The 57,671-nt window shown below is 44.4% G+C and carries 41 protein-coding genes and 1 tRNA gene (2 of these 42 running past the window's edge); 10 read left to right on the forward strand and 32 right to left on the reverse strand.

Features of this window, described 5'->3' with window-relative positions; genetic code table 11:
- Window positions 1-355, reverse strand: the 5' end (the start) of a protein-coding gene (locus tag INP83_RS18780) for an RNA polymerase sigma factor RpoD/SigA (RefSeq protein ID WP_146270665.1). It extends 503 nt beyond the left edge of the window; the window shows 355 of its 858 coding nt (coding positions 1-355); it begins with the start codon at window positions 353-355; the stop codon falls past the left edge of the window.
- A 481-nt stretch (window positions 356-836) separates the two neighbouring features.
- Window positions 837-2,384, reverse strand: coding sequence for an alpha-N-arabinofuranosidase (locus tag INP83_RS18785; RefSeq protein WP_219125474.1), 1,548 nt, complete (start codon window positions 2,382-2,384; stop codon window positions 837-839).
- A gap of 383 nt (window positions 2,385-2,767) precedes the next feature.
- Here INP83_RS18785 and INP83_RS18790 point away from each other — a divergent pair, with 383 nt between their 5' ends.
- On the forward strand, window positions 2,768-3,475 hold the full coding sequence (locus INP83_RS18790) for an NUDIX domain-containing protein (RefSeq protein ID WP_146270669.1): 708 nt from the start codon (window positions 2,768-2,770) through the stop codon (window positions 3,473-3,475).
- A 74-nt stretch (window positions 3,476-3,549) separates the two neighbouring features.
- Here the strand turns inward: INP83_RS18790 and INP83_RS18795 are convergent, their stop codons facing one another.
- From INP83_RS18795 to INP83_RS18860, 14 genes are all read right to left on the reverse strand, one after another.
- Window positions 3,550-5,235, reverse strand: a complete 1,686-nt coding sequence (locus tag INP83_RS18795) for a sodium/sugar symporter (protein ID WP_219125475.1) — start codon at window positions 5,233-5,235, stop codon at window positions 3,550-3,552.
- Between the two features lie 58 nt (window positions 5,236-5,293).
- Window positions 5,294-6,790: an L-arabinose isomerase gene (gene araA, locus INP83_RS18800; RefSeq protein ID WP_219125476.1), complete on the reverse strand. Its 1,497-nt coding sequence runs from the start codon at window positions 6,788-6,790 to the stop codon at window positions 5,294-5,296.
- A 13-nt stretch (window positions 6,791-6,803) separates the two neighbouring features.
- Window positions 6,804-8,171, reverse strand: coding sequence for a glycoside hydrolase family 27 protein (locus INP83_RS18805; protein WP_219125477.1), 1,368 nt, complete (start codon window positions 8,169-8,171; stop codon window positions 6,804-6,806).
- A gap of 4 nt (window positions 8,172-8,175) precedes the next feature.
- Window positions 8,176-8,874, reverse strand: a complete 699-nt coding sequence (locus tag INP83_RS18810) for an L-ribulose-5-phosphate 4-epimerase (RefSeq protein WP_219125478.1) — start codon at window positions 8,872-8,874, stop codon at window positions 8,176-8,178.
- On the reverse strand, window positions 8,874-10,586 hold the full coding sequence (locus INP83_RS18815) for a ribulokinase (RefSeq protein WP_219125479.1): 1,713 nt from the start codon (window positions 10,584-10,586) through the stop codon (window positions 8,874-8,876). The genes INP83_RS18810 and INP83_RS18815 overlap by 1 nt, the downstream gene beginning before the upstream one ends.
- Before the next feature lie 318 nt (window positions 10,587-10,904).
- On the reverse strand, window positions 10,905-13,205 hold the full coding sequence (locus tag INP83_RS18820; protein ID WP_219125480.1) for a S9 family peptidase: 2,301 nt from the start codon (window positions 13,203-13,205) through the stop codon (window positions 10,905-10,907).
- Between the two features lie 138 nt (window positions 13,206-13,343).
- On the reverse strand, window positions 13,344-14,747 hold the full coding sequence (locus INP83_RS18825) for an aminopeptidase P family protein (RefSeq protein ID WP_219125481.1): 1,404 nt from the start codon (window positions 14,745-14,747) through the stop codon (window positions 13,344-13,346).
- A gap of 65 nt (window positions 14,748-14,812) precedes the next feature.
- Entirely contained in the window at window positions 14,813-16,297 is a 1,485-nt protein-coding gene (locus INP83_RS18830; protein WP_219125482.1) for an aldehyde dehydrogenase (NADP(+)), read from the reverse strand.
- Between the two features lie 161 nt (window positions 16,298-16,458).
- On the reverse strand, window positions 16,459-17,871 hold the full coding sequence (locus tag INP83_RS18835) for an APC family permease (RefSeq protein WP_219125483.1): 1,413 nt from the start codon (window positions 17,869-17,871) through the stop codon (window positions 16,459-16,461).
- A gap of 39 nt (window positions 17,872-17,910) precedes the next feature.
- Window positions 17,911-19,683 carry a DUF885 family protein gene (locus tag INP83_RS18840; RefSeq protein ID WP_255563190.1) on the reverse strand — a complete coding sequence of 591 codons (1,773 nt, stop codon included), beginning with the start codon at window positions 19,681-19,683 and terminating at the stop codon, window positions 17,911-17,913.
- A 56-nt stretch (window positions 19,684-19,739) separates the two neighbouring features.
- Window positions 19,740-20,642, reverse strand: a complete 903-nt coding sequence (locus INP83_RS18845; RefSeq protein ID WP_219125484.1) for an AraC family transcriptional regulator — start codon at window positions 20,640-20,642, stop codon at window positions 19,740-19,742.
- A 256-nt stretch (window positions 20,643-20,898) separates the two neighbouring features.
- Complete coding sequence (locus INP83_RS18850) at window positions 20,899-22,143, reverse strand: FAD-binding oxidoreductase (RefSeq protein WP_219125485.1); 1,245 nt, start codon at window positions 22,141-22,143, stop codon at window positions 20,899-20,901.
- Between the two features lie 88 nt (window positions 22,144-22,231).
- Window positions 22,232-23,233: a 4-hydroxyproline epimerase gene (locus INP83_RS18855; protein WP_219125486.1), complete on the reverse strand. Its 1,002-nt coding sequence runs from the start codon at window positions 23,231-23,233 to the stop codon at window positions 22,232-22,234.
- A gap of 5 nt (window positions 23,234-23,238) precedes the next feature.
- A complete protein-coding gene (locus INP83_RS18860) occupies window positions 23,239-24,177 on the reverse strand; it encodes a dihydrodipicolinate synthase family protein (RefSeq protein WP_219125487.1) in 939 nt (312 codons plus the stop codon).
- A 464-nt stretch (window positions 24,178-24,641) separates the two neighbouring features.
- Between INP83_RS18860 and INP83_RS18865 the strand changes: the two genes are divergently transcribed.
- The 4 genes from INP83_RS18865 to INP83_RS18880 all read left to right on the forward strand — a co-directional run bounded on the left by INP83_RS18865 (window position 24,642) and on the right by INP83_RS18880 (window position 30,243).
- On the forward strand, window positions 24,642-27,011 hold the full coding sequence (locus INP83_RS18865; RefSeq protein WP_219125488.1) for a glycoside hydrolase family 127 protein: 2,370 nt from the start codon (window positions 24,642-24,644) through the stop codon (window positions 27,009-27,011).
- Between the two features lie 15 nt (window positions 27,012-27,026).
- Window positions 27,027-29,429, forward strand: a complete 2,403-nt coding sequence (locus INP83_RS18870; RefSeq protein ID WP_255563191.1) for a beta-L-arabinofuranosidase domain-containing protein — start codon at window positions 27,027-27,029, stop codon at window positions 29,427-29,429.
- A 67-nt stretch (window positions 29,430-29,496) separates the two neighbouring features.
- Window positions 29,497-29,568 (forward strand) — tRNA-Arg (locus INP83_RS18875).
- An 81-nt stretch (window positions 29,569-29,649) separates the two neighbouring features.
- On the forward strand, window positions 29,650-30,243 hold the full coding sequence (locus INP83_RS18880; protein ID WP_219125489.1) for a hypothetical protein: 594 nt from the start codon (window positions 29,650-29,652) through the stop codon (window positions 30,241-30,243).
- 39 nt (window positions 30,244-30,282) lie between these two features.
- Here the strand turns inward: INP83_RS18880 and INP83_RS18885 are convergent, their stop codons facing one another.
- On the reverse strand, window positions 30,283-31,305 hold the full coding sequence (locus INP83_RS18885; RefSeq protein WP_219125490.1) for a class I fructose-bisphosphate aldolase: 1,023 nt from the start codon (window positions 31,303-31,305) through the stop codon (window positions 30,283-30,285).
- 153 nt (window positions 31,306-31,458) lie between these two features.
- Here INP83_RS18885 and INP83_RS18890 point away from each other — a divergent pair, with 153 nt between their 5' ends.
- Window positions 31,459-33,486: a beta-L-arabinofuranosidase domain-containing protein gene (locus INP83_RS18890; RefSeq protein ID WP_219125491.1), complete on the forward strand. Its 2,028-nt coding sequence runs from the start codon at window positions 31,459-31,461 to the stop codon at window positions 33,484-33,486.
- A 65-nt stretch (window positions 33,487-33,551) separates the two neighbouring features.
- Here INP83_RS18890 and INP83_RS18895 read toward each other — a convergent pair whose 3' ends face one another.
- The 7 genes from INP83_RS18895 to INP83_RS18925 form a co-directional block, all read right to left on the reverse strand.
- A complete protein-coding gene (locus INP83_RS18895; protein ID WP_219125492.1) occupies window positions 33,552-33,995 on the reverse strand; it encodes a carboxymuconolactone decarboxylase family protein in 444 nt (147 codons plus the stop codon).
- 132 nt (window positions 33,996-34,127) lie between these two features.
- Window positions 34,128-34,712 carry a Crp/Fnr family transcriptional regulator gene (locus INP83_RS18900; protein WP_219125493.1) on the reverse strand — a complete coding sequence of 195 codons (585 nt, stop codon included), beginning with the start codon at window positions 34,710-34,712 and terminating at the stop codon, window positions 34,128-34,130.
- The gene (locus tag INP83_RS18905; protein ID WP_146270710.1) at window positions 34,713-35,108 is read right to left on the reverse strand and encodes a hypothetical protein; all 396 of its coding nucleotides are present in this window, start codon (window positions 35,106-35,108) and stop codon (window positions 34,713-34,715) included.
- Between the two features lie 126 nt (window positions 35,109-35,234).
- The gene (locus INP83_RS18910; protein WP_219125494.1) at window positions 35,235-35,930 is read right to left on the reverse strand and encodes a sugar phosphate isomerase/epimerase; all 696 of its coding nucleotides are present in this window, start codon (window positions 35,928-35,930) and stop codon (window positions 35,235-35,237) included.
- Window positions 35,931-35,978: 48 nt separating this feature from the next.
- The gene (locus tag INP83_RS18915; protein WP_219125495.1) at window positions 35,979-36,173 is read right to left on the reverse strand and encodes a hypothetical protein; all 195 of its coding nucleotides are present in this window, start codon (window positions 36,171-36,173) and stop codon (window positions 35,979-35,981) included.
- Window positions 36,174-36,254: 81 nt separating this feature from the next.
- Complete coding sequence (locus INP83_RS18920; protein ID WP_219125496.1) at window positions 36,255-37,460, reverse strand: GAF domain-containing sensor histidine kinase; 1,206 nt, start codon at window positions 37,458-37,460, stop codon at window positions 36,255-36,257.
- A 221-nt stretch (window positions 37,461-37,681) separates the two neighbouring features.
- Entirely contained in the window at window positions 37,682-38,065 is a 384-nt protein-coding gene (locus INP83_RS18925; RefSeq protein ID WP_219125497.1) for a cupredoxin family copper-binding protein, read from the reverse strand.
- A 230-nt stretch (window positions 38,066-38,295) separates the two neighbouring features.
- Here INP83_RS18925 and INP83_RS18930 point away from each other — a divergent pair, with 230 nt between their 5' ends.
- From INP83_RS18930 to INP83_RS18940, 3 genes are all read left to right on the forward strand, one after another.
- Window positions 38,296-38,955, forward strand: coding sequence for a sphingomyelin synthase family protein (locus INP83_RS18930; protein ID WP_219125498.1), 660 nt, complete (start codon window positions 38,296-38,298; stop codon window positions 38,953-38,955).
- Window positions 38,956-39,032: 77 nt separating this feature from the next.
- The gene (locus INP83_RS18935; protein ID WP_219125499.1) at window positions 39,033-40,145 is read left to right on the forward strand and encodes a twin-arginine translocation signal domain-containing protein; all 1,113 of its coding nucleotides are present in this window, start codon (window positions 39,033-39,035) and stop codon (window positions 40,143-40,145) included.
- Window positions 40,146-40,208: 63 nt separating this feature from the next.
- Window positions 40,209-41,255, forward strand: coding sequence for an endonuclease/exonuclease/phosphatase family protein (locus INP83_RS18940; RefSeq protein WP_219125500.1), 1,047 nt, complete (start codon window positions 40,209-40,211; stop codon window positions 41,253-41,255).
- A gap of 97 nt (window positions 41,256-41,352) precedes the next feature.
- Here the strand turns inward: INP83_RS18940 and INP83_RS18945 are convergent, their stop codons facing one another.
- From INP83_RS18945 to INP83_RS18960, 4 genes are all read right to left on the reverse strand, one after another.
- Window positions 41,353-42,699, reverse strand: coding sequence for a M20/M25/M40 family metallo-hydrolase (locus tag INP83_RS18945; protein WP_219125501.1), 1,347 nt, complete (start codon window positions 42,697-42,699; stop codon window positions 41,353-41,355).
- A 58-nt stretch (window positions 42,700-42,757) separates the two neighbouring features.
- Window positions 42,758-43,051 (reverse strand): TIGR03643 family protein, encoded by a 294-nt coding sequence (locus tag INP83_RS18950; protein WP_146270725.1) that lies wholly within the window; start codon window positions 43,049-43,051, stop codon window positions 42,758-42,760.
- A 142-nt stretch (window positions 43,052-43,193) separates the two neighbouring features.
- Window positions 43,194-45,227 carry a glycoside hydrolase family 65 protein gene (locus tag INP83_RS18955; RefSeq protein ID WP_219125502.1) on the reverse strand — a complete coding sequence of 678 codons (2,034 nt, stop codon included), beginning with the start codon at window positions 45,225-45,227 and terminating at the stop codon, window positions 43,194-43,196.
- Window positions 45,228-45,241: 14 nt separating this feature from the next.
- Window positions 45,242-46,570 (reverse strand): vanadium-dependent haloperoxidase, encoded by a 1,329-nt coding sequence (locus INP83_RS18960; protein ID WP_219125503.1) that lies wholly within the window; start codon window positions 46,568-46,570, stop codon window positions 45,242-45,244.
- A gap of 190 nt (window positions 46,571-46,760) precedes the next feature.
- Here INP83_RS18960 and INP83_RS18965 point away from each other — a divergent pair, with 190 nt between their 5' ends.
- Window positions 46,761-47,699: a hypothetical protein gene (locus INP83_RS18965; RefSeq protein ID WP_219125504.1), complete on the forward strand. Its 939-nt coding sequence runs from the start codon at window positions 46,761-46,763 to the stop codon at window positions 47,697-47,699.
- On the opposite strand, the gene INP83_RS18970 is transcribed toward INP83_RS18965, so the two are convergent.
- The 4 genes from INP83_RS18970 to INP83_RS18985 all read right to left on the reverse strand — a co-directional run.
- Window positions 47,700-51,059, reverse strand: a complete 3,360-nt coding sequence (locus tag INP83_RS18970; protein ID WP_219125505.1) for a VCBS repeat-containing protein — start codon at window positions 51,057-51,059, stop codon at window positions 47,700-47,702.
- A 5-nt stretch (window positions 51,060-51,064) separates the two neighbouring features.
- Window positions 51,065-54,286: a VCBS repeat-containing protein gene (locus INP83_RS18975; RefSeq protein ID WP_219125506.1), complete on the reverse strand. Its 3,222-nt coding sequence runs from the start codon at window positions 54,284-54,286 to the stop codon at window positions 51,065-51,067.
- 169 nt (window positions 54,287-54,455) lie between these two features.
- A complete protein-coding gene (locus INP83_RS18980) occupies window positions 54,456-56,006 on the reverse strand; it encodes a RagB/SusD family nutrient uptake outer membrane protein (protein ID WP_219125507.1) in 1,551 nt (516 codons plus the stop codon).
- Window positions 56,007-56,010: 4 nt separating this feature from the next.
- Window positions 56,011-57,671: the 3' portion of a SusC/RagA family TonB-linked outer membrane protein gene (locus INP83_RS18985; protein ID WP_219125508.1), read on the reverse strand. Its footprint extends 1,369 nt past the window's final position; 1,661 of the gene's 3,030 nt are visible here — the last part of the coding sequence; its start codon lies off the right edge, out of view; the stop codon is at window positions 56,011-56,013.

The raw sequence follows: 57,671 nt of genomic DNA on the forward strand, positions 1-57,671 counted from the left end.
ATATGGCATCCATTATAGCCTGGCGAATGTACCACACGGCAAACGAGATGAACTTGAAACCCTTGCTTTCGTCAAAGCGATGCGCAGCCATAATGAGGCCTGTATTACCTTCGCTTATCAGATCTGCAAGTGGCAAACCCTGGTGCTGGTACTTTTTTGCTACAGATACCACAAAGCGCAGGTTAGCCTTTACCAAACGTTCCATTGCGGCCTTGTCACCCTGCTTAATTTTGCGGGCAAGCAATACTTCCTCCTCTACGTTTATCAGGTCTACCTTAGCTATATCCTTAAGGTAACTCTCCACTACTTGCGACGAACGATCGGTGATCGTTTGGGTGATCTCCAGGTTTCTCATAAAGTATTCTATTTAATGCCGCTGATATTTATGCGGCTGTTATCAAATAGCAATAGGTGCTTGGTTAAAATCAAATGTCAGCAACCACAGATACACATGCTACTATTACAATAAACTTTAGATAATTACCCTGTTTATTTAAAATTTTCAGATTAAAATTCTAAAAGCCATAAAAAGCAGTGGGATAAAGAGAAAAAAAGTCTGAATGACGCGTACAATAGTGTATCTTTTACAATAGGGTAAATACACTAAGCAGGCAGTTAAAAAAGCGAATTTAAGATGAAATTTTATACTTAAAACAACTGTTTTATCGACATTTACATTAATCCTTAGCAGGACGTTATACGGCTGTATAAAATACACTAAGCCGGTATCGGTTTTATCCAATTCCGGCCGTGTAAACTAACAAACTGAAACAATTATCAGGCGCTCTCACCAACGCCTTTTAAACACAAAAAAACACACTTTAATTACTCAAATCTTATTTGAGTGCAAGTACCACTACCGAAATAGCCGGCAGCGTCACTTCTACCTTATTACCTTTAAGTACGGCGCCTTTAAAAACAGCCTCTTTAACTTTGTCTGGCGAAGCAAAAGTATTGCAGTCGCCGGTTTTAGCTGATGTAAGGATAGTACCGCTTACGTTTTTAAAGCTCTGGCCATCTAAATTAAGCGTGATGGTTTGCTTTTTAGCAGGATCGATATTGGTTAAAGAAACATGCACTACCCCGTCTTTATCTTTAGATGCAGATGCCGATACGGCCGGCAACTTATCTTTACCGAAACTATAATCGGTGTTGCTTACACGTGTTGGCAGCTTGGTAGCATCCTGATGCACATTGTACATTTCCATTACGTAATATGTAGGGGTAAGTATCATTTTGTTCTCTTTGGTAAGGATAACCGCCTGCAGTACATTAATACATTGCGCAAGGTTAGCCATACGTACCCTATCGGCGTGGTTGTTAAAGATGTTTAGCGTTGTGCCGGCTATCATGGCATCGCGCATGGTATTTTGCTGGTAAAGGAAACCAGGGTTTGTTCCTTTCTCCACATCATACCACCCGCCCCATTCATCAACTACAAGCGCGATCTTTTTCTTTGGATCGTATTTATCCATAATACGGGCATGCTTGGTAACCAGCGAGTCCATTTGCAGGGTGCGCTGCATGGTGGTAAAGTACTGCTCGTCGCTAAAGCCTGTTGCAGGGCCTTTATGGTTCCACTCGATAACAGCATAATGATGCACTGCAACCCCTTCTATCAAGTGCTGGGGGATGTTCTTCATCAAGGTCTCTGTCCAGTTGTAATCATCATCACTTGCGCCCGATGCAACACGAAAGATCTTAGTTTTCCCTTCAGAGCTCCCCATAAAGGTGGAGAACTTGCGAAATTCATTTGCATAATATTCCGGCGTCATGTTACCGCCGCAACCCCAGGCCTCGTTACCAACACCCCAGAATTTCACGTTCCAGGGCTTATCCCTGCCATTTGCCTTGCGCAGGTCAGACATAGGGTTTTTATTATCTGAACTGGTGTATTGAACCCAGTCAGCCAGTTCCTGCACCGTGCCACTGCCAACATTGCCGGCCACATACGGTTCAGCACCCAATAACTCGCAAAGGTTAAGAAAATCATGTGTACCAAAGCTGTTATCTTCTACAACGCCGCCCCACCATTTATTAACAATAGCCGGGCGTTTGTCTTTAGGGCCTACGCCATCTTTCCAATGGTAAGTATCTGCAAAGCAGCCACCCGGCCAGCGCAGGGATGGGATTTTCATTTTTTTGAGCGCCGCTACAACATCGTTACGCACACCATTGGTGTTAGGTATCTTAGAGGTATCGCCCACGTAAAACCCATCGTAAATTCCTCGGCCCAAATGCTCGGCAAAATGGCTGTAGATATACTTGCTGATAACTGGATCTGCTGCCGTATTTTTCAGATCGATATCAACAGTGGTTTGCGCCCGTGCAATAGCTACAGAAAATAACAAAGCACCAAAGCATGTAAAAAAGTGCAATTTCATTATGTGTATTTAATGATGTGATCAAGCAAGAACAAGGCTGGTTAGGCCGTAAGCAACTCTAACTTTGAGAGGCTGTTTTATAACTGGTATTTAGCTACGAGCTAAACGTTAGCACAAGATAAAAATTAATTGTATAAAAACACTTTATTTTTAAATTTTATAATTTGCTCTACAGTCAAGTATATGGGATAGTTGCATCAACTTTAATTAATTTATAAACAACACTTTATGGTTATAAGATTTTTAGATCATGATAATTTGAGCTGACTCAATAAGCCGGCAAATTGATGTTTTATATACACTTGTTTTAACATGTGTTGACCAGCATGAAAATTTATCGTTATAAATGATATTTTTACAAAGAAATTTTAACACAATTATAAATGACCGGCTATAACAATGAAGCCCGTATTGTACAAGCTATTGACTGCCTGGTATTTGGATTTGACGGTGAAACGTTAAAGATACTGCTGATAAAAAGAGGCTTTCAGCCCGAAAAGGGAAAATGGAGCCTGATGGGCGGTTTCGCCAAGATGACCGAAAGCCTTGAGCAAGCATCCAACAGGGTTTTAAAGCAGCTTACCGGTCTTGATGGCATGTACCTTGAACAGTTGCATACCTTTAGCGAACCAAACCGCGATCCCGTTGAGCGCACCATTTCTACCGCATATTTCGCCCTTATAGATATCAACAAGTACAAACAGCAACTTAATGATGATTATCATGCCGAGTGGTTCCCGTTAAAAAAGATGCCCAAATTGATATTTGACCAGCAGGAGATGGTTGAACTGGCGCTTAAACGCATCCGTTACAAAGCTGCCCTGCACCCTATTTTATTTGAATTGCTACCGGGCAGATTTACGATACCACAGCTACAAATACTTTACGAAAGTGTTTACAATACCAAGATCGATAAACGTAATTTTAGTAAAAGGGTGCTCTCTACTGGACTATTGGTTAAGCAGGAAGAAAAAGACAAGTCGGGCTCAAAAAGAGGTGCGTTTTATTACCAGCTTAATATGCAGAAGTACTACGCCAAGTTCCAGGCGTTCCTTAATTTTATACCTAATCCTACCAATCTTATCAGTTAAGTAATCCTTTAAAAATATGAATGTAAAAAGGCAGGGCTTACCACCCTGCCTTTTGCATTGATCAATATTCGATATTACCAGAATAAGGTATAAATAGCTACCAAAATACCTGCAACGATTACTGCGCCTGCGGTAAAGGCCCTCGACATTTTGAACATGCTTGAATCTATTTCAAGGCCATTTGCTTTAACGCCTTTTGCGGTTTCAATTTTAGAAATTATGTACATACCGCCAACACAGATCAGGAATACAAAACCCATACGATCAAGGAATGGGATCTCATAAACTTTGTCGGCGTTGAGCTTAGAGAAGCCGTAAGGCGACAGGAACTTAAGATTGGCAAAATGCGGCAGGAACTTAAAGAATACCGAGAATACAAAACCGCCGATTGTAGAGAATAAAGCGGCGTTTGATGTAGCCTTTTTCCAAAAGAAGCCCAACAGGAACATGGCTAAAATACCTGGGGATACAAAGCCTGTATATTCCTGTATGTATTGGAAGCCCTGTTTGCCTTCGCCCATCAATTGCTCACCAATTACCAAAGACATCAGTACGCCCAAAAGCATAGCTACTACCACTGATATCTTACCCAGGTTAACCAGCTGGCGGTCATTAGCGGCAGGATTGATTGCCTTTTTATAAATATCGAGCGTAAAGATAGTGGCGATGCTGTTTGCCTTACCCGCCAGTGATGCTACAATAGCCGCTGTTAAAGCTGCAAACGATAGCCCCTTTAACCCGGATGGCAGGAGATTAAGCAGTGATGGGTAAGCCTTGTTAACATCAAGCGTGCCTTTTGAACTTAACATTTCCTGGTGGAACATCCCCTTTTGATAAAGCACAAAGGCAGCTATGCCAGGGATAACCACGATAACCGGCATCAGGATCTTTAAGAACGCCCCGAATAATAAGCCACCACGCGCCGTTTTCAAATTTGCGCCAAGGGCACGCTGTGTAATGTATTGGTTACAACCCCAGTAATTAAGATTTACGATCCACATACCGCCTATCAATACAGAAAGGCCGGGCAGATCAAGGTAATTAGGATTATCCTTTTTGAAAACCATGTGGAAGTGATCGCCGGCCTCGCGCTTCATGATGGTTAATCCGTTCAGGATACCGGTTGTGCCTGATTTTTCGCTTAACAAATTCAAAGCGATGTAGCTGGCTACCAAACCACCCAATACCAGGAAGAACACCTGGATAACATCAGTATAACCAATCACCTTCATACCGCCCAGGGTGATGATGATGGCAAACACAGCAAGGAAAGCAATACATATATTGATACCGATGCCCGAAATACCGCTAACGGCCAATGCACCCAGGTAAAGGATAGACATCAGGTTCACCACAATGTAAAGCAACAGCCAGAACACCGCCATGATCATGGCTACCGTTCCGTTGTACCGCTCATGCAGAAACTGCGGCATAGTAAAGATCTTATTGCGCAGGTAAACCGGAATAAAAAATATGCCCACTATCACCAGCGTTAAGCCGCCCATCAGCTCGTACGTTGATATAGCCAGCCCCATTTTAAAGCCCGAGCCGCTCATGCCTATCATCTGCTCGGCAGAGATATTTGATGCAATTAGCGATGCACCAATGGCCCACCAGGTCAATGAACCTTCGGCCAAAAAGTAATCTTTTGATGTTGCATCCGCATTGTGCTTGCGCTTGTACACCCAAAAGCCATACAGTGAAACAATAACAAAATACACCAAAAAAACGGCGTAGTCTGCTTTGGTTAGTTCATTCATTTTAGGTTCTCCTCAATAATTTAATCGGTAGTAATTGGTTTAATTAGGTTTAGAACGTTTAATTGGTTTTATAGTAATTGTCGTTCCATCTCAGCTGGTTAAGCAGATCAGGCAATTTAGTATCTTTTCCGATACGGATAAACTCGAGGCCGGCCATATCCGCAAAATCCTGCATGTGCTCTGCAGTAAGGTTTTGGCTGTACGCAGTGTGGTGCGCGCCGCCGGCGTAGATCCATGCTGCACAACCGGTTTTCATATCCGGCAGTGGTTTCCATAACACCCGTGCTACCGGCAATTTCGGCAGGTCTTCTATTGGGTCGATGGCTTCCACCTCGTTAACAATCAATCGGAACCGGTTGCCCATATCAACCAAAGAAGCATTGAATGCCGGTCCTGCGGCCACGTTAAAAACCAAACGCGCAGGATCTGCCTTGCCGCCAATACCTAATGGGTGCACTTCGAGTTTGGCCTTGCCATTGCTTAATGATGCATCTATCTCCAGCATGTGCGAACCTAAAACCAGTGCATTGTTAGGGTCAAAATGATAGGTGTAATCTTCCATAAAGGCGTTACCACCTGCTAAACCCGAACCCATTACTTTACAGGCACGTACCAGGGCAGCCGTTTTCCAGTCGCCTTCACCGGCAAAGCCAAAGCCGTCGGCCATCAGGCGTTGTGCAGCTATACCTGGTAATTGCACCATTCCGTGCAGGTCTTCAAACGTATCAGTAAAGCCTTTAAAGCCACCGTCTGTTAAAAATTTGCGTAGGCCAAGCTCTATCCTTGCTGCCTCGTAAACAGAAGAATGCTTATCGCCGCCTTTTTGCAGCGAAGCATCCATGGTATAAGTAGCCTCGTATTCTTTGATTAGTGTATCTATCTCTGATTCGCTTACACTGTTGATCACCGCTACCAGGTCGCCAACACCGTAGGTATTAACGGAGTACCCAAACTTTAATTCGGCCTCTACTTTATCACCTTCAGTTACGGCAACATAGCGCATATTATCGCCTATACGCGCAAATTTAGCACCCTGCCAATCGTGCCAACCGGCAGCGGCGCGGCACCAGGTATCTATCTGGCCTAACACTTCCGGATCTTGCCAGTGGCCAACAACTACTTTACGGTTCTTGCGCATGCGCGATACAATAAAACCGAACTCGCGGTCGCCGTGGGCGCTTTGGTTAAGGTTCATGAAGTCCATATCTATCGAACTCCACGGAATATCGCGGTTATATTGCGTATGCAGATGCAGCATTGGTTTTTGCAGGATGCTAAGGCCTCTTATCCACATTTTGGCCGGCGAAAAAGTATGCATCCAGGTGATGATACCGATACAGTTCTCGGCAGCGTTTGCTGCAGAAAGCGTTGCATATATTTCTTCCGGACTTTTAACAACCGGTTTGTAAACCACAGTTACAGAGATGTTTTTAGCTTCATTTAAACCGCTGGCTATGTGTTGCGAGTGCTCTGCAACCAAACGCAGGGTTTCTTCTCCGTACAAATGCTGACTACCGGTTATAAACCAAACTTCAAAGCTTTTAAGATCTATCATGTTTTATGTTTTGTTATTTATTAATCGGCGACAACCTTAGCAGGGCTGCACCATGTTTATTAATTTTTTGCTGATATGTATTTTGATAAGTGCCGGCGTTTTGCCTCACCCAAAGGTTACGAATAGCTACCTTTCCACCCATCCCAAGTTTATTAAGATCGAGGACCACCTCACCGTCTTTGTCCTGCAGATTAAAAACGGCTGCATAAATATCTTTTGAGCCAGGTACCTTTGAATACCACACCATGCTTTCGCTGTTGTGGTAAAGTTCTTTAGGATCCTCGCCTTTTTGGTTAACGGCCAATACCTCAGGGTTATTCAATAATTTCAGATCAAATGGGCGGTTCTCCGGCATATTGCCACCCATCATTAAGGGCGAACGGAAAATACACCAGAAGGTCATGTGGGTAAGCAATTCATCATCGCTAAACCTGCTGTAACGTTCGGGGCCTACCGGGCCGCGTTTTGATAGCTTGCCTATCTGCAGCATATCACAATCTGGCCAGTGGCCAGGGCTGCCTATGCCCTGCCAGTATCTGGCATAGTTAAACATGTTCATTAACTCCTTCCAGCTATCCCAAAAATCATCGGCCATACGCCATTGGTTGGCATACTGTTTTACATGGTTGGCTTCTTTTACCGGAGTTTCACCCGGAGAAATGCTCATCACCATCGGCCTTTTGCTGTAATTTATAGCTTGGGTGTAACCTTCAATTTCGGCAGCATGGTATGGCCGGGATATATCATCCACCTTAATAAAATCAACACCCCATGAGGCATACAGGTCGAGGATGGAATTGAGATATTTCTGTGCCCCAGGCTTGCTCATATCCAAGCCGTACATGTGGTTCATCCACTCGCATTTGGATGTGGTATCGGCGATCATATCGGCAGTGATACCCTTTGCACCCAGCACAGGCGTTTTTGACCAAACGGCCTGCCGCGGGATGCCCCGCATTACGTGTATGCCAAATTTTAAACCGAGGCTATGCACATAATCACCAAGGGGCTTAAACCCTTTACCCCCAAAGGCCGACGGAAACTTTGTAGGCTGAGGCAGCAACCGCCCCCACTTGTCCATAGTTAGCCAGGGTATAAAAGAGCCATCATATAAATTTTGCTGAAATGGGTTACCGATCTTACTCGCCGGAGGGTTATCGTACGACCAAAGAAAATCGACCACTACATACTGCCAGCCATAGGGTTTCAAGTATTTGGCAAGATAGGCAGCATTGGCTTTCACCTCACTTTCGTGCACTGCCGAGCCAAAACAGTTATAGCTGTTCCAGCCCATTGGCGGGGTTAGCGCAACGCTTTGCGCTTTCGCGAGGTTATCGCTAAGCATTATGGCAATGAGCGCTATAACAATACTCCTTAACATTACCCTATTGGCCATAATATGAATCCGGACCGTGTTTGCGCTGATAGTGCTTATTAATGAGTGCGTCTTTAAGGCGTGGTGCATTGGCGTTGATCTGCTCTGTAAGATAGGCCATCTGCGCAACCGACTCCAGCACGGCGCTGTTGTAAACGGCCTTCTCAGCTGTTTTTCCCCAGGTAAAAGGAGCGTGGTTACCTACCAGTACCATCTCAACTTCTTTAGGGTCTAACCCTTTCTCTTTGAAATGATCCAGTATTTGAAAACCGGTTTGGTATTCATAATTACCTTGTATCAGTTCATCGCTCATTGGTGGCGCGCAGGGTATGTCTGTTGTTAAATGGTCGGCATGCGTTGTACCGAAAATGGGTATACACCGTTGCGATTGCGCCCATGCGGTAGCGTAGGTAGAGTGAGTATGTACTATACCATTGATACCTTCCCAATGCTTATATAAAACCGCGTGGGTTAAAGTATCTGATGATGGGCGCAGGTCACCCTCGATAGTGTTGCCGTCAAAATCAACGATCACCATCTTCTCCGGCGTGAGCTGGCTGTACGGAACGCCGCTTGGCTTAATGGCAAACACACCCAGATCACGGTCTGCTGCGCTTACGTTACCGAAAGTAAATAGCACCAGCCCGAGCTGTGGTAACTGCATATTGGCTTCGTAAGCCGTTTGTTTGATATGTTGATACTTGCTCATTATTGTAAAGTTTCGCCGGCCACAACCTCATGCTTTGCAGATACCTGCGTGGCAATAAAATCACCTAAGGCCCGGTATTGCTGATAACGTTGATTATAGACCTCGTGGTTAGCCTGGTTAGGTTCATAAGACACATCAAACCCACCGCCCATTGCGTCCATCGCTTGTTCAACCGTTTCATAAACGCCTGCCACAACCGCGGCAAACATAGCCGCACCCAAAGCGCAGGTGTGTTTGTGCTGGTGGATGCGAATAGGCATGCCCAAAACGTCGGCCATGGTTTGCATTACAAATTCTGATTTTTTGGCAACACCACCAATACCGATGATGCCTTTAACCGGGATACCCTCGCGGATAAAACGGTCGACAATACTTTTCGCACCAAAACAGGTTGCCTCTACCAGGGCACGGAAAACACGCGGCGCATCAGACCCCAACCCTAAGCCTGTAATGGCGCCACTAAGCAATTGATTAGCATCGGGGGTGCGGCGACCGTTAAACCAGTCTATAGCCAGTTCATTCACCTCATCTATTGGCAAGGCGGCTGCTTGTTTACTTAATTCAGGAATGATCTTATCCAGCATCTCGGCTTTCAATGCATCTGCCACTTCACGAGTGATCAATTTTGTTTGATCGAGAAGATTGTTAAGTGGCCATGACAATAGGTTTTTAAACCATGCATAAGTATCGCCAAATGCTGACTGACCAGCCTCCAAGCCAACCATACCCGGTATAACCGATCCGTTTACCTGCCCGCAGATACCTTTTACCAGGTTACCTTCAATTTCATTAGCTGGTGCTACCAAAATATCACAGGTTGATGTACCCATTACCTTGCTGAGGTGATAAGGTTCTATCTGCCCGCCGACGGCACCCATGTGTGCATCAAAAGCACCAACGCCAATTTTTACGTCGGCTGGCAGGCCCAATCTTTCTGCCCATTCCTGGCTTATTGTACCGGCAGCAACATCAGATGTGTAAGTATCCTTAAATAACCTGCCCGTAAATCCTGCCAATAGCGGATCAAGCGACGAAAAGAAATCATCTGGCGGCAAGCCACCAAATTCTTCGGCCCATAGCGCTTTGTGCCCTGCAGCGCAACGGCTGCGTTTTATTTCTGCTGCATTACTGCCACCAGTTAGTAAAAACGGCACCCAGTCGCAATGCTCTACCCACGAATGACATGCCGACCTAACTTGTTCGTCAACACGTAATATGTGAAGCAGCTTAGCCCAAAACCACTCCGAAGAGTAAATACCACCTACGTATTGCAAATAGTTGATATCAAACTTTGTGGCGTGTTCATTGATCTCTGCAGCTTCTTTGGTAGACGTATGGTCTTTCCAAAGTACAAACATGGCGTTCGGATTGCTCTCGAACCCCGGTAGTAAAGCCAGGGGCGTACCTGCTTCATCTACCGCAACCGGCGATGAGCCTGTAGTATCAACAGATATACCTTTTACCTGAGCCGCAATTTTATCGCCACCGGCAAGCTTGATACATTCTTTAATGGTTTGCTCCAGCCCTTCAATATAATCGAGCGGATGCTGCCTGAACTGGTTAGCAGCAGGTTTGCAGTATAGCCCTTTTTTCCAGCGCTGATATTCGTGTACAGCAGATGCAAGCTCCTGCCCGTTTGAAGCATCGACCAAAACAGAACGCACAGAGTCCGTCCCGTAATCGACACCAATAACATATTGGTTCAAATCCATTTTTATTGTTAAAATAACACTTATTAAATTCAGAATTTAAGATCCGCGCCTAAAAGCAGTAGATCAACTATATTGCTGATTGTTTATAATTGGTTCTGTCCTAATGCCATCAACAGGAATAGGAAATTTTGATTTCGTGACTACTTTGGCTTCGCGCCGGTATTACAATATCAAATATAAAAGATTAACAATATAAATGTATAAAAAACACTTAAATTTTACAAAAGAAAATTGTTGTTAACCACGCTTTATTAAAAAACAGTCATCACGCCTTTAAACGGGGTGATGACTGTGGCTTAACATCAAACAAATGCCACCCTAATTGGCTGCCATCTCATTCACATTACGGGCAGGAGGTTCGGCATGCAGTAGGTGTTTTACAAAGAAGTCCTTCTTCTTTTTTCGGCCGTATGGCCCGCCATCGCTGTGGCCCATGCCCGGCACCATCAGAAAATCGAACATCTTATTGCTTTTGATCAGCGCATCTGCAAAACGGTAGGTTGATTCGGGCGGCACGTTATTATCAGCTTCGCCCACGATCAGCATCAGATCGCCCTGTAATTTACCGGCATTGGTAATATTTGACTGTTGCTCATAATGCGGGCCAACCGGGTAACCCATCCATTGCTCGTTCCACCATTGTTTATCAATACGGTTATCATGGCAGCCACATGCAGATACAGCGGCTTTGTAAAACTCAGGATGGAACAGCAACGCGCCCGATGAATTTTGCCCGCCGGCAGACGTGCCGTATACACCCACCCGGCTGATATCAACCTGTGGGTATTTGGCAGCAAGCGCCTTCATCCACAAAATACGATCAGGGAAACCTGCATCCGCAAGGTTTTGCCAACAAACATCATGGAAAGCTTTTGAACGGTTTGCCGTACCCATTCCATCAATCTGCACCACAATAAAACCTAACTGCGCAATGCTCTGCATCTCGTTAACCACCGAAAAACTTTTGGGTACAAATGAATCCTGCGGACCAGCGTAAATATTCTCTATAACCGGGTAGCTCTTTTGCGGATCCATATTAGCCGGGCGATAAATTACGCCCCAAATATCCGTTTTACCATCCCTGGCTTTTGCAACAAAAACTTCGGGCAGTTTAATACCGGTAGCAAGGAGTTGGTTAACATCACCATGTTCCAATTCAGCCACAGTTTTAAGGGTGGCCGTGTTTTTAAGCACCACCTTAGGGGCTACATTTACCTGCGAATAGGTGTCAACAAAATATTTCCTATCAGGAGAGAAAACAATGTTGTGGTTCCCCCTCTCCGGTGTTAGGTCTACCAGGTTACCGCCATCGTAATTGATGCGGTAAAAATACATCAGGTAAGGGTCTTCTCCTGCATTTCTGCCACTGCCCCTAAACCAGATCTGTTTTTTGCTAACGTCAACACTGTCCACATCGCGTACTACCCAGTTGCCCTTGGTTACCAGCTTTTGGGCTCCGGTTAATTCATCAACCATGTAAACATGGCGCCAGCCGTCTTTTTCCGTCACCCAAACTATTTTGTGGGATTTGGCATCATAAAAAGTGAATATCCTCTGCTCGTAAATAAAGGTTTTTGTTTTTTCATCGATGATGTTGCGGGTTTTGCCGGTGTTAACATCAACCTCAATCACCCTAAAACGCTGGTGACCCCTATCGGCTTTTTCGTAAGTAAAATAGCGGCTATTGCCGTTACGCCAGTGCAGCCTTGGGGCGCCAAAGAAATCTATCTTCTCCGCATCTGTTTTAATGCCGGTTTTTGTATCGATGTTAAACAGGTACTGCTCATAGGTGGTAAATTCATCACCCGGCTGCTCATAATCATGTGACTTTAAAACGGCACGTGTAGTACCAGGAACAGAACTAAGCAGGTAATAAACCTTTTTAGCCTCACGTGAATCAATGCGATAACCAACCAAGTGCCTGCTATCCGGCGACCAGGTCAGTTCGCCGTAAGGCTTTTCTGCATTACCATCAGTTGTCAATTTAATTTCTGTTTGCTTATCGGCAGATCTAACAATAATGTTACCGCCTTTTACAGCCGCTATCCACTTTTTATCGGGAGAGATAGAATCAGTATTTGCGCCTTCCCAACGAAAATGCCTTTCCTGCAAAGGCTTGTCGTTATCATACCGATGGTGCGTCGTATCTTTGGTAAGTTCAACTTTTTTTGTTGCGAGGTCATATTTAAGCCATGCGCCCAAAGTTTTAAAAGTTGCCTGCTTTTTATCCGGACTAAAAAACATTTCTTCAACCCTGAAAACGCAGTCCTTTACAGGCTTGCCTGTTAAACGGCTAACATCGCTGCTGAGTTGGCCTGTTTCGAAAAGTGTGGCTCTTGTACCTTTATCAGCATCCACCAAAATGTATGCTGTTTGATTGTTGGCTGTTTTTTTACCGTACCAAAACTCATTGCTTCCCTGCTCCCAATTGGGCCTGATGCCTGTTAAATAAGGCACTTTCTTAAGCGCCGAATCAAGCGCATCAGCGGCCTTGTAATTTTGCAACACCTCTGCGTGTGTTGGCAGATATGGCGTTGCAGTTTTTTGCTGCGCGCTGGCCGCAGTGCATATGGTTAGGATAAAGATTGCGGAGAATAATGATCGGTGTTGATTTGCCATAACTTTAGTAATGGCTAAAAATAGCGATTAGTGCAGCAAGCAAATGGCTGTAAATTAACACATCATAGCAGGCATTTAACAAAGCAACCCGCATTAATAAGATGCAGGCTGCTTTGATATTATCTGTAAGATCTGGCGTTACGCTCTCAGCGCTTCTATCTCCTGCCTTGTTTTAGGCAGGTATTTGCCTAATAACTGGCTGCCGGTATCAGTGATCAGGAAGTTATCTTCAACACGGATACCTCCAAAATCGCGGTAGGTATTCAACACCTCATAATTGATAAATTCCTGGTATTTCTTTTCGGCCTGCCAGCGGTCTATTAGTTCAGGGATGATATAAATACCCGGCTCAACGGTAAGCACGTAACCAGACTCCAACTCTCGACCTAATCTTAAAGATTTTAGGCCGAAAATTTCAGTTTCCTTCTTAAGTGTATCAGAGTAACCTACATATTGCTCGCCAAGGTCTTCCATATCGTGCGTATCCATGCCCAGCATGTGGCCCAAACCACATTGAAAGAACATGGTGTGCGCACCGGCTGCAACGGCTTCTTCTGCGTCACCTTTCATCAGGTTTACGGTTTTTAAACCCTCAACAAGTTTCTGGCAGGCTTGCAGGTGGATATCCTTATACCTTATACCCGGTTTAAGCATGCTGATGGCATGATCCATTGACTGAACTACAACATCATACAACTCGCCCTGGCGGGTATCAAATTGCTTACCTACAGGGAAGGTGCGGGTAAGGTCGCCGCCGTAATGCATGGCATTTTCGGCGCCAATGTCGGCAAGTACCATATCGCCATCGGCCAGCACGTTGCCATAATAATGCGTGTGCAGCGTTTGCCCGTGTTTGGTAATGATGGCAGGGTAACCCAAGCGCGAATCGCTTGCAATGGCAACCTCATGGGCTTTGGCCACCAGCTCATACTCGCGCATACCCGCGCGTACCGACCTGATCACCGCCAGCTCCATATCAACGCTGGTGTTAACCGCTTTCTCAATTTCGGCAACCTCAAGTGGTGTTTTTATCACACGCTGACTGATAACCGCTTTGATCAGTTCAACCGAAACGTAATTCTTGATGCCATCAAGGTTGGTTTGCAACCACGATGCCAGCTTTATTTTATTCTCCGGGCGATAAGGCGGTAACAAATGGACCTGTCTGCCGGCCAACGTTGCTTTGCCGATATACGCTGCAATTTGCGGATAAGCTTGGGTTTTAGATACGCCTACCAATGCAGCCATTTCGCTAACCGATGGCAACGTACCCGTCCACACAATATCGTCTATGGTAAGATCATTTCCGAAGATGATCTCATCGCCGCTATTGGTATCAATTACGGCAGCCAAACCCGCAACATCGAGCCCAAAGTAGTACAAGAAACTACTATCCTGCCTAAAGGGAAAGGTATTGTCTTTATAATTCATACTGCTTTCATCGTTTCCCATTAAAACGATGATGCCTTTACCGCTCATTTTTTGTTTTAAAACGCTGCGGCGCTGTTCATAAACCTGTTTATCGAAAAGTTGAAGCTTCATGGTATAAAATTAAGCATGCCGGTTATTTGAGTAACCGGCATGCAAATATCAAATAAATTAATGGCTTATTTTTTCCATTCGCCGTTAAACAAGCGCCAGATGTTGGTTGGATTTGCTTGTTGCAAGGCCAGTGGCAGCAAAGTATCGGGACAGTTTTGGAAACACACCGGGCGCACCCATCTTTTAGCTGCGTTGATACCTACGGCAGTAAAACGGCTATCAGTAGTTGCCGGGAAAGGGCCGCCGTGCACCATACTGGCACATACCTCAACGCCTGTTGGTACACCGTTGAACAACACCCTGCCGGTTAATGATGGCAGCATTTGTATTAATTTAGGATGCGCTGTAAAATCAGCATCGGTACCCATAACCGTGGTAGTAAGCTGGCCAGATACCGTTTTTAAAACCTGCATCAATTGTTGCTCATCTTTGCATTTCACCAGTAACGAGAAGGGACCAAATACTTCTTCACGCAGCAGATGATTTTTCAGGAAAGTATCTGCATCTACGGTAGCTACCGTTGGTTCTGCCTGTATATCTGTAGCGCTTGTTGTAGTTTTGGCAACATCAGTTACGCCTTCCTGCTCAAGGGCAGCACTGCTTTTCTTTTCATAAGCCTCATGGATACCTGCGTGCAACATATTGGCCGGTTTAACCTGTTCAATCTGTTGACCAAGGTGTTTGTAAAACTCGTTCAATCCTTCGCCCTCTACCGCCAGCATCAGGCCCGGGTTGGTACAAAACTGTCCCATACCCAAAGTGATGGATCCTGCATATTGTGCAGCCAGGTCGGCGGCGTTTTGCTTAAGGGTATCGGGTAAAAACACAACAGGGTTTATGCTGCCCATTTCAGAGAATACCGGGATAGGTTTTTTTCTTTCTGATGCATACTTCACTAAAGCCAAACCGCCCACGGTTGAGCCGGTAAAGCCTACTGCTGCTGTTTCATCAGCCTGTACCAAAGTCTTGCCCGACTCAAACGATGTACCGTGTACATGCTGGAAAACATCTTCCGGCATGTTGGTGCGTGCAATAGCTTTTTTAATTGCCTGGTAAACCATTTCTGATGTTTCCGCATGGGCAGGGTGAGCTTTTACTACTACCGAACAACCCGCACCCAGTGCACTTGCGGTATCACCACCTGCTGTTGAATAGGCAAACGGAAAGTTGCTGGCACCAAATACCACCACCGGACCAAGCGGTATAAGCATTTTACGGATGTCAGCGCGTGGCAATGGTGTCCTGTCTGGCAGGGCCGTATCAACGCTTGCCTCAACCCAGCTACCCTCGCGCAGCATTTCTGCAAACATACGCAGCTGGCCGGTGGTGCGGCCGCGTTCGCCGGTTAGGCGCGGTAAAGGCAAGTTGGTCTCTTCCGAAGCTTTTTGCAACAAGCTATCGCCTAAGGCCTCAATCTCTTCGGCTATGGCATCTAAAAACTTTGCCTTTTCTTCGGCACTTACTAATTGATATGCTTCAAATGCAGCTTGTGAGCGCTGCATGATCGATTTTATTTCCTCTACACTTAAGTCTTTAAAGTTGTTAGCCATGGCAGATCTGTTTTTATAATACAACGGCATTATGCCACAACAAAAGTATTAAGCTTTTGCCACGTATCACCAAAATTCCTAACCAATTATAGCAATATTTTATCCTGTTGGATTACATCAAACATTGATAAAAGTCAAAAAGCGGTTAATTACTGCGGCATTTATTGATCTGCTATTTTCTTCCTGCCACCCATTAAATAGTACACGGGGATACCTGTAAGGGTGATGATCAATCCGGGATACGTGTAAGCGGGTTTATATTTGATCAATAATATGCAGAACGCCAAGCCCATAATGATGTAGATGATCGGCAGTACAGGATAACCGAATGCTTTGTAAGGCCGCTCGGCATTGGGTTGCTTTTTACGAAGGATGAATATGCCGATTATAGTAAGCACATAAAATATAACCACCACAAAAGAGATCATGTCTAACAGATCGCCATATTTACCGCTTAAGCTCCATAGGCATGCAAAAACGCATTGCAGCCATAAACCTATGCCTGGTACCGAGTTTTTATTTAAAGTGCCAACACTTTTAAAGAACAGGCCGTCTTTTGCCATGGAGTAATACACCCGAGCGCCAGACATGATCAACCCGTTATTACACCCAAAGGTTGATACCATGATCAATAGCGCAATGACAACTGTACCCGCGCTGCCAAATATATGGCGAGATGCTTCTACGCCTACCCTGTCCCTATCAGCAGCGGCAATTTCATGTAACGACAGCACACCGGTATACATCACGTTAATGAGCAAGTAAATGATTGTTACAATGAGCGTACCCAAAGCCAAACTTAAACCGATATTGCGTTTTGGGTTTTTGATCTCACCTGCAATAAAGGTTACATTATTCCACGAGTCGCTGCTGAAGATAGAACCCACCATGGCAGATGCGATGGCGCCAAGCGCGGCAATAGTAGTGTATTGTGCTACAGAGCCGTCCGCATTAAGGCGGTGCATGTCCCAGGCATTTTGCCAGTTCTTGTCCCAGACAGACGTTTTCAGAGCAAACAGTCCAAAAACGATTAACCCCAATAAGCTTAGCAGTTTGGCAATCGTGAAAACGGTTTGCACGATTTTACCGCTCTTAACCCCATGCATGTTTATCCAGGTTAAGAAAACGATGACCACGATAGACAGCAACTGTGCTGGTGATACGGTAACAAAACCGGCATCGAAAATTACGCGCGTCTCGCTTACCTGAGGTACCAGGTATGCTGTAAACTTTGCAAAGGCCACGCCTACTGCGGCAATGGTAGCAGTTTGTATCACAGTAAAAAAACTCCACCCATACAAAAAGCCCACAATGGGTCGGTATGCTTCTTTAAGGTAAACATACTGCCCACCGGCCCGCGGGAACATGGCGCTCAATTCTCCGTAGCTAAGCGCGGCGGTTAACGTCATAAAACCGGTGATAAGCCACACAAACATCAGCCAGCCGGCACTGCCTACATTGCGGGTAATATCTGCGCTCACAATGAAAATACCCGAGCCTATCATACTGCCTGCCACCAGCATGGTAGCATCCATCAATTTTAGTGAAGGCTTAAAGGTTGTGTTGTTCTCCATAATTGTTGCCAAACGGCGGGCTTGGGTGTATCTGTTTAATTATTTACTGAAGTTGTAAAACTTCCAGCTGGTGGTAAAGTCTTTGGTAAGCGGCTGATTGGTTAGCGTAGCCCGCAGCATTTCAATCGGGATCAGGTTTTCTTTCATCGCCGCATCATGAAATTGCTTAAAGGTCATTTTGCCGCTATCAACCAGTTCTCTTTTCAATTCAAATAATTGCAAGCCACCCACCAGGTAAGCCACCTGGTAAAGCGGACTGTAGCCGCCTTCGAACGACCGCCTTACTTCACCTTCGGCGTTAGCTCTTTCATGTCCAACGCGGTCAACCAGGAAGTCGATACATTGCTGCGGTGTCCAGTTACCTAAATGATAGTTAAGCGAGAATATGATACGTGCACAGCGGTGCATGCGCCAGAACAGCATTCCTACACGCTCTTCGGGTGTTTTGGCAAAGCCTTTATCATATAGCAATAACTCCCAGTATAAAGCCCATCCCTCAACTGAAAACGGTGTACCAAAATCCTGGCGGTAGGCTTTGTAACGGCTGTTCATAAAATATTGCAGGTTATGGCCGGGAATCAACTCGTGCTGTACAGTTCCTCTCGAGAAATAAGGATTATTGCCACGCATGCTCATCAGCCTGTCCTGGTAATTCATGCTGTTGGTTGGGTACGAGATACTGATCTCCTTCCCCCCTGTAAAGAACGGATTAACCAACTGCCTTTGCGGCGACATCATGACCATGCCCCAGGTTTCTTCGGCAAGGGGCGGTATGGTTATCAGGTCGCGTTGTTTGATAAAATCTATCGCATCGTTATATAATTTAACGATCAGCTCCGGCTGGTGCCCAACAGGCACATAGCTATTCTTTACTTTCTCTAAAGCTTTTTTCCAATCGTTGCCAAAGCCCATTTCCTGTGATGCCTTTAGCATTTCCTTATCGCACCAGGCAAACTCCTGGTTAGCAAGTTTTATCAGTTCTTCCGGCGTGTAAGGTATCAGTTCGGCTTGCAGTTGGTTTATCAGATCCTGCCTGCCAATGGGTACGCCCTTAATACCACTGTTATCCGGCTTTTGTGTGGTATTTAGTTTTCCCTTTGTTAAAGCCAGCTTACTGTATTTATCAAGCGCTTCATCCAGTTGTTTGTAAGGCTGCGGAACCCACCAGGTAAATCCCGGGTCATATGTGTTATAAAAGCTGTAAAAACTTTTTAACCTCCCCTTTAGTCCGCGCAATTCTGCTTGCAGGGTTTTGGCTACCGGCATATCAACTGATTGCAATTTGCCGTAATTTATGGTATCTGCTTTTAACTGCTGCGAGATCGTATTCAGTTCAGCGGCGACCTTCTCACCATCGAGGTACTGGCCACGACGACGTTTCTGTTCAAGGGCGTATATTCCGTCGGCAAAAGAAATGTACTTGGCTGCCTGATTATATAAGTCGCCTTCTTTATTCAGATCTTTAAGATCGGCGTTGATACGTTTCTTCAGCAAGATATAATCTACCTTACCGTAGATGCTCATGCTGTTAAAATCAACAGCAGCCATTTGTTTAAGGTAATCACTATCTATCTCGGTTAAACGCTTGCGCTGCTCCGGAGAGTTGATCACATCCTGCCGCCACTGATCTTCGCCTTTGTCGTTGTAAGAATAAGGCGAATAAAAGTCGCGAATGGCGTTCATGTCCTGCCCATATTTGATAATGGTGCCGGCCATTTCGCTGGTTTGTTCGTAAAGGTTTGTGTTTATCGGGGTTTGGGCAGCGGCGCTAAACGCGCAAAATGCCAGCGCGTGAAAGGAAAATCCTTTCACAAAAGTTTTAAGGGTTAGCACAATAGTTTTAGTTAAGCGTAAATGTAAAGCGGCAATCAGCCTGCAGCCCGGTTAAGGCTTATCATGTTGTTGTTATAAGAATCAAGATAGCCGCGTGGCGAATTACCTATAACACTCCTGAAAACCCTGTTAAAGTTGGTGATGCTTTTAAAGCCGCATTTGTAAGCAACTGTGTTGATGCTTTCAAATTTGTGGGATATCAGTTTTTTACAAGCTTCATTGATACGGATATCATTTAAGAACGAAACGAAGGTATGCCCGGTATGCTTTTTAAAATAACGGCAAAAAGATTCCGGCGTCATGTAAGCAACTTTAGCAACATCCTCAAGGGTAATTGATTCTGAATAGTGCTGCATGATATAGTTGTAGATGTTACCTATCCGTATCCCCTCGTTCTCGGTTATGCCGGGCAGGTTGCCGTAAGTTGATAATGGAGAAAGCTTGGTTTTAATGCTGGTAAGCGTTTTGAGCAATTGAAAAAACTGCACCAACTGATCCGGACCACCGGATTTTTGCAAGGCTATCATAATTTGAGATAGCTTGTCGATCACATCATGTGGTATCTTAACTCCCTGCTGATGCTGCTGGATGAACATCAGAGATGGTTTTAACTCCGGCAAATTGAACAGCGGCGCCAACACATCCTGCGGATCAAAAAAGATAGTTAATGCCTCTATGTGTTTGTTAGTATTAGGCGCAAAATACTCCGGGTTACTTTTGAAAACATGCGGAAGATTGGCCCCGATCAGAAACATATCCCCGGCAGAATAATCGTGCATATTATTACCGGCAATCAAGGTACCTTCACCTTGTTGGATCCAGGTAAGCTGCACCTCTTTGTGACGGTGCAGGTATGGATAGTGGTAAGGCAACAAAACCTTTTCTGCGATAACGCTTTTATCATGCGGTACCGGGATGGTAAATTGTAATACTTTCATAATGCGGCTCTGATTTCACCGTTAATTTACCATTACTTAACATATTTTGCTAAATAAATTATGAATTAGGTTAAAATACGGGCAACAATAGGTAATTTTTTAACATATCTTAATTCCTGATTGTAAAAACTAAAATATAAGTTGTTGAAAATTAGGCCAATAAAATATTATAGACTACAAAACAAAAGCCCGCTACATCTGTGCGATGAGCGGGCTTAACTTATATACAAGTTGAAAGTAGGGGCATTAAATGAAATCAGTTCCTGTCCGGGGCAAAATCTGCTACTTTGATGGTAGTTGTTTTGCCGGAGATGATCTCGCTGGTTAACAACCCGGTGGCAGCGCCGAGGCTAAGCCCCATCATTCCGTGGCCGGTAGCCAACGTTAAGTTTGCGTAGTTTTTTGTCCTGCCTATATAAGGTAAGCCATCGGCAGAAGACGGACGGAAGCCAAACCAAATATCTTTCTGTTCGGGAACCGCGGGTTTCAGGTCAGGGAAATATTTAGGTACCGACTCTACGATACCTTTTACCCTATTCATGTTGATGCGGGTGTTAATGGCATCCAGTTCCATGGTACCACCGTAGCGCAAGCCGCCGTTCATTGGTGTTATGGCAACCCTCGCCTCTGCAAGCAACGCCGGAATGTGCATGGTATCACTATCGTCGGGTACATTAAAAGAGTAACCCTTGCCCGGCATCAGCAATACATTTACCTTTAACATTTTGGCAATTGCCGGCGACCATGAGCCACCTGCTATCACATATTCATCAGCCGTAAATTTCTGGCTACCGGCAATTACGGCAGTGACTTTACCATTATTGCTCTCAATTTTTGTAACCTCTGTGTTGCTCAGCAATTTTGCGCCCGATGCCTTTAAATACTTTATTAAAGCAGTCATCAGCTTGTTGGGCGATAGGTGCGCATCGCAACGGTAATGTACGGCGCCCAATACATCAAGCTTTAAGTTAGGCTGAAGTTGCTTGCATTCTTCAACGTTCAATACTGCCATATCAAGGCCTAACTCGCGGCCTTTTTCTGCCAGGTGCGATTCTTCTTCGGCAGCTTTTTCTGTTTTGTAGAACATCAGGATGCCTTTTTCAACCAGGTCAAAATCAAAACCCGGTTCGGCATTCAGGTCTTCATACAATTTTTTGCTCAGCAAAGAAAGTTCTGTAAGCGGAACAGCAGAACGTTCTACGTGATCGGCCGTAGCTTTTTTCATGAATTTAAGTCCCCATTTGATCAGATCGGGGTTTAAAGACGGCTTCACATAAAACGGACTTTTGCTGTTAAACATCCATTTGATACCTTGCGATAACATGCCGGGCGTTGCCAGCGGAATAAAATGGCTGGGCACTATCATGCCCGCATTACCGTATGAGCAGCTGTCAAGCATATCGCCCTTATCCAAAACAGTAACATCATGCCCGGCCTTTTGTAAATAGTAAGCCGTGCTGAGTCCTATAATACCACCACCAATTATGAGCACATTTGCCATCTGTATTCAGCTATAAATCCCCCGGCAGGGCCGGAGGATATGAAGTTCTAAATTAATTTAAAAGGAAATTACAATTTGATGCCATGTATCAGATCACCTGGAAACCATGTGCATAAGGGTCGTCATCATCAATTTTGATGGTGTTGTAACCATAAACCTTGGCCCAGCCTTCTACGCTTGGTATAATGGCATCGATGTCGTTAATTTTAACCACATCTTCAACCTTACCAATAAATTTACTGCCGATGATACTCTCGTGTACAAATGGCTGGCCTACCTTAAGCTTACCTTTGGCAAACCATTGTGCCATACGCGCAGATGTGCCGGTACCACAAGGCGAGCGGTCTATAGCTTTATCGCCATAGAACACTGCATTACGTGCAGTAGCATCTTCAGATAAGGTTGCACCTGCCCAAAGGATGTGCGAACAGCCGTTAATTGTTGGATCCTGCGGATGCACAAACTGGTATTTTTCGTTAATGCGTTTGCGCAATACCTGGCTCCAGGCAATTAACTGCCCTGCGGTATAATTCTCCAGTCCCTTAAAGTTTGACTGGGGGTCAACAATGGCATAGTAATTACCGCCGTAACTTACATCAACCTTAAGCATACCCAGATCAGGACATTCAACTTCCAGATCAGTTGCAGCAAGGTAAGAAGCTACATTTCTCAGTTTAACCGAGGTCACTTTTTTACCTTCCTGTTTGTACTCTATCAGTACCAGACCGGCAGGAGCCTCCATACGTACAACGCCGGGAACCTTTGGCTGCAGTAAACCTTCCTCAATGGCGATGGTGATGGTACCGATCGTACCATGACCGCACATCGGCAGGCAGCCGCTGGTTTCAATAAACAGCACGGCAACATCATTCTGCGGATCGTGAGGCGGATATAAGATACTCCCCGACATCATATCATGGCCACGCGGCTCAAACATCAACCCGGTGCGTATCCAGTCGTACTCTTTTAAAAAGTGCTGGCGTTTCTGGCTCATGTTGTCGCCCTGTAAAGTAGGGCCACCACCCGCAACCAGCCTTACCGGATTACCGCAGGTATGAGCATCAACGCAGAAAAAAGTTTTATTTGCCATATGTATTAAACAGCCATCTCGGTTACAGCACCCCAGCTTCCTACAGGCAATTGAGGCCTTTTAGCAAGCGCATCGTTGATAACTTTTAGTACGCGCTCACGCTCAGCACCAATTAATGGTAAACGTGGTGCACGTACGTTTTCGGTACCGATACCGGTAGCAACTTCTGCCAATTTAATATATTGTACCAATTTAGCATGTATATCAAGCTCTAAAACCGGCAAGAACCAACGGTAAATTTCCAATGCTTCAGCAATCCTGTTGGCTTTTACCAAACGGTAAATGGCAACGGTCTCTTTAGGGAAGGCATCAACCAAACCTGCAACCCAACCATCAGCACCCATTACAAGGCTTTCCATTGCCAGCGGATCAACACCGGTAAAGATTTTAAACCTGTCGCCAAAACGATTGATCATACGGGTTACGTTTGATACATCGCGGGTTGATTCTTTAACCGCCTGGATATTATCGTAAGCAGCAAGTTCTTCAAACATATCCAAAGTAACTTCGATCTTGTAATCAACAGGGTTGTTGTAGATCATGATGGGTAATTTGGTGCTTTTTGCGATAGCAGCAAGATAAGCTACAGTTTCGCGTGGGTCGCTGTTGTAACGCATGGGAGGTAATACCATCAAACCATCAGCACCATTGTCATATGCTTTTTGTGCATAAGCCACAGCCGCTTTTGTGGTTTGCTCGGCAATATTCAACAATACCGGTACTTTACCCTGTACATATTCAACCGTATGTCTAAGCAGCGCAAATTTTTCATCATCAGACAAAACGCTGGCTTCTCCTAACGATCCGCCTAAAATAAAACCCTCGGCACCGGCTTCAAGCTGGGCATCAAGGTTAATATCAAAAGCATTAAAATCTAACTCGTCGTTATCAGTGAATTTGGTGGTTACAGCAGGGAACACGCCCTTCCATTCGAAGTTTATCATTATTAAAAATTTTTACAAAACTAATTTACTTTAAACTATCCTTAAGCCAGTAATTTATCAGGCATTAACCGTATTTTAACCATAATACATTAAATACAGGCTATCAACGGCTAATTAATGCCTATTTCAAACCTAATAACATTGATATCACAGCTATAAATAACAAAGTTAAATTAAGCTTATTTTAGTTTAAACACCGTAAAGATAAATTCCCGTTAAAATCCTTTTCACTATAAAACTTGCCATTACTACTTATATATTATCATACAATAACCCTTAAAACAACCCAAGCTATATGGATAGTATTCATTAGCAATGCCGGCTTTTATAGAAAAATAACGCGGAGAAATAACTCATTAGTGCAAACAGGTTAAAATACTGCTATCAAAGGCAAAATTTTATAAAATTAATTGTTGAATTAACACTAATTTAGGATTTCCTATTTCCTAATTATTATCTACAATATGATCATCAATAAAACCCTTAAGCTTAGCCTTTGCTTATTTGCCTTAAACTCAGTAATGCAAATAGCGAGAGCGCAATCTTACGTACCCGAATGGAACGATAAGCGTATGAAGGTGGCACCTGTTGTGCCGGTTAAAGCTTACTCTTTTAACCTTACCGATGTTAAGCTACTACCAAGTCCATTTAAAACAGCAATGGATGCTGATGTTGCCTACCTGTTAAAAGTTGAGCCTGATAGACTATTGTCGTCTTTTCGCACGCACTCAGGACTAAAAGCAAAAGGTAAGTTGTATGAGGGTTGGGAATCTTCGGGTCTTGCGGGGCATACGCTGGGGCATTACCTATCGGCAGTGTCCATGCACTACGCATCTACCGGTGATAAAGAATTTCTTAAACGTGCCAACTATATTGTAAGTGAGCTTAACGAATGCCAGGTTGCCCGCAAAACCGGTTATGTAGGTGCCATCCCTAAAGAAGATACCATTTGGGCCGAAGTCAGCAAAGGAGATATCCGCTCGCGCGGTTTTGATCTTAACGGCGGGTGGTCGCCATGGTACACCGTACACAAGGTAATGGCCGGCCTGCTTGATGCTTACCTGTATTGTAATAATAAACAGGCTTTAACGATTTGCGAAAAGATGGCCGACTGGACCGGTGAGACCATCAAAAATCTTGACGATAAAAAACTGCAGGAAATGCTGCTATGCGAGTACGGTGGCATGGCCGAAACCCTCACTAACCTATACGCCATAAATGGCAACAAAAAATACCTGGAGCTATCTTACAAATTTTACGACAAAAAAATCCTCGATCCGCTGGCAGAGCGTAAAGACATTTTGCCGGGCAAACACTCCAACACGCAGATCCCTAAGATAATTGCGAGCGCACGCCGTTACGAGATCACCAACGATAAAAAGGATAAAGCCATTGCCGACTTCTTTTGGGAAACCATTGTTAACCACCACTCCTACGCCACCGGAGGTAACAGTAATTACGAGTACCTGAGCGAGCCGGACAAGTTAAACGACAAACTCACCGATAATACTACTGAAACCTGCAACACCTACAATATGCTTAAACTTACAAGGCATTTGTTTGCGGTTGATCCGTCGGCGAGATTGATGGATTTTTATGAGAAAGGCTTATATAACCACATCCTGGCATCTCAGAACCATGCTGATGGTATGATGTGTTACTTTGTACCGCTGCGCATGGGTGGAAACAAACATTTTAGTACGCCTTTTAATGACTTTACCTGCTGCGTTGGCTCTGGCATGGAAAACCACGTGAAATACAATGAGAGCATTTATTTCCGCGGTGCGGATGGCAGTTTGTACGTAAACCTCTTTATACCATCGGTTTTAAACTGGCAGGCAAAAGGTCTTACCTTAACGCAGCAAAGCAGTTTCCCTAATGAGGGCCAAAGCACTTTTATTGTGAATACTAAAAAGCCGCTTGCTATGGCTATCCGTATCCGCAAGCCTAAATGGGCAACCAATACAAGCGTTGCAGTAAATGGCGTAGCACAAAAGCTTACACCTGATAACCAGGGTTATTTTGTGATCAACCGTAAATGGCGCAACAATGATAAAATAGCTTTCACTGCCACCGAAAACCTGTACACCGAAGCTATGCCTGATAATCCAAACAGGCGGGCAGTATTTTATGGCCCGGTATTACTTGCCGGGAACTTGGGCACCACAGAACCCGATCCGCTTGACGGCATACCGGTTTTTGTAACCACCGATACCGACCCTAACCAGTGGCTGCAAATGGTTGATAAAAAACAATTAACCTTCCGCACTATCAACACCTCAAAACCGAAAGAGGTTACGCTGATGCCGTTCAATCAAACGCAGGACCAGTTTTATTCGGTTTATTGGGATGTTTTTACACCGCAGACCTGGGCAGTGCAGCAGAAGGCTTATGAAGAGCAAAAGAAAAAGCAGCAGGAATTGGAAGCCCGCACTATGGACCTGCTTCGTTTTGGCGAAATGCAGCCCGAACGCGACCATGACTTTACCGGCGAGAATGCTACAACCGGTGAGGAGCACCAGCGTAAATGGAGATCTACCGAAAACGGTGGCTACCTGCAATTTAACATGAAGGTTGATGCCAACGCTCAAAACACATTAATAAACAGCTATTGGGGTATGGATAACCGTGGCAGAACGTTCGATATCCTTATCGATGGTATAAAACTGGCTACCGAAGACCTTAACCAATACAAGGAAAGCCGCTTTTATGATATTAGCTATATTATCCCTATTGAACTAACCAAAGGCAAGCATATAGTAACCATCAAATTGGTGCCTAAAAAAGATAACAGCGCAGGCCCTGTTTACGGCAGCCGCATGGTTAAAAACTAATTGAAACTATTGATAATGACAAATAATAAAAAAGCCTTCGGTTTGCTTGTAGTAATACTTGCAGCCAGCTTTACCCCTGCCCTGGCGCAACAGAACGATTACCCTATACAGCCCGTTCCGTTTACCAGCGTACACGTGAATGATAACTTTTGGGAGCCAAAAATGGAGGTCAACGCCGAAGTGACCATACCGTACGTGCTGGCGCAATGCAAAGCAAACGGCCGCATGGATAACTTTTTGCGCGCAGCCAAAAAATTGGATGGCGACAAGCTAAGCGAGTTTCCGTTTGATGATACCGATGTATATAAAGCCATTGAAGGCGCTTCTTACTCCATCCAAAATAAAAAGAACCCGCAGTTAGAACGGTATGTTGATACCCTTATCAATATCATAGGCGCTGCGCAGGAGCCGGATGGTTACCTTTACACCTTCAGAACGGTAAATGCAAAAAAACCGCACGAGTGGATAGGCGCTAAACGCTGGGAAAAGGAAGAAGAGTTGAGTCACGAGTTGTACAACGCCGGCCACCTGTATGAGGCTGCCGTTGCACATTACCAGGCAACAGGCAAACGCAGTTTATTAAACATTGCTATAAAAAATGCCGACCTGTTAGTCCGCACCTTTGGACCGGGAAAATTACAGGAATATCCGGGGCACCAGATCGTAGAAATTGGCTTATCTAAGATGTACCGGGTAACCGGAAACAAACAATATCTTGACCTGGCTAAGTTTTTCCTGGATGTACGTGGCCCCAAAGGCGACCCATACAACCAGGCCGATAAAAAAGTGGTTGACCAGCACGAGGCCGAAGGTCACGCTGTAAGGGCTGCTTACATGTACACCGGCATGGCAGATATTGCAGCCTTAATCGGCAACAAAACTTACCTGGCTGCCATTGATGATATATGGGGGGATGTGGTCAACAAAAAGCTATACATAACCGGTGGCATTGGTGCCACAGGTGCCGGTGAGGCTTTTGGCGAGGCTTACCAATTGCCAAACATGTCGGCCTATGCGGAGACGTGTGCTTCTATTGGGAATGTTTACTGGAACAGCCGTATGTTCATGCTCCACGGCGATTCTAAATTCATCGACGTACTGGAAAGAACGCTCTATAACGGTTTACTATCGGGGGTGTCGCTTAGCGGGAACAGGTTCTTTTACCCTAACCCGCTGGCATCAATGTACCAGCATCAACGCAGCGCCTGGATAAGCTGCGCCTGCTGTATCAGCAACATGACACGCTTTTTGCCATCGTTGCCGGGTTATGTTTACGCCAAAAATAACAATGACCTTTACATCAACCTGTTCATGAGCAACTCCAGCAACATCAAGTTGAAGGAGGGTAATGTAAACATTGTTCAGCAAACGGAGTATCCCTGGAAAGGTAAGGTTGATATCACCGTAAATCCAGATAAAGCAGGCGACTTTACCCTCCGCATACGCATACCGGGATGGGCGAAACAACAACCGGTACCAGGCGATCTGTATTCGTACGCGGATCAGAAATCGGCCCCTGTAACTTTAGCTATAAACGGTGCTGTACAATCTTATACAACTGAAAAAGGATACGCAGTACTAAAACGCAAATGGAAAAAAGGTGACAAGGTAACGCTTAACCTACCGATGGAGATCGAAAAGGTACTGGCTAACCAACAGGTAAAAGACGATCGCGGACGTTTTGCCTTTGAGCGCGGACCAATTGTTTACTGCCTTGAGGGGCCTGATAACAAGGACAGCCTGATACAAAACCTGATGGTTGATAAAAACGCAATTGCAAACGCAACTTACCAGGCCGGTTTATTAAATGGCGTTGATGTAATAACGACTGAAGGTGTTGGTGCTGCAAGGCAATTAAAAAGCGACAACATTACCCAAACCAACCAAACGGTAAAGGCTATACCATACTTTGCATGGGCTAACCGCGGCCCAAGCGAAATGACGGTATGGATACCTTACGAGGCATCGGCCGTGAGGCCAAAGCCGGCACCAACCATTGCGAGCACAAGTACGGTAACGGCATCTTTAAAGAACAAACGCATGTTTGCGGCCATTAAGGACCAATATGATCCGGCAGATTCAAAAGATACCAATTTCCCTTACATGCACTGGTGGCCTGCAAAAAACACTACCGAGTTTGTAGAATACACCTTCGATAAGGAGCACACCGTTAGTCAATCTAAAGTTTATTGGTACGATGATGGCCCGTGGGGCGGTTGCCGCATACCAAAATCATATAGGATATTGTACAAAAAAGATGGCCAATGGGTGCCGGTAAAAAACAAAGAGCCTTACAATGTTAGCAAGGATGGTTTTAACACGCTTGATTTTGAGCCGGTGAACACTACCGCCCTGCGTATGGAAATTGACCTGCCGGTTGATAATTCGACAGGCATACATGAGTGGGCTGTTAAATAAAATCAAGACAATTAAACTCATTTCATATTTTTAAAGGTTTCGAAATAGTCTATCTTTGCACGCAACCGCACCCGTAGTTCAATGGATAGAATGTCAGATTCCGGTTCTGATGATATGAGTTCGAATCTCGTCGGGTGCACAAAAAACAAACAGGGCAATATCGCAGTTGATATTGCCCTGTTTGTTTTTATCTTTACTGCTTTAACATAAACCCTTATACATGAAACCAACCTTACAAACTATTTTATTTGTCTCAATTTTTAGTTTTACTGCCTGTCAATCCCCAAGCAACAACAGTAAAAACACTGATTCGCTATCAGCAGACACTGCTAAAGTTGACACAACCTCAAATGCTGCCGGGCACGTTGAAAAGAAACCCACTGCAACAGACTCAACAAAATGGGAGTATCACGAGGAAGAAGACAAAATGACTTCCAAAAAAACTTATTTCGCATCAATCGAAGCTAATCAGCAACTTCAATTTGATTTCCCGTACGATGGTGGTGTAACTGCCAGCATTCTTGTAAGAAAAAAAGGCGGCGAAAATGAAGTAATGCTTAATGTTAGTAAGGGGCAATTTAATATGGGAATTGATGGTGGTTCACTAAAAGCCAGGTTTGATTCAGATAAGGCAAAAACTTACTCAACGTCAGGCCCATCAGACCAGAGCGGAAACGTTATGTTCATAAGCTCAGCGGGCGGTTTCATAAAGAACCTTAAGACACACAAAAAACTGTTGATAGAAACGGAATTTTACAACGAAGGTAGCAGGCAAATGGAATTTGATATTGCCGACTTTAAATGGGATCACTAAAAGCAAAAGGCCTTTAACAATGTTAAAGGCCTTTTGCTTTTATTCGTTTTCCATATCCGGCGTATACTCGCCGCGGCGTGCTATGTTGTTTAACCGCGCTCTGTTTACCAATAGCCTTTGTGCTTCGGCAACGTTGGCATCGTTACCGGCCCATTTATCAAGTGCCGGTTGTTGTATAGCCCTCGAGAACGAAAAGGTAAGCGCCCAGGGCATAACATTATCGTATTGCTGGTGCATAGCGTTAAGGCGTTCGGTAGCAAGCTCAGCTTCCTGTCCGCCGGATAGGAACGCTATGCCAGGCACTGCAGCAGGCACTGTGCGTAAAAAACAGTTTACCGTAGCATCGGCAATTTCCTTAGCATTGCTTTGGTCGGCGGCTTTTAGGCCCGGCAAAACCATGTTTGGTTTCAGTATCATCCCTTCAAAAGCTACCTTCTGCTCGTACAAAGCGTTGAACACGGCATGCAGAACTTCGGTTGTTACTTCGAGGCATCGCTGTAAAGAATGGTCGCCATCCATTAATACTTCGGGTTCAACAATAGGCACTATACCTGCCTGCTGGCAAAGCGCAGCATAGCGCGCTAACGTAAACGCGTTAGCTTTGATGGCCGCGGTTGTTGGCGTTTTATCAGTTATAGATATAACCCCACGCCATTTTGCAAACAGCAAACCTTGTTGGTGGTAGACTTTTAAGCGTTCGCTTAACTTATCAAGCCCTTCGGTAATAGTTTCACCCGGGAAGCCGTCAAAAGGCACCGTACCCTCATCCACCTTTATACCGGGGATGATACCTTGCTCTTTCAATACATCTAAAAACAAGCAGCCGTCATCTGTTTTCTGATGAACGGTCTCGTCAAATAAAATGGCACCGCTGATATATTCGCCAAGCCCCGGCGCGGTGACGATCAGCTGGCGATATTTACGACGATATTCTTCTGTTAGTGGAATACCAAGCGGCTCAAAACGTTTATTGGCGGTAGGTATACTCTCATCCATGGCAAGCAAGCCTTTATCTGGTGCCATCAAACGGCTTGCGGTATTTTTAAGTTCGGCTAAATTCATTTGGGTTGATGATTAACTAATATGTTAAACCACTATTTAGTCACCTTGTTTGTCGGTTTAAAATCGAACCGGGATTTGTTACAAATAACAGACCCTTTGTTTTAACTGTCTATTTGACTATTATTGTGTGGTCGAGTCCTTAAAACCTATTTTATGAGAATAAAGTTAACCCTAACGCTGGCATTGGCGGCGTGTAATCTATGGGCTTCTGCGCAAGTCAAAAGTACTTCTACACGGTATACTATGGCTAAAGCACCGCTAAGGCAAAATCCTTATATCGAGCTTCCGCTGGGTGCTATAAAGCCACAAGGCTGGCTGCGCGAAATGCTGGTGCGTGCTAAAAACGGTGCCACCGGTAACCTTGACAACCTTTATCCACTGGTAATGGGCAAAAGAAACGGATGGCTGGGCGGGGACGGCGACCTTTGGGAACGTGGCCCTTATTGGATAGATGGCCTACTGCCATTGGCTTACATACTACAGGATAAACAACTTATAGCCAAAGTAAAACCATGGATAGAGTGGAGTATAAAAAGCCAGCGCCCGGATGGTTATTTTGGACCATCACATGACCTTGGCCCCGAGCGCGGCATACAGCGCGATAACGCACAAGACTGGTGGCCTAAAATGGTTATGCTTAAAGTGTTGCAGCAATATTATTCTGCCACGGGCGATAAACGGGTAATAAACCTGATGACTAACTACTTTAAATATCAGTTAAAGGAACTGCCATCGAAACCACTGGACCACTGGACCTTTTGGGCGCGTTACCGCGGTGGCGAGAACCTGGCGATGGTGTACTGGTTATACAATATTACGGGCGATAAATTTTTGCTCAACCTGGGCGACCTGATCCACAAGCAAACGTTTGATTACACCAACGCTTTCCTGAACACCGATCTGCTATCAACCGATTATAGCATCCACGGCGTTAACCTTGCCGAGGGAATGAAGGAACCGATAGTTTATTACCAGCACCACCCCGAGGCGCGTTATACTGATGCCATGGTTAAAGCCTTTAAAGACCTGCGCAAATTTGATGAATCAGTACCCGGTTTGTTCGGTGCCGATGAATCCTTACATGGCAATAACCCAACGCAGGGATCAGAGCTTTGTACCGCCGTGGAAATGATGTACACGCTGGAAAACGGCCTTTCAATAACCGGCGACCTTAACTACGCCGACCATCTTGAGCGCATTGCCTTTAATGCCTTGCCTACCCAGATCAGCGCAGATTACAACACGCACCAGTATTTTCAGCAGGCTAACCAGGTAATGCTTACCCGCCAAACCCGCAACTTCGATGTTAACCACGATGGTACCGACGTTTGCTACGGCTTACTAACAGGCTACCCTTGCTGCACATCAAACATGCACCAGGGATGGCCAAAATTTGTGCAAAATCTATGGTATGCCACGCCGGATAAAGGCATTGCCGCCCTGGTATATTCTGCCAGCGAAGTAGAGGCAGTTGTAGCGGGTCATACCAAAGTAAATATCAGGGAAGAGACCAATTATCCATTTGATGAGGCCATTAAATTCACCATCAATTTTGATAAAAAGCAAACCAAGGCGGTGTTTCCGTTTGAATTGAGGGTGCCAAAATGGTGTACCCTTGCCAACGTTAAAGTAAATGGCAGGGAAGTACAGCAGGCAAAAGCCGGGGAAACTATTAAACTTAACCGTACCTGGAAAAGCGGTGACGTGGTAGAGCTAACCCTGCCGATGCATATTTTCAAAAATACCTGGTATGAAAATTCAATGTCGGTAGAGCGTGGCCCGATAGTTTACGCATTAAAAATAGGTGAGCAGGAAAAGCAAGTGCAAAACACCAAAGACCCGCAGGAATATGGCAGCACTTATTTAGAAGTGCTGCCTACCACACCCTGGAACTACGGTTTGATACGTGTGGATGACAATAAACTGGCCGAAGCTTACAAAGTTGAGAACGTTAAGCCGGCAGGCAATTACCCATGGACGCAAGCCGCGGCCCCTATCCAGCTCAAAACCAAGGGCAGGCGCATCCCTACCTGGCAGTTATATAATGAAACGGCCGGCCCCCAGCCCTACGGTAACATCTGGAACTTTGTAACAGATAAGAACGAGGAAGAACTCACACTGATACCTTATGGTTGTACAAGGCTGCGCATTTCGCTGTTCCCGGTGATCGATAAACGTTAGCAGATAAATGCAAAAGCCACATAGTTAAGCTATGTGGCTTTTCAAGAATAAAGTACCGGGTTAAATTACTTTTGTAAAGCAGGCTGCATGTGCGTGCTGATGGCGATGCGGTTCCAGCTGTTGATTGCAATAACGGCCACCAATACCTGCGCCACGTACTTTTCGCCTAATACTTCAGCGGCTTTGGCATAGGTGGCTTCAGATACACCTCCTTTGCTTATCAGTGTAGCTTCCTCAACAAAGGCAAGGATGGCTTGCTCTTTCTCATCGAAAAATGGCGTATCTCTCCAGGCGCTAACGGTATAATGGCGTTGCTCGGTCTCGCCCAGTTTGCGTGCATCACGGTTATGCATATCCAGGCAAAAGGCACAGCCATTAAGCTGAGATGCACGTATTTTGATCAGTTCTTTGTGTATAGCCGTAAGTTCTGTGCTGTTCACATAGTTCTCAAGCACAAGAAACGTTTTGTAAGCTTCCGGAAGGGTCTTAAATAGATCTACTCTTTTCATGGTGTAGTTTGTTTTGATTTGTTAAACCAAAATTGCGAACAAACACCCCCTCAAAAAATGAACTAAGTTTAAGAAAGAGAACCAAGACGACAGGAATCAGGAATCAAGATACAGGGTTCTTTGTCTTGATTCTTAATTTCCTGACTCTCTTTTCGCTCTTATCCTGCTCAGAAATTGCGGCGTAAAACCCAAGTAAGAGGCCAGCATGTATTGCGGTACGCGCTGCACAAAATCGGGGAACAGGCTGATGAAGTAGCGATATCGTTCTTCATCCGTTTGATTGAACAGGAAGCCTATGCGGCGTTGCGAAGCCACAAATGCGCGCTGCATCATCAGCCTGAAATACTTTTGCAAAGCAGGTATTTCGGCAAGTAAACGTTCCTTGTCTTTGGCAGGCAGCAACAATATCTCAGAGGCTTCAATTGTCTGGATATAAGTTGTGGCCGGCACATCATTCACCAGGCTGTCATGGTCGGCAATCCACCAGTTCTCCAGCGCAAACTGTACTATTTGCTCATTAAGTTTAGCATTAACGTAGTACTGGCGTAGCAGCCCGCTCAAAACAAAGTATTCGCCTTTGCACTGTTTGCCCGGTTCAAGGATGATATGTTTCTTTTTTACGCTAAGCAACTGCATACTATCGCACAATAGAACCTCCTCATCAGGCGTAAGCGATACGTGGCGGTTGATATGAGCAATAAGCTGCGGGTATACCATTTATGGCAATTTGAATTGAAAGCTAAAATTAACATTGGTACCGGATTGCGTTTGATCTGTAACAACCTCACCGTCAACCTTCACCATGGTGCGCACGCTCAACTCGGGTGTTGTTTTGGGTAATTTGGCATCAACCGTGAACTTTATAGCCTTGCCCGATTTGATGGTGTAAGTTTTATCAAATTTGCCGATGTATTCTTCTTCATAGTATTGCACGTTTTTGGCACCTATGTAATACATTTTTGCTTTTGCACCTGCAGGTATATCTGTAATATACTCTACCTGGTAGGTGTCTTTCTTGGCGATCTTCAGCTCGCCGCGGTTCATATCATAAATGGCTTTATGACAACCGCTGGCTGCGATCATCAAAAGGAAAAGGTAAAGGAGTTTTTTCATGGAGACTAAGATAAAATAAAAAGGCCATGTTGGTATATACAACATGGCAAATAGACGAGTCGTGGTGAGCTTGTGGAACCATCGCTAATCAGAAGGTCTTATACAAGTTCACACTGACATACTAATTTACGCTAACGCGGCAGCGGCATAGGCACGGCATTTTTTCACTTCGGCAACAGCATCAGAGCCATCTGGTATTTTGTACTCAAGCTCTATAGTAGCCGGGAATTTGTATTTGTTTTTCTTCATCAATTGCAGCACCTCTTTTATTGGTGTATCGCCTTCACCCCATGGCGCATTTGGGCCGTCATGAAATTTGCGGTCTTTAATGTGCATACTGGTAATGCGGTCGTGATATTTCTCGATGAACGGTACCGGGCTGCTGCTTGTGCCCGATGCATAGTGACCAATATCCAGGTTAATGCCGTTGTATTTTGATTGGCTTAAAGCGGTATCCCACAAAGTAGGTGTTGCCTGCGTATGAGCGTGGTAACCTACCACCATTTTATGCTTGGCAGCCAGGTCGCCAAGGCGTTTGGTTTGCGCTTCGTCCGGCAGCTCAACGGTTACATGTGTGCAACCCAAGGCTTTGCCCGCGTTAAAAGCGTAATCAATCTCAGCATCGGTGTTTTTGGCACCTAGGGCATTAGGTTTCCAAGCGTAGATGGTTACGCCGGCATCGTTGTACATCTTGCGCAGTTCTTTGAACCTGTCCATCGATACCGATGCACGCCACTCGGCCATTTTTGGGGCAAAATCCTGCCAGCTTTGGGCGACATCACGCTTAGGTGCGCCAGCGTACTCTTCGGCGGCGTCGCCCATTAGTTCAATGGCGTTAATGTTGCAATCGAGGCAATACTTAAGCAGATCCTAGGCCGTACCCGGCAGGCTGCGGAACGAATAGGTGATAACACCTATCTGCACACCATTGATCATTGAATTTGGCTTAGCCCATGCACCGGCGAAACCGAAAGCTTTGCCAGCTTTTGAGGCCAGTAACAATCCGCCTGCGGCAAACGCACCCGTGGCGATAAAACGGCGCCTGCTTAAATGTTGCTTTTCCATTAAATAAGTTTTTGGTTTGATAATGTGGTTTAAACCAAAGTTATCAAATAAAAGCAAGCAGCAAAACGTGTATTAAAAAGGTTACTTGTTAACTGTTTGGGGCAGTAATATCTCAAAACTGGCGCCTTTGCCCTGCTCAGAATAAATACGCATGTTGCCTTTTAACGATTCTACGAGGTGTTTCACCAAAGCCAAACCAAAGCCGTAACCGTGCTCCCCGCCGGTACCATCGGTTGATTTTGCGTTACCGCTCAATATCTTTTCTATTGCATCTTTACTTAGCCCTACACCTGTATCGGTTACGTTAACCTGTAAAATATTTTCAGTTTCGCCCTGTTTTAGGCTTAGATCGACTCCTATCCTTCCATCCTTAGGCGTAAACTTCATGGCATTGGAGATCAGGTTACCAATGATCTGCAGCAGCTTATTACGCGAGAAAGGTATTGTCGCAGCGTTAACCGAAGTGTTGATAGTGAAATTGATGCCCTTGGTACGCGCTTGCGGCATGTAAAGCTGTTCCAGTTTTTCCTTCAACACAACTAAATTGAATTCGTCACTTTTAAGCTCACGGGTAGGTGCCTCCACGGTAAGTATCTCGTCTGCCAGCTCTAACAGTGAGCGACCACTACGTTGTATGAGGTTGATAAATTCCAATACTTCGTCAATTTCGTTCTCGTGCCCCTGCTCGCTGATTACTTGCGCTAAGCCAATTATACCGCCCAAAGGGCCGCGAATATCGTGGGCCACCTTCTTTTTGGTCTCATTAGCTTCCTTGAGTTTGCCTCTAAGCGCAACAATTACCTTATGCGCCCTTAAGCGGTTAACTATCTCATTAGCGATGATCTTAAGAAGTTCAACCTTTTCAGGCGAAAGTGTTTTCACGTCCTGGTCAAGCACACAAAGTGCGCCTATGTTACGGCCTTCCTCTGTGGTAAGCGGAACACCAAAGTAATATTTAACGTTAGGATTACCCGTTACATAAAAACGATCTTTAAACCTGTCATCGGCTGTAAGGTCCTTAATTTCAAATGAGCTATCACCCATAATGGTGTACTGGCACACCGATTCTTCCCTCGGCATCTGTTCAATATCCAGGCCGTGGTTGGTAATACTCCACTGGGTAAATGAATCTATCAGGTTTACCAGTGATATATTAGTGCCTGCCACCTTTGCTGCAAGCTTGGCCAGATCTTTAAAAGAGTCTTGAAAGCTGGTGTAATCAAGATCGTAATCGGAAAGTTCTAAAACCCTTTCCATTTCATTCTGCGGTACTGGTGGTTGCTGCATCGTTACAAATTAGGTTTGCTAATTTCCGTTATTCAATCAAATTTCAAACAACTTAATTAAAATACGTACCATTTAAGGTTAAAGTTTAAAACATGTTATAACTATAAGTTGTGAAAGCTTAAATAATTTAGGTAAAACAAGCTTTCGGTTTAAAATAAAAAAGCCCCTTTCGGGGCTACGCAATCTACACTATTCTACTTATCGGCTAATAAAAATTCTGATCAATCTGTAACTATCACCTTTGCGTTCACCATGCTCGAGTGGAACGTGCAGTGATAGGTATATGTGCCCGTTGCATCAAATGATCTGCTGTACTTTGCGCCGGTAGCCAGGCTGCCACTGTCAAAAGCATTCGCATCTTCAGTCGCTGTGTGCGGGGCGGAGTCTTCGTTTGTCCAGGTAACGCTTTGCCCTTTTTTAATGGTGATACTTGCCGGTGAGAAGGCAAAGTTTTTAATACTTACCGCATTGGTGGTACCACCGCCCGGCGTTGTTGGCGTTGTTGGCGACGAAGGCGTTGGGTTGCTATTTGATTTTGAGCATGCTGCAACGGCAATTACAATTACAGCAAACATCAACGAAATACCTAAAATGTACTTTTTCATATCAAAATGTATTTGGTGGTTTTTATAGTGATTACGCTTAGTATAATGCCTCGGGTTGCCTGGGTAATGAAAAATAGTTTACTCACCCCCTGCCCTCTTTCTGCTGCGCAAAGAGGGGAGATTACTTTTCATAATGGAGGAATGCGTAAATAACCCCAACTTTATATTGAGATAACTACTCCTTAATATTGATGCCTTTTTTTTAACTTTGCGCTCTTTTAATTTATACAGTGGCACCGAAACATAAGAGGACTATTAAGGAAGCATGGGTATCTGCTTTGCAATCGCCCAGAAAACGCGATAAGCTGCTTATAGGTTCGTCTATCGTGGCAGTTATGCTGCTTGGGATGCCGTTCTTCTTTAACTATATCCAAAACAGAAAAGGTACTGAACTTAACGACTGGGTGCTTGATCATATCCCGGCCCATGATGTCTCCATCATTATCTTTACTTTGATATGGGGAATGGGTTTGCTTATCCTGATCAGGGCATTGTATAACCCGGTTATTTACATCAATTACGTATGGTCGTTGATATTTGTTAACCTGGCCAGGATGCTTACCATCTTGTTTGTCTCCTTGGATCCCCCAAAGGGCCTTATCCATTTGATTGACCCCTTGACCGGTTTCTTTTACGGCAATACCGTCATCACCCGCGATCTGTTCTTCTCGGGCCATACCTCTACCATGGTGCTTATCTACCTGTGTTTAGAAAAGCGTAATGATAAGATAGTAGCCTTTATTTCAGCAGCTATCCTGATGGTGCTGTTATTGGTACAACACATCCATTACACCATTGATGTTGTGGCGGCGCCAATATGTGTATACATCATCTTCAGGCTGGTGCGCCGTTTCCTAAAACTCGATCAGTTGAAAAACGACGAGGATTAATCACCATTTATTTATAGTTTGACTTGCATAAACAGCCAATACGCGTATTTTTGGATTAATACCATTTATACCTGTTTATGAACAACTCCCGCAGAGGCTTCTTAAAATCGGCCGCTATCGTAACTGCTGCAGCCACCACCGCATCAACCGCCAAAGGTATCACCATACTGCATAAAGATAAACCTGCTGACAATCAGCTTATCGGCCATAATGGATTTACCTACAAGGTTGACAAAGGCTGGGCTAAAATAAGCGTAAACAATACGCCGCTTGCCAACTGCCACGAAATGGTACAGGACAGCAAGGGACGTTTAATTATGCTGGGCGACCATACGCATAACAACGTGCTCATTTTTGATAAATCGGGCAAGTTGCTCGATTACTGGGGCACCTCGCTACCCGGCGGACACGGCCTCACCATCAGCAAAGAAGGCGGTGAGGATTTTCTTTTGCTTACCGATTGCGGTTGGGCGTTAGACCGCACCGGCGGCACCTACGGGCAAGCCGGCCAGGTTTTAAAAACCACTACCGATGGCAAACTGATATTTTCTATTGGTCACCCGCGCACCATCGGTATCTATAAAGATGATGAGCCTTTTAAACCTACCGAAACGGCAGTAGCGCCCAACGGCGATATTTATGTGGCCGATGGTTATGGATCTGATTATATCATCCGATATAACGCCAAAGGGCAATATATCCGCCACTTTGGTGGTCATCACAACACCAACCCTGATCATAATCTGCGCAATGCACATGGTATTACGGTGGATACACGGGATAAAAACAACCCTGTCCTCATTTGCACTTCGCGCGAGGAAAACTGCTTTAAAGTATTCACCATGGATGGCAAATTCATTAAACGTATCGATCTGCCCGGTATGTATGTTTGCCGCGCTGTGATCAACGACGACAATATCTACGCTGGCGTGTGCTGGTCTAAAAACGCGCAGGGCAAGCAGTTCGACGGATCGGGCTTTGTTACCATTTTGGATAAGGATAATAAAGTAGTTTCTAACCCCGGCGGCATGGCTCCGGTGTATAATAATGGTTTGTTGCAGCAAACCTTACAGGCTAAAAATGCAACCTTTATGCATGGCCACGATGTATGCATTGATGAGGATAAAAGTGTTTACGTTTGCCAGTGGAATGCCAACCACACCGCACCTGTGAAACTAACGAGAGTTTGATGAGCTAAAACATTTTGTGCCTGGAATTGCTATCTCATAGCCTTAACGTTATAACGGAGACCTATGGATACTGCCCTTGGCATATTTACCTGCTTATTACTTACTTTTACGCTGCTGCCCCTCATACGCCACGATTATTGGGTATTTCGGGTGTTTGATTACCCTCGCCTGCAAAAACTCCTGCTAAATATATTGGCGGTAATTTTGCTGCTTGCCCTTTATAATGGTGCTCCTACCTTCAAATATTTGCAAGTACTGCTTTTGGGTATCAACATTATTTACCTGGCGTGGCTTATCGTCCCTTTTACTCCTTTAGGTAAAAAACAGGTTCTTAAGGCCACGGACACCAACAGTGAAAAAAGCCTAAGCATCATGATAGCCAATGTATTGCAAACCAACACCAACACGCAAGGCTGTTTAAAGGAGATAGCAAAAGCCGACCCTGACGTGGTGATCCTACTGGAAGCGAACAATAGGTGGGATACGGAAACAAGTAGTTTATCTGAAAAGTATCCCTTTTCAAAGAAGGTTCCGTTGGAGAATATGTATGGCTTGTTGCTATACTCAAAATTGGAACTGGAGGATACGGCGGTGCATTACCTGGTTGAGGAAGATATCCCGTCTATACATACCAAGATAAAATTGCGCAATGGCCAATTGGTTCAGTTTTATGCAGCGCACCCTACGCCACCTGCACCTGGTGAAAATCTAAGATCGACCGAAAGGGATAAGGAACTGCTTTTAGTGGCTGATCTTGCTAAGGCAAGCAATATACCTGTTATTGTAGCCGGCGACCTTAACGATGTAGCCTGGAGCCATACCACCGATCTTTTCTTGAAGATGAGTGGCCTGCTTGATCCACGCCGTGGCAGGGGGTTCTTCAACTCATTTAACGCGCATCACTTTTTTATGCGTTTCCCCTTAGATCATGCGTTTATCTCCAGGCATTTTAAATTAAGGAGCCTTAAGCGGTTGAACAATTATGATTCGGACCACTTCCCTATATTTTTGCAAATACAACTGGATGAAAACGCTTATGCGCAGCAATATCCGCTAATTGCAGATAGCGATGATGTTGAGGAAGCAGAGGAGAAGAAAGAGAAGATTTAGATATAACACAAGCTGAAAGCTTGCTTGTGTTTTAGGTCTAAGGTACAACCTTAGACCAGTGCCTGCAACCTTAGACCATTGCCTGTAGATTTAAATCTCACCTCACAGGCTTTGGGAATACGGGAATACTTTCATGCCCATTTGCATCGACAGACTGCACAGCAAATAGGTAATTATCTTTAGAATAGCCGATCTCGGTTGATGTGCCTTTTACAAATATTTTCTTTTCCCAGTACGGACTGATGGTTTCGCGCATTAACACATAGTAACCTGCCGGTGTTTTGCAGCCTTGGGGTGCTTCCCATTTTAGCTGCGTTTTGTTGGTTAAGCCGCTGGTAACAATGCCAACATTTTGCGGCCTGCCGGGGGCAAGTGCCAGGTTAGCTAATACGGATAGATTCATCCTCGCTACCTTTTGGGTATAATCGTAATCGGCAAAATCGGGCAGATCACCATAGTCAACGCCTTTTTCTTTGCGGACGTCCTGGTGCTGGCGGTTAAAATCTTCGTTCATCTCAGTGATACGGACCGCGGTAAAACCTTGTTGAGAGAACGGCGTATGGTCGCCACCACGCAGGTATCGGTCGCGGCGATAAATCAATTTCACATCCAGTTGCTCAACATATCGTTCTGCAACTTCCTTAATATAACGGGCCAGTTCGCGTGCGGGACTATCATTTTCTCCTCCCACAGAATTACGAATAGCAGCTTCTTTCTCAGTTTCTGCAGCAGGCACGCCCTCGCTAAAAACACGAACACTGCGGTTATCCTTTAAACCGGTTTCCATACCGTAGGTATTACCTACAATGTCGTTATTCAGCATGGCATCTATCTGCCAGCCCTCAGCCTTAGCGCGTTTGGCTACGTTGGCAGAACCATACAGCCCCTGCTCCTCGCCCACTACAGCCATAAATATGATGGTAGCCGGGAATTTTTGTTTTGCCATAACTCTTGCCAATTCCATCGAAACGGCCGTTCCGGATGCGTCATCAACCGCACCGGGAGCAAAAGATTTTGCATCCATTACATCCGTAGCCCTTGAATCATAATGCCCCGAAACAATGTACACACGTTTATCAGCAGTATCAGTTCCTTTTAAAACAGCCAGAACGTTTTTCATAGGCGTTGGCTTGTCTATACGGCTACCCTTTGGCTGTGTAAATTCATCAAACATCACCGTCATACGGCCGCCGGATGCTTTTGCGTATCGCTCGTATTCGGCTTTGACCCAATTACGGGCAGCACCTATACCCTCTGTTTTACTTATGGTATCGCTTAATGTGTGTCGTGTTTTAAAACTTACCAGTTTACGCACAATGGCCTCAATGTTTTTTGCTGAAATCTCGTTCACCATCCCGGCAATATTGGCATCCTGCTTAATAGTGGTTTGTGCTGATGCAGATAATGATAATAGCAAGGTGATAAGCAAGCAGATACGTTTCATATAGGCAATTTAGAAAAATACCGTTGCCAAAAGAAAAAATGAATTTGCGATTTACTATTTACCGCTTACTTATTTTGTTCAAAGTTATCTGCCTTTGAAGGTTACATTTGAACCTGTCTGTTCCATCAACCTGTAATTTTGAATGTTTGGTGCGCCGGCTTTGCACCCTGGCCCGCCACATTTTAAAGCTACTGAGTTTCATTTGTCTCCGCATCAGGTCTATCACATTTTTTTCCGTTAAACCAAACTGCGCTTTAATGGCATCAAAGGGCGTACGGTCTTCCCATGCCATTTCTATTACCCGGTCGGTATCAATTACTGAAAGGCCGGTTATGATAGCTGCTTTACTCATCCTTATTTAACTATTTTAAGCACAATTTGTTAGTATTTACGACTAAAATAGACCTGATGCTTCACTGATATATCACAAACTGACAAAATTTTGTCAGCGTTCACGGGCGTTCACGGTGTTCATGCCGTGAACGTGAACACCATTATTTCACCGTATAAGTTTTCTTCTCTACCCCTACACCGGTTATTTTAAGCGATTTCCAGTTCGGAGGAAGTGCGCTCCTGATCTGAGTGATACCGGTTGATGTAATGTCCAGACCTCCGAAACCCATTAGCATAGCCTGGATGATACCGCCTGCACCGGTTGCAAAATATGGGTTGGTGCCGCCCTTTGTTTCTGCAATTACCCGGAAAGGAGGATCGAGATTTGGCTCGTAAGCATCCTTAAACCAGTGGTAAGCCTTTTGCCCGTTGCCAAGGCGTGCGTAAAGCAGGGCAAACACACCCTGCGTCATGGCTGGGGTACCTTCATTAGGAACGCGGGTTTCATAATATTCCAGATCTTTTTTGATCTGCGCAGGATCAGTGATGGTTTTAAGCGGATAGGCCATCAGGTTTACATCAGCTTGTTTGATCCCTTCGCCTTTGTATTGGGCATGTTCCTGCGTAACGCCGTTGCTCATTTTCAGGATCGGGATGTTGTTGGCCACATTTACCCAATCGGTGTCAGCCTGGATACCTAAAACTTGTGCCGCGGCTGCAGCGTTCATCAGGTTAGCTTTTGCAGCGGCGTTGGTAAAGGCGTTATTATCGATATTCTCGGCCCATTCATCTGCAGCCACCACATTTTTAATATCGTAATGCCCCGGGCCATTGCGTTCTACCCGGCTTGCCCAAAAATCTGCGGTGGCAGAGAGTAGCGGCCAGCCTGTTTCGCGCAGCCATTGTTTGTCCTGCGTTACGCAATAGTAAAGCCACGCTGCGTTACCTACATCGGCGCTTATATGATGTTCAAACGGACCACTTAGTGCCCAAACCGGTGTCTCCTCTACCCCACTATCCGCACTCTCCCATGGGAACATAGCGCCTTTATATCCATGCGAAAAAGCGTTCTTCCTTGCATTCTCCAAGCGTTCAAAACGGTACTCAACCATAGACTTCGCGATCTCCGGGTGCAGTACCAGCATAGCAGGATACATCCAAAGATCGGTATCCCAAAAAACGTGACCATTGTAACCTAATCCTGATAAACCCATTGGCGACGGTGATAATGCCGTGCCCGCACGCGAGAACGAGTACAGGTGATACAGCATACTGTGCACATCCTGCTGCGCCTGCGCATCGCCTTCTATCTGAATATCGCTTTTCCAAAGCTCGTACCAGGCTTTGTTGTGAAACTGGATAAGCCTGTCTTTTCCCTCCAGCTTGGCGAAGATGGTTAGGCGTTCAGCCTCGTTGAGCGGGTCGGCGTGATGAGCGGATGTAATGGAAGAACCTGTAACGCCGTACTTGTAAGTTTGCCCGGCGCTCATTGCTTTACTGAATTTCATCAGGTGCATGTTGTTATCCCACATCTCGTGGATAACGCGGGGCTCTTTGCCGTGCTCCTCGTTAAATAAAAACGAGGTTGAAGCACACAGTTGCAATTTGCCGGTCGGCGATTTTGCTGTGGACGTTAAGAGGCTGATGGTTACATGCGGCCTGTCTATCTCGTTATAATAATTTTGAACTTCCTTTAAAGCGTCAGGGGCTTCCATTACACTGGCAGCGGTAATGTTGATAGCCTTTTTTGCCGTGATGCTTACATCTGTTAATACAGTGAATGGCAACTGGCGCAAAGAGTAATAAGTATATTTAATAGTTGCCTTATCGCCGTAATCAAATGTTGTGGTCATGGCGGCGTGCTGCATATCCAGTTCCTGGCGGTAGTTGCTCACCATTTTGCCGTCAAGCCGTTTGCCGTCTACTTCCAGGTACATGTTCAGCAGATTGAAGCTGTTCAAGAAATTACTTATCCTGCCACGGCCGTAAAGGTCATACGCACCTGCCAGCACAACGTTTTTAACCTTAAAAGGCTCGGGCGATGATACGATACCGATCATACCGTTTGCTACAGTGATACCGTAATAGTTGTTAGGGTCTATTTTATCGGCTTTGATAACCCAGGGGTTAACGCTTTGGGCCAACGCACCAGCGGTGACGGCCAGGCCGGTAAGTAAAGCAAAAATCTTTCTCATGTATAGCGATTGGTTTACTTGATCTTCATTTGTAATTTTTGGTTCACCAGATCGCCTATTTTGATACCGGTCTGGGTGCCGATGTCGCAAGCTATTTTGTAGTGGATACCACCATACACACGCGACATAGATGCTTCCCGTGCAGCATCCCTAAATGACTTGAATGAACGGGGCGGTATGCCAAACTCAGATTCAGAAGCATCGGTGTAAGCTTTTTTATCACCAAAACTATCAGTCAAAGTCTCTGCAGCTGCAGCTGATATTACTGCATGCCCGCTAATATATTCAGGAAACGGGGGTGTTTGGATATGTGGTTTCCAGTCAGGATCGATGAGTTTGTTGATCACCGTTTCGGGGCGTACACTATTTGATTGATATTTAATGTACCAGCAATTAATAAAGGCATCAAACAGCGCGATAGAAGCCTTTGTGTAAGCCGCTACGGTGGTGTTAAAATCAGCATTGGTCATTTTTGAACCAATACCCGCAATGTTCATCCAATGCCCTGCCGGTCCAAATTTTTTGGTGGCGAAAGAGGCATGGCCTATAACGTTCAGTTTAAAAGCGTTATCATCCCAAAAATCGACCATGTGGGTTTGGTCTGTTGTAAGGCTATCCACTTTTCCTTTAACATCCATTACGCTCTTATAAAACACGCTGTTCTTGTCCGCCATGTTGTAGGGCGGTGGCTCGGGTGCAGGTATCTGCGATGCCGAATCTAATACCATCGGCCTTATCTCTCCCCAGTGAGGCTCAAGCGCTTGAGCGTACATTGGCGGAGTAGGTATCCAGCGACCGTCTTTACGTACTACAGTATATTTGCTGGCCGAACGTGTTTGCGCATAATTATCTTTCTTACTCCAACGCATAATTGCCTTGGCCACAGAATCTGAATACGTTACAGAATTTTCAAAAACATCAGATGGCATACCTGCATCTTTTGCTTTTTGCTTCAATTCATCAACATAAGTAAACATACTTCCCTCCGGGAAAGTAACAGCGTTACCCACATAGCAGAAGGATAGCAATGAAGCAAATTGAAAATCTATATCCTTGCCTTTTTCGGGCTTAGGCATGGCGGGCATATGTTTGATCTGCCCTGCCAGAGAGCGGTAATGCTTAGGGTCGCCGGCAGCAATTACTTCATATGCGGCAATGTTGGCATATACGTAATTACGTGAGGCGATTACGGGCGGAAAGTTATTTTCTAATACGATATCATTAAGCTTTTTGACGGTAATACGATAAAGTTCGGGGTTATGAGTAACCTTTTGGTAGTCGGCTTTTTTGCATGACGAAACCAAGGCCGCAATACAGGCAATCAGTAATAAAAAACGCTTCATAGCTTAAAAAACAGGTATATACAAAGCTGCAACCGCGGTACAACTTCAAATTGGTGTTTATATTTAAAAGATAAATATAAAGCTTTTGTGGCTATTAGGCAGCATTTCAAGGTTCATTTTTACCACTTTAAATAGCTAATTTTAGCCCCTTGCCAATAAGCGCTATTGGTGCCAATTTGCTGTATAAATTATGAAGAAACCGGCTCTACTAATCACCGCCCTGCTTTTTCTTTTTGTTGTAAGTATCTACTTTATCATACCACAATATATAAAGGTAACCAGCAACGTAGAGGTTGATGCTAATGATTTAAACGTAGCCCGATTTTTAGTAAACAAAGCAGCCTGGCAAAAATGGTGGCCGGGTAAAATTAAAACTAACGATAGCGTAAATTACACTTTCCAAGAAATTGATGTTAAGCTGCACCATAGCACCTATGGCAGTGTAATGGCCAAATTAAAAAAGGGAGATTTAGATGCAGATAGCAAACTCAGCTACAACAGTACTGAAGAAATTGCCTGTAACGTTCAATGGAACGCCGAAATACAAAGCTCCTTAAATCCGATCACACGCGTTAAACAATATTTTGCAATGAGAAAGCTGCGTGATGATATGCAGCAGATACTGGTAAGCTTTAAAAAGTTTATGCAGACAGATAGTAACATTTATGGATTTAAATTCAGAGTTGAAAAGATAATGACTGAGTTTATGCTGGTTACCACTACAAACTTAAAGGAATACCCTCAAAGCAATTTGGTATATCAATTTGTAGATAAGCTTAAACTTTACGCCAAGCAACAAAATATAAAACAAACAGGTGTTCCCATGCTTAATGTGCATCAAACAGACGACCACGCCTACCAAGTGATGGTTGCCTTGCCTGTTGATAAACCTGTTACCGGCAACAAAGATATCTTTGTTAATAAAATGGTTTTGGGCGGCAATACCTTACAAACCACCATTACCGGCGGACCACAAACCGTTAAAAACGCTTTCAGGAAATTGAAACAATATCAAAAAGACCATCATCTTACTTCACCGGCCATGCCGTATGAACTATTGGTCACCGATAGGATGTTACAGCCTGATACGGCTAAGTGGATTACAATACTATCGTCGCCTATCTTTTAGCTATCTGGTTACTAAAACCAGTTTACCATCATAAGTTGTAGCTATGAAACTGCTGCCTGTAACGGTTTTATAAGGATAAAAATGCGTTAACTCCTGCGAATTGATAAGTGCATTTACCCAATATTGCGGCTTGCTGAATTGCTTTGTGTTCTTGTCATAATGCGTTGAGACAAGACCCAGCGCATCGTATTTCCCTTCGTAAGGTACAACACCCCAAAAATTGCCATTGAGCAAGATATCGTTCTCTTCATTATTGAGAGATACGATTTTTTTTACAGGCGCCTGCTGATAAAGATATGGGAGGGCAACTCCGTCTTTACTGTTCATCATGTTGCTAAAGAACATGGTATTAAATTGATTAGCTTCTAATCGGCTATTGTTATCCAACTGATCTTTAAATATTTCTTCGGTAGTTTTATCTGCCATCTTCTGGAAGCTTAAGAATTCCTTTTTCAGGAAAGGCAATTCCTGCTCCAGATCATTTTTGGGGCGAAAAGGATAGTATTTGCCTTCGTAGTAATAAGATACTATGAGGTCGTTTTTGCCATCATTATCAACATCGCTGTTGTAAGCGTAAAGCGGTTGCTCGGGCGTAACATTGTATTTGTTATTCAGCCCCCAATTGCCACCAAGTATATCAGCTTTGCCATCGCCATCAATATCTGTTACCAACGCTGTTTGCCACCAGCCTTTAGCTTTATCAAGCCCTGGAATCGCCTGTCTGCTTATTTTTTTATTTTTGTTGATAAACACCTGCAGCGGTTGCCACTCAGCGCTCACAACAACATCCTTTACACCATCGCCGTTTACGTCGGTCGCGCTTATATCTGTCACGAATTTTAAACTGGTAAGTTCCTTGTAGGCACTTTTGGGTGCAACAATAAAATCTCCATTTCTGTTGTTAAGCAACACCACTGATTCCGACTCCATGGTGTAATTACGGAACGGCACAGCGCTTACCAGCATCATATCCTGCAAACCATCGCCATTAAAATCATAGTTGAATACCTGCGATGGCTGGGCAGCTATCTTTGGTAATGCTTTAGCCTCAAACTTAAGATTACCCTTATTGATAAACAACCGTGGCTGATTACGTTTTTCAACCTCAGCAAACGGATGACTGGCACTTAACACCACCAGGTCCTTTAAGCCATCGCCGTTAACATCCATCCATTCCGCATCAACGTCGGCCATATCTTTAAAGGCACCAAACGCTTCCACAGCAATTTTGTTAAACTTCCCATCCTTATTGCCGGCTAAAATGTATTTATCTTCCCCGGCTATACCGCCAACATAAATGTCTTCTATCCCATCATTGTTGGCATCAGCTACTGCAATGGCGGGAACATGTGGCAGGTAGCTATGGGGTAGTAAATTGTAGTAGTTAAAATCTGGTGTTTCAAAGGGTGCAACATTGGCTAAAACAGTTGCCTTTACATCAACATAACTAAACTGCTGTTCACCTTTGATAAAATCATTAATTGTTGTGCTGATATCTGCAGATGATTGGGTATTTTCTTTTTTGTAATTTATAACCGTTTTCTTACCCATTGCGAAATCCTTTATCAACTGGTAAGAATTGTCCGGCCAAACCACCATCATTTCTAACGGCTTATCATTTGCAGCAAACGTAAACAGCAAGTTACTACCTTGTGTGCTTGCGTATGCGGTACTGGTTTGTATCTCCTGGTGATCTACTTGTTGCTGCGACCTTACAAAAAACTTAGCACCTATTGCATCCGGATTTTGCGGGGTGTATTTAGCATTTAATTTAATAAATGATGGTTTTACGTCCCTGGCATTTTCCATCGTTAAATTTTGATAGATAAAAGCCGGTTCGTCCATGTTGTTGGTTACCAATTCAAGGTCGCCATCGTTATCAAGGTCCACGGCAACGGCACCTGCCGAGATGGAATTTTGAACCATGTCGTTACCTGCAGATATATCACTGAATTTCAATTCGTCGCCACCTTTGTAGAGATAATTATGCACCTGCCCATCAGGCATCAGGTTAATTTTTTCCCTATCGAAGAAACGACTTGTTTTAAAGTCTTTTATAACGTTAGGATCGCCCAGGTATTTAAGGTAATCCATATCATTTAAACGTTTTTTGATGCCGTTTGAAAAGAACATATCCTTGCGGCCGTCCATATCATAATCATACACCAGTGGCGACCACGTCCAATCTGTTGCGGACATGCCTGAGTACAGGGCAATATCTACAAACTTTTTCCCGTTGCCTACATTTAATTGCAGGCTATTTTTTGAATACTGATAATAATACCCGGCATTAACTTCCTGATTGTAAATATCCAGCGGCTCATCGTTGATGGTTGATTTAAGCGCCTTCATTTCGCCGGGCAGCATATCGGTGCTTATCACATCCAGGTGGCCGTCCTTGTTTACATCGGCAAGAGTGTTTCCCATGGAGAATAAACTGGTATGCCCAAAGGCGCTTTTCAGTTCTTCTTTAAATTTGCCGTTACGCTGGTTCAGATAGTAATAATCCTGCTCAAAAAAGTCGTTACTTACATAAATATCATCCCAGCCATCGTTATTAAGGTCGCCTACGCTTACACCAAGGCCGTAACCAATTGGCGCTGAGTAGATGCCCGATCCTTCAGTAACATCGGTAAAGTGGCCGTTATCATTGCGGAAAAGATGATCGCCTGCATCATGGCTTACTTTAAACCTCTGGGTGCTGTCGCCATAGGTATCGTTGCTATGTACAGATGATGTAAGCAAAAACATATCCAGGTCGCCATCTTTATCATAATCAAAGAAAGATGCCTGTGTAGAAAAGCCCGAAAAATCCAGGCCGTATTTAGCAGCAGATTCGGTAAATGTAAGGTCTCCGTTATTTATGTAGAGTTGGTTTTTACCTTTGAAGGTTTTAAAATTAGACACCACGCTTACGTAAATATCTTTGTAACCATCGCCATTTATATCTACTACCGTAACACCGGTTTTCCAGCTACCTGTACCTGCAACACCGGCTTTAGTAGTAATATCTTCAAATTTCAGATTTCCTTTGTTGAGGTACAGCTTATTGCTTTCCTGGTTTGATACAAAATAAATATCCTCTAAGCCATCGTTATTAAAATCGGCTGTAGCAACACCGGCTCCGTTGTAGAAATACAGGTAATCCAGGATGTTTACAGAATCTGTAGCTATGTTACGGTTAACAAAACTGATGTTAGTTTTATCTGCACTAAGCAATTTAAAAATGCCGCTGCCTTCTTTTTGGGTTTTACAAGAACTGTAAATAGCAAGGCCGGCGCCTATAAGGCTGCACAGTATCATCAGCTTTTTGTAAATCGTTTTCCGCTCTTCCCGCTTCCGTTGCTTTGCTTTTGGCATATTGCTTAACGTAGTTTGTAAGCCCTTAGCTTATCATCATTAAACCCAAACAGATAATATTTTTTGCCGGCAGCACTTTTTATAACCAGCGATGAGCGCACCTGCCCACCAAGTTTAATGCCGCTCTCTTTAGGCGCAAAATACTCAAAACCATTATCCGTGTATCTGTATACCTGCCCGTAACTGGCATCAAGCCTTCCAACTTCGGGCTTAAAGCCATAGAAGTTGCCGCCAAGTATAACAGCAGGCGTTTTTCCGCCGTCAATATTATCGCATAAAATGGTGTTAACACTTGATAGCTGGGCATTGTAAGGCATCAACACAGGCTTAAATTCACTGCCATTGTTCATAAAAATGGTAGATGCCATGTGGGTTATTTCATGCTCTTCTGACCCTTTTAGCATCTCATTAGTAAACACTTCGCTGAAGGTTTTTCCGGCGTAATCATTATACCGCAAATATTGTTTCTTTAAAACAGGCATTTGCCCTACCAGATCTGGCTTCATATGAAACACATATGGCTGGTGTTCGCGATAGATAGATGCAACGCATTCTTTTGTGCCGTTACCATCAAAATCTTTAACAAAAAGCCGCATAGGTTCTTGCGGGGTGGCTTTAAACTTGCTGTTTAAGCCAAGGTTTCCCGCCAGTATATCGGGCTTACCGTCGCCGTTAACATCGGCAATTGTAAGACTGCTCCACCATCCTTTGTATTTTTCCAATTGCTTATCCTGGGTGAAACTTCTGCCGTTATTACGATAAATATTTACACCCATCCAATTGCCGGCGATAACCAGGTCTGGATAGCCATTGCCATCAAGATCAGCCCAGGCGGCACCTGTTACCATCCCCGGTTTATCAGTGCCTAAAACCTGTTTAGTAACATCAGTAAATCGGCCGGTGCCGTCATTATGCATAACGTAAGAATTTGGCGATTCGCCATAGGTGCCGGGTACGCTTCTGCCACCGATAAAAAGATCTGGGTGCCCATCCTTATCATAATCGCAGGCCACTATTACCGAAGTATTTACTGCTACCGGTATCGCCTTTTGCGCATTGCGGTGAAAATTACCCTTTCCGTCGTTTTCATAAAAACGGGGATAGTAAATATTTGTACCGGCCTCTTCTTCATTACCCCCAACCCCGATGATCAGGTCCTGATCACCATCGCCATCAAAGTCGCCAAAGGCAGCGCCCGCATTCTCAAGGTACACCTGTTTTTCAAAATCAGGCACGTTAGCCTTTTTAAAGCCTCCGTTGCGCTGTTGTATGTAAATAGCTGGGGCATTTTCTTTAGAATTACCGAAATAAAAATCTTCCAGGCCATCGTTGTTTACATCTCCCTTGGCCATGTAAGGGTTCTCGGTAGATAACATTTGCAACATTAAGCGCTCTTTATCAAAGTCTATAAAATTATCCTCTGTATGCTTTGGAATCGAATCAAACAGGGTGGTCTCGGTTTCAACAAACATTGCTTTTACAGCAGGCTTTACGTAGTTATACTTACTTTTTGCATCAGTTACCTTGTAAGTATAAATCTTGTTGGCGTTTACATTTTTGACGGTTTGGTATAAACCACCCGGCCAAATGATCTGTAAAGAATCGAGCCTATTGATCTTACCCAAACCCATGGTAAGTAAATTTGGTGATGTACTGCTCTGGAAACCACGGGTTGGCTGGTGGTAGTAAGTAAGCGCAGTTTTGCCGGCAAATGCCTTAACCGTTACACCCACACCAAAACGGTTCAAAGATGTGCCCTGTAGCTTTATTTGTATAAAATTATTTTTGAGTTTTTCAGCGTTGCTTTTGTAGATAAACAACGGCATGTTAACGTTATTTACTATTAAGTCGTTGTCGCCATCGTTATCCAGATCGCCGTATGCAGCACCGTTGCTGAAAGAAGGTTTATCAAGACCAAAATCTATAGCCTTATTACTAAATGTAAGATCCTTATTGTTGTGATATGCATAGTTGACAAGCGGCGTAGAAACCATTTTCTCGGTAAAATCCTTGTAGTCAAATTTCTTTTTCTCGGCTATCTTGTCCATATTCTCACGGTTACCCAAAAACTCTACATAATCCTGGTCCGTAAGGTCTTTATATATGCCGTTTGATACGAAAATGTCTTTCCAACCATCGTTATCCATATCAAAAAAAAGCGCCCCCCAGCTCCAGTCGGTAGCTGGTACACCTGCGCTAAAGGCTATTTCAGAAAATGTGCCATCACCATTGTTCAGTTGAAGGCAGTTCTGCATAAACTGATTAAAGTAACCGTCGTGCTGTTTTAATTTGATCACATCGAAAGATTCGAACGATGTCATTTTCTTCAACCTTTTGTCCCCTTCGGGTAGCATCTCGGTAGTGAAAATATCAAGGTTACCATCGTTGTTGATATCAGCAATGTCTGATCCCATGGATGCAAGGCTCAGATGCCCCATCTGGTTCTGGATATCCTCTTTAAAGGTTCCGTTATGCTGGTTGATGTATAGGTAATCGCGTTCAAAAAAGTCGTTTGAAACGTAGATATCCGGGTAACCGTCATCATTTACATCGGCTACAGAAACGCCCAGGCCAAAGCCAATATCGCTGGAATAGATACCTGCCTGCTGGGTAATGTTTTTAAAGTGCCCGCCATCGTTAAGATAAAGCCTTGCGCCGCCAAGCGGATCAACTACTGCGCGCAGGTTTTGGCTAAAATCGAAAGAACCGATAGGCCTGAAAGAATTGTTGAGGATAAAACAGTCGAGGTCGCCGTCGTTATCCATATCAAAGAATATCGCCTGGGTTGAAAGTCCGTTATCTACAAGACCGTATTTCGCAGCTTCCTCTTTAAAAGTTCCGTTATGCTGATTGATGAAAAGCTCATTACCCTTTCGGTCAATGATATTACCGCTGTGGCAAACATAAATATCTAACCAGCCGTCGCCGTTTATATCTACCATGGTAACCCCGGTGCTCCAGTATTTGGTTCCCTTAACGCCGGCTTTATCGGTTATGTCATCAAACTTCCAGTTACCTTTATTCAGATAAAGCTTGTTGCCCCCTTGGTTTGATGTAAGGTACACATCGTTTAACCCATCATTGTTGATGTCGCCTATAGCAACCCCGCCCCCATTGTAGTAATTTCGGAACGAGAATACGTTGGTACGGTCCTGAACATCAAGGTTATTTGCAAAATCGATCCCTACGCTGCTATTATCCTGCAACGAAAAAAGTGTATCGCTCACACTGCTGTTATGGCAGGAGGCAAAACTAAAAAGAATAAAAATCAGGGGTAAGAAACTGTTATTCTTAAGCATTACAAATCGCTCTCAAAAAACGAACGTAGCAAATTTCTTTGCTACGTTCTGTTAAAATCAAATATAACTAATTAGAAAGCTTGTTTCAATTAATTTATTAATAACCCGGGTTTTGTTTCAGGTTAGGATTGGTATCAACTGCACGCTGAGGAATTGGGTATAAAGTACGTGTTTTGTCTGATGCGTTAGGGCGCTGATCAACCGGATCGTTGAACTTACCGAAACGGATCTGGTCGTTCCTTCTCCAACCTTCCCAGTAAAGCTCGCGGCCGCGTTCAGCAAGTATGTCTGCTTCCGCTACCGAAGTGTAAGTTTTACCACCACGAGGCGTGCTGATCATGTTCATGATACCCAAAGCAGTTTGGCCGTTAGGATCAGTACCACCACGGAAGATAGCTTCAGCTTTCTCTAACATTACATCGGCGTAACGTAAGATAACGTAATCGTTTGATGAGTTGTCATCATTAACGGTATTGTTGGCTGATGGTTGCGGGAAGTATTTGAAAACACGGATACCTTGCGCCTCAGTAGAGAAGTTAAGGTTTACATCAGGTGTAAAGATAAGTGGCTTACCGCTACGCTGGGTTAACGCTTTACCACCAGGACCGTATTGCTGACCTACAGCGAAACCTGCCCTTAAACCAACTTTATCGGTTAAGCCTGGATAAGCCACACCACGGCGCTCATCTGTTGCCTGGAATGAGTTGTAGAAATCAGCAAGGGTAGTAAAACCGTTCCAGCCATCTGGTGTCTGGTTGTAGTGCAAGCCCATTCTCCAGCGATTTTTTGCTGATGCAGGCGCACTTGTAGTTGTGTTGTAAAAACCAAATATGTTACCGCGAGATTGCTCTGAGTTATCCCAGGCAAAATCCTGGAAGTATTTACCGGCAGGTTCTAACTGGTAACCGGCAGCGGTTACTTTATTAGCGTAAGCGATAACTTTATCCATATCATCTTTTACAAAAGTGAACGGACCACCAACGGTAGATGCAGTGTAAACCGCTTTGTTAAGGTAAACCTTTGCAAGCAGCGCGTCTGCTGCAGCTTTGTTAGCTACACCAATATTGGCTGATGTTGCAGCGAGGTTTGCTTCAGCAAATTCAAGATCTTTGATGATGAATGCTGTAGCTTCCGGGCGGCTCATAACAGTTGGAATAGATGACACCGGTGCGTTTGGATCACGGAAAGGTGCCTGGCCATATAAGTCAACAATCTGGAACATAAAATAAGCGCGAAGGAAACTTGCTTGTGCCTTGATGTTATTGTCAGAAGCGGTAGCAATAACCTGTGTTGCACGGAACACACCGATATTTAACTGATCCCAGGTATCGTTCACCTGGTTGTGTGTAGGCGTCCAGGTGTGGGTATGCAATTTACGCCATGTACCAAAGTCACCCCAGTCTGTACCGCGGGTTGGGCCCATCATTTCGTCTGTTGGATGCTCTTGCAAAGCGTAAGTATTTGCCTGGTCTGTTTGACCAAAAAGCTGTGAGTAAACACCATTTAAATCGGCTGCACCGGCTTTAGCATTAGGATCATCAAAAGATTTTGATCCGTAAAGTTTCTCATCCAGTTTTGCGCAACCGCTAACAGCCAGCAACACTAAACCGCAAATGGCTGAACGTGAGATTATATTTTTCTTTGTCATGTTATTAAAAACTTGCGTTTAAACCTAATGTGAAGATACGTGCTTTAGGGTAAGCTGTATAGTCTATACCTCTTGAAGCTACGTCATTCCTTTGTTTGTCGGTATTGATCTCAGGATCTAAACCACTGTATTTGGTGATCAGGAACAAATTTTGACCGGTTAAAGAAAGACGTAATGATTTAAACACGCTTTCTCTAAGGTTAAATGTATAGCCCAAAGTAGCATTGCTTAATCTTAAGAAATCACCTTTCTCCAGGAAGCGGGTTGATACCTCACCAGAGTTAAGTGGGTTTTCGTTAGTTGCAGCTACTGCCTTAGTTACGTTACGGCCGCTAACCAGGTTACCTTTGTAGAAGAACGCGTTAGCAGTGTTGTTGTAGATCTGGAAACCGGTTGCAGCGTTAAGGAAGAAGCTGAAAGTCCAGTTTCTGTAACCGAAGCTGTTAGTTAAACCAGCAGTGAATTTAGGATTAGGACTGCCTTGCAGGGTTAGTACGTCAATACCTTGAGGATAGATACCGAAACCGTTTGCATCTAAACCTGCATAATTAGGTACATTGAATGTAAACAATGGGTAACCATCAACAATTGCTTGTGAATAGGCACCAGATAAACCTTGGCCATCGATATTACCGGTCACGATCTGCCTGCCTTTAAAGTTACTAACTGTACTTTTGATAAAGCTCATGTTGTAAGCGATATCCCAGGTAAATTCTTTAGACTGAACAGCAGCAACGTTTACGTTGAACTCCACACCTTTATTCTCAACTTTTGCAGGAAGGTTTACATATACCCTTGTAGAGAACGAAGGTTGTGCAATATCCTGTAAGAACAGCAGGTCGTTAACAGATTTATTAAAGTAATCTACCGAACCCGATACCCTGCCTTTTAAGAAAGTGAAATCTAAACCTGCACCATAAGTAATGTTTGATTGCCACTTAAGGTCATCATTACCCTGGTACAAACGGGCTACAGAGTTTCCGCCGAAATCCTGTAATTGTTTTACAGTTTTTGACAAGTATGGAGGGAACTCCTGGTTACCGGTTTTACCCCAGTTTACTCTTAAGGCTAAATCATCGAAGAAACCGCCTTTAGGCATAAAATCTTCGTTGCTGATACGCCATTTAACAGCGGCAGCGGGGAAGTTACCGTATTTGTGGTTGGTACCAAATTTACTTGAACCGTCACGACGGATAGTACCGGTAATAATGTAGCGGTCTTTATAGCTGTAGTTTACACGTGCAAAGTACGATTGTAAACGGTAAGTTGCAGTATCACCAACCGGGTACGGCGTATGTTGTTGAAAATCGTTAATGTCCTTAACTAATTTGCCGGCAGTACCGGTTTTGAAACCAAACTCGTTATAATTCTCTCTTCTGAATGTTTGGTAAGAATAACCGGCCAATACTGTTAAAGAGCTGTTATCTTTCCACTTTTTGTCATAATTCAAAGTGTGCTCCGTTGTCCAGTTGGTAGTTTGACCGTATTGGTAAATAGCAGTACCATTACCTGTTGGAGAAGGATAATTTACTTGTCTGATACCAATTGCGTCAGTATAACCGATAACGTTTGGATCGTAGAAAGTTTTTCTTAAACCGCGTGATATATCTGCACCGATATTTCCTTTGTATGATAAACCTTCAAACAGTTTAACTGTCATGCTAA

The organism is Mucilaginibacter sp. 21P (assembly GCF_019331605.1).
GTDB lineage: Bacteria > Bacteroidota > Bacteroidia > Sphingobacteriales > Sphingobacteriaceae > Mucilaginibacter > Mucilaginibacter achroorhodeus.

What these genes read in the sequence shown, in the direction of transcription:
- INP83_RS18785 (WP_219125474.1), bottom strand. Translation starts at nt 2,384, where the DNA reads ATGAAATTGCACTTTTTTACATGCTTTGGTGCTTTGTTATTTTCTGTA.
- INP83_RS18790 (WP_146270669.1), top strand. Translation starts at nt 2,768, where the DNA reads ATGACCGGCTATAACAATGAAGCCCGTATTGTACAAGCTATTGACTGC.
- INP83_RS18795 (WP_219125475.1), bottom strand. Translation starts at nt 5,235, where the DNA reads ATGAATGAACTAACCAAAGCAGACTACGCCGTTTTTTTGGTGTATTTT.
- araA (WP_219125476.1), bottom strand. Translation starts at nt 6,790, where the DNA reads ATGATAGATCTTAAAAGCTTTGAAGTTTGGTTTATAACCGGTAGTCAG.
- INP83_RS18805 (WP_219125477.1), bottom strand. Translation starts at nt 8,171, where the DNA reads ATGTTAAGGAGTATTGTTATAGCGCTCATTGCCATAATGCTTAGCGAT.
- INP83_RS18810 (WP_219125478.1), bottom strand. Translation starts at nt 8,874, where the DNA reads ATGAGCAAGTATCAACATATCAAACAAACGGCTTACGAAGCCAATATG.
- INP83_RS18815 (WP_219125479.1), bottom strand. Translation starts at nt 10,586, where the DNA reads ATGGATTTGAACCAATATGTTATTGGTGTCGATTACGGGACGGACTCT.
- INP83_RS18820 (WP_219125480.1), bottom strand. Translation starts at nt 13,205, where the DNA reads ATGGCAAATCAACACCGATCATTATTCTCCGCAATCTTTATCCTAACC.
- INP83_RS18825 (WP_219125481.1), bottom strand. Translation starts at nt 14,747, where the DNA reads ATGAAGCTTCAACTTTTCGATAAACAGGTTTATGAACAGCGCCGCAGC.
- INP83_RS18830 (WP_219125482.1), bottom strand. Translation starts at nt 16,297, where the DNA reads ATGGCTAACAACTTTAAAGACTTAAGTGTAGAGGAAATAAAATCGATC.
- INP83_RS18835 (WP_219125483.1), bottom strand. Translation starts at nt 17,871, where the DNA reads ATGGAGAACAACACAACCTTTAAGCCTTCACTAAAATTGATGGATGCT.
- INP83_RS18845 (WP_219125484.1), bottom strand. Translation starts at nt 20,642, where the DNA reads ATGAAAGTATTACAATTTACCATCCCGGTACCGCATGATAAAAGCGTT.
- INP83_RS18850 (WP_219125485.1), bottom strand. Translation starts at nt 22,143, where the DNA reads ATGGCAAATGTGCTCATAATTGGTGGTGGTATTATAGGACTCAGCACG.
- INP83_RS18855 (WP_219125486.1), bottom strand. Translation starts at nt 23,233, where the DNA reads ATGGCAAATAAAACTTTTTTCTGCGTTGATGCTCATACCTGCGGTAAT.
- INP83_RS18860 (WP_219125487.1), bottom strand. Translation starts at nt 24,177, where the DNA reads ATGATAAACTTCGAATGGAAGGGCGTGTTCCCTGCTGTAACCACCAAA.
- INP83_RS18865 (WP_219125488.1), top strand. Translation starts at nt 24,642, where the DNA reads ATGATCATCAATAAAACCCTTAAGCTTAGCCTTTGCTTATTTGCCTTA.
- INP83_RS18870 (WP_255563191.1), top strand. Translation starts at nt 27,027, where the DNA reads ATGACAAATAATAAAAAAGCCTTCGGTTTGCTTGTAGTAATACTTGCA.
- INP83_RS18880 (WP_219125489.1), top strand. Translation starts at nt 29,650, where the DNA reads ATGAAACCAACCTTACAAACTATTTTATTTGTCTCAATTTTTAGTTTT.
- INP83_RS18885 (WP_219125490.1), bottom strand. Translation starts at nt 31,305, where the DNA reads ATGAATTTAGCCGAACTTAAAAATACCGCAAGCCGTTTGATGGCACCA.
- INP83_RS18890 (WP_219125491.1), top strand. Translation starts at nt 31,459, where the DNA reads ATGAGAATAAAGTTAACCCTAACGCTGGCATTGGCGGCGTGTAATCTA.
- INP83_RS18895 (WP_219125492.1), bottom strand. Translation starts at nt 33,995, where the DNA reads ATGAAAAGAGTAGATCTATTTAAGACCCTTCCGGAAGCTTACAAAACG.
- INP83_RS18900 (WP_219125493.1), bottom strand. Translation starts at nt 34,712, where the DNA reads ATGGTATACCCGCAGCTTATTGCTCATATCAACCGCCACGTATCGCTT.
- INP83_RS18905 (WP_146270710.1), bottom strand. Translation starts at nt 35,108, where the DNA reads ATGAAAAAACTCCTTTACCTTTTCCTTTTGATGATCGCAGCCAGCGGT.
- INP83_RS18910 (WP_219125494.1), bottom strand. Translation starts at nt 35,930, where the DNA reads ATGGGCGACGCCGCCGAAGAGTACGCTGGCGCACCTAAGCGTGATGTC.
- INP83_RS18915 (WP_219125495.1), bottom strand. Translation starts at nt 36,173, where the DNA reads ATGGAAAAGCAACATTTAAGCAGGCGCCGTTTTATCGCCACGGGTGCG.
- INP83_RS18920 (WP_219125496.1), bottom strand. Translation starts at nt 37,460, where the DNA reads ATGCAGCAACCACCAGTACCGCAGAATGAAATGGAAAGGGTTTTAGAA.
- INP83_RS18925 (WP_219125497.1), bottom strand. Translation starts at nt 38,065, where the DNA reads ATGAAAAAGTACATTTTAGGTATTTCGTTGATGTTTGCTGTAATTGTA.
- INP83_RS18935 (WP_219125499.1), top strand. Translation starts at nt 39,033, where the DNA reads ATGAACAACTCCCGCAGAGGCTTCTTAAAATCGGCCGCTATCGTAACT.
- INP83_RS18940 (WP_219125500.1), top strand. Translation starts at nt 40,209, where the DNA reads ATGGATACTGCCCTTGGCATATTTACCTGCTTATTACTTACTTTTACG.
- INP83_RS18945 (WP_219125501.1), bottom strand. Translation starts at nt 42,699, where the DNA reads ATGAAACGTATCTGCTTGCTTATCACCTTGCTATTATCATTATCTGCA.
- INP83_RS18950 (WP_146270725.1), bottom strand. Translation starts at nt 43,051, where the DNA reads ATGAGTAAAGCAGCTATCATAACCGGCCTTTCAGTAATTGATACCGAC.
- INP83_RS18955 (WP_219125502.1), bottom strand. Translation starts at nt 45,227, where the DNA reads ATGAGAAAGATTTTTGCTTTACTTACCGGCCTGGCCGTCACCGCTGGT.
- INP83_RS18960 (WP_219125503.1), bottom strand. Translation starts at nt 46,570, where the DNA reads ATGAAGCGTTTTTTATTACTGATTGCCTGTATTGCGGCCTTGGTTTCG.
- INP83_RS18965 (WP_219125504.1), top strand. Translation starts at nt 46,761, where the DNA reads ATGAAGAAACCGGCTCTACTAATCACCGCCCTGCTTTTTCTTTTTGTT.
- INP83_RS18970 (WP_219125505.1), bottom strand. Translation starts at nt 51,059, where the DNA reads ATGCCAAAAGCAAAGCAACGGAAGCGGGAAGAGCGGAAAACGATTTAC.
- INP83_RS18980 (WP_219125507.1), bottom strand. Translation starts at nt 56,006, where the DNA reads ATGACAAAGAAAAATATAATCTCACGTTCAGCCATTTGCGGTTTAGTG.